We start from the raw sequence: 54,064 nt of genomic DNA on the forward strand, positions 1-54,064 counted from the left end.
TAAGACACTGGCTACGCCGCGCCCCGGGCCGCGGCGCGCGCCCCGCGCGAGCGCGCGGCCCAGCCGACCCGGGCGCGCACCACGAGGGTGACCACGACCGCAACGGCGATCGCCACGACGGCCGTGACCGCCGTCGGCACGGACACGAGCGGCCCGTCGAGCCGCCCGACCGCGACCCACGCGAGACCCCAGGACAGCGCCGCGGTCGGTGCGAGTCGTCCGCCGCCCCAGATCGCCAGGAGCACCCCGACGAGCCCGGCGACCGCGGCGACGAGCACGCCCCAGGCGTCCTGCCCGAGTCCGAAGCCCCGGAAGCCCGCGGCCGTCAGCACCGCAGCGGTGTTGGCCGCGGTCGCGACGCAGACCCACCCGAGGTAGAGCCCGAACGTCCCGTCGGTCACGATCGCCTCGACGGCACCCGAGGGACGCGTCCGCCGCAGCACCGCGAACGCCCAGACCAGGACGCCGAGCAGCGTGACGATGATCGGCTCGCTCGCCCACAGGAACCCGAACTGCACGGACAGGATCCACGCCGCGTTGAGCAGCAGCGACAGCACCGCGGGGACGAACAGGCGCTCGTGGCGCTCGTCGTCGGCGGTGCGGAAGAACTGCCGCACCGTGTAGGCGATCAACCCGACGTAGACGACGCTCCAGATCGAGAACGCGGGGCCGGCCGGTGCGATCGCGGTCGACGACGCCGAGAGTGCACCGCCGGCCGCTTCGGCGATGGGGGTCCCGCCCGCTGCGCCCGAGCCGACGAAGGCGCCGACCACTGCCACCACAGCGCTCACGGCGACCGCGATGCGCTTCCAGATCTTCTTCATGTCCGCTCCGTTCGTCAGCATGCTGATGACCCGTACGGTAGGCCCGTGCCGTCGCGTCGGACGCAGCCGACGTCCAGGTGGCCGGGGGACGGGCCGACGGGCGGTGCGTACGGTGGCATCGTGACCGTCGAGCTCAACACCGTCTACGTCGACCGCATCGCCCCCATCGCCTGCCCGTCGCTCGACGACACCTTCCGGATGATCGGCGAGCAGGGCGCCAGCGCGTGCATCGTGCTGCACCGCCCCGACGCCGAGGAGCTCGGGGACGTCGCGGTCGCCCTCGGGCTGCACGAGCTCGCGGTCGAGGACGCCGCCGAGGGGCACCAGCGCCCGAAGCTCGAACGCTACGGCTCGACGCTCTTCACGGTGCTGAAGCCGGCGGTGTACCACGACGGCCCGGAGGAGGTGGAGTTCGGCGAGGTGCACGCCTTCGTCGGGCAGGACTTCTTCCTGGCGGTCGTCCCGGCGGACCCCCGTGGCGCGCAGGCCGTCCCGCACGCGCTCCGACGGCTCAGCGGCAAGCCGGCCCTCGTGACGGCGGGACCGCAGGCGCAGCTCTGGGCGCTCATGGACTCGATCGTCGACGGCTACGCACCGGTGATCGACGGCCTGGAGGAGGACATCAACCAGATCGAGGACCAGCTGTTCTCCGGGGTGGCGGGGGTGTCGAGGCGCATCTACGAGCTGTTCGGCGAGGTCGTCGACTTCCAACGCGCGGCCCGTCCGCTCATCGGCATCATCGAGAACCTGCACCGCGGCGCGGAGAAGTACCACCTGCCGGTGGAGCTGCAGCGCCGCTTCCGCGACGTCCTGGACCACGTCATCCGCACGGTCGAGCGACTCGACACCTTCCGACAGCTGCTGCAGAACGCGCTGACGGTCGACTCGACCCTCGCCGCGCAGAAGCAGAACGACGACACGAAGCGCATCTCGGGCTGGGCGGCGATCCTGTTCGCGCCGACGCTCATCGCGGCGATCTACGGGATGAACTTCACGCACATGCCCGAACTGTCGTGGACGTGGGGGTACCCGCTGTCGATCGTCGCGATGGTCGCCTTCGCCGCGATCCTGTTCGTCGTCTTCAAGGTGAAGCGCTGGTTCTGACGACCCACCGTCCCGGACGGCCCGGCCCCGCCGGTTCCGCGGACCCTCGCGCGTCGTGTTGCGCAGCACGCGCCGCGCCAGCCAGGCTCGTCGTGCCCACGACGCACAGGCGTCGACGACGCCGACCGGAGCAACGATGCCCACCACCACGAACGACCTCGTCCACCTGACCGCCGGTGGGGTGTCCGTCGTGCTCGACTGCCGCGACGGCGCGCTGCCCGCCGTCGTGCACTGGGGCGCTGCCCTCGGGCCGCTCGCCCACGACGAGCTCGTCGCCCTCGCGGACGCCGACGTGGCCCCGGTCGCGAACAACGAGGCCGACGTGCCCGTCCGCCTCGCACTGCTGCCGGAGCCCCACCGCGGGTGGACCGGTCGCCCCGGGCTCTCCGGCCACCGTGGTGGTCGCGACTGGTCACCGGCCTTCACCGTCACGGCGATCGACGTCGACGACACCCACGTGACCGCCGAGGCCGAGGACACCACCGCGGGCCTCGCCGTCCGCGTGACGCTCGAGCTGCTCGTGTCCGGCCTGGTGCGCGCCCGCGCCGCCGTCACGAACACCGCCGTCGGCACCTACACGGTGGACGACCTGACCGTGGCGCTGCCCGTGCCCTCCCGCGCCCGCGAGGTCCTCGACTTCGCCGGCCGCTGGGGCAAGGAGCGCACCCCGCAGCGTCGCGAGCTCGTCGTCGGCACGCACGAGCGCGACAGCCGCAAGGGTCGCACCGGAGCGGACGCCGCGACCGTGCTCAGCGTGGGGGAGCCCGGGTTCGGGTTCGCCCGCGGTGAGGTCTGGGGCGTGCACACCGCGTGGAGCGGGAACCACCGTCACTTCGCCGAGCGGCTCGCGACCGGGCGCCAGGTGGCCGGTGGCGGCGAGCTCCTGCTCCCCGGCGAGGTCCGGTTGGACACCGGCGAGACCTACGAGGGCCCCTGGGTGTACGGCGCGTGGGGTGACGGCCTCGACGACCAGGCCCGCCGGTTCCACCACTGGCTCCGCAGCCGCCCGCAGCACCCGTCGACCCCGCGGCCGGTGACGATCAACGTCTGGGAGGCGGTCTACTTCGACCACGACCTCGCCCGCCTCACCGACCTCGCCGAGCGGGCCGCCCGGCTCGGCGTCGAGCGGTACGTGCTCGACGACGGCTGGTTCCGCGGTCGCCGTGACGACCACGCCGGTCTCGGTGACTGGTACGTCGACGAGGACGTCTGGCCGGACGGCCTCGGTCCGATCGTCGACCGTGTCCGTGCCCTCGGCATGGAGTTCGGGCTGTGGTTCGAGCCCGAGATGGTGAACGAGGACAGCGACCTCGCCCGGGCGCACCCGGAGTGGATCATGCAGGCGGACGGCCGGTTGCCCGTCCGCTCGCGCGACCAGCAGGTGCTCAACCTCGCGATCCCGGACGCGTACGCGTACGTGCTCGAGCGGATGACCGCGATCATCGGCGAGTACGGCGTCGACTACGTCAAGTGGGACCACAACCGCGACCTGGTCGAGGCCGGGCACCCGGGCGGCGGGGCAGCCGTGCACGAGCAGACCCTCGCCACCTACCGCCTGATGGCGACGCTCAAGGAACGCTTCCCGGGGCTCGAGATCGAGTCGTGCTCGTCCGGCGGTGCGCGTGTCGACCTCGCGGTGATCGAGCACACCGACCGCGTGTGGGTGTCCGACGACATCGACCCCTTCGAGCGCCAGCAGATGCACCGCTGGACGCAGCAGCTGCTGCCGCCGGAGCTCCTCGGCGCGCACGTCGCCAGCGGGGTGAACCACACGACGGGCCGCTTCCACGACGTGTCCTTCCGTGCGGGCACCGCGCTGATCGGGCACTTCGGCATCGAGTGGGACCTCGCGCAGGCCACCGCGGACGAGGAGCGCACCCTCGCGTCGTGGATCGCGCTGCACAAGGAGTGGCGCGCACTCCTGCACGGCGGCCTGCTCGTCCGCGTCGACGAGGTCGACCCCACGCGCCTGGTCTACGGCGTGGTCGCCGAGGACCGCCGCCAGGCCGTGTTCTTCGTCGCGAGCACGGGCCGGTCCGAGGTGTCGGGCATCGGGCGCGTGGTCCTCCGTGACCTCGACCCGGACACGCGGTACCGCGTCGACCCGGTCCTGGTCGGTGAGGACCACGAGGTCCGGGCGCCCGACTGGTGGGCCGGCGACCGCGTCTTCAGCGGCCGCGTGCTCGAGCAGGTCGGCCTGCAGCCGCCGCTCCTGCCGGCCGACCGGGTGGTCCCCTTCCGCGTGACGGCCGTCTGACCGCGACGCGACCAGCAGCCGGACGGGAGGCCCGTGGCGGCCCCGCCACGGGCCTCCCGTCCGTCCACGGGTGCCGTCGGCCGTCCGTGGGCCGGTCCCGATCGCCGCTAGGCTTCCGGTCATGCCGCAGACCGGGAACGCGACACGCACGACCACGCCGGTCTGGGCCCTCAAGCTCGCCGTGATCACCGGGCTCGTCGGCATCGCCGGCGGCGTCGCGGGCATCTCGGTGTGGCTCGCCCTGCAGGCCATCCAGTTCGTTGCCTTCGGGTACCCGTTCGGCGGGCACCGCGAAGCGGCCGATGCGCCCTCCGGGCTCAACCGCTTCCTCGCGCTCGCCGCGGCCGGCGTGCTCACGGGCGTCGCGTGGTGGGCGCTCCGGCGGTGGGCGAAGCCCGTGGTGTCGGTGACCGGCGCGGTCGACGGCAAGCGGATGCCGGCGCTCGCCACGGTCGCGAACGCCGCGGTGCAGATCCTGGCCGTCGGGCTCGGCGCCTCCATCGGCAAGGAGGTCGCGCCCCGCGAGATCGGTGCCTGGCTGTCCCAGCTCGTCACCGCTCGTGCCGGCCTGACGGGGCGCGAGACGCGCATCCTCGTCGCCTGCGGTGCTGCTGCCGGCCTGGCGGCGGTGTACGACGTGCCGCTCGGAGGCGCGCTCTTCGCGGTCGAGGTGCTGCTCGGTGAACTCACGTTCGCGACCGCACTGCCGGCCTTCGCGACGAGCGCGATCGCCGCGTTCACCGCACGGCTCGTGATCCCGGACGAGGTGCTCTACGACGTGCCCGCGATGCACCTGTCGCCGTCGCTGCTGGTCTGGGCGGTCGTCGTCGGGCCGCTGCTCGGGTTCGCGGGAGTCGGCTTCGTGAAGCTCACGAACCGGCTGCAGGCCACGGCGCCGAAGGGGTGGCACCTGCTCGTCGTGCTGCCCGTCGTCTTCGCGATGGTCGGGCTCATCGCCGTGCCGTTCCCGGAGATCCTCGGCAACGGGCGCGCGCTCGGCCTCGTCGCGATGAACGCCACGACCGAGGCGCCGACGTTCGCCGGGCTGTCGCCGATCGTGTTCCTGCTCCTCCTCGGCATCATCCGAACGATCACGACCTCGGCGACCATCGGTGCCGGTGCGGTCGGTGGCACGCTGACGCCCTCGATCGCCGTCGGCTCCGCGGTGGGCGCCGCACTCGGCGGCCTGTGGGTGCTGCTCTGGCCCGCTGACGGCTCGAGCCTGGCGGCGTTCGCGTTCGTCGGCGCGGCGGCCTTGCTGGCGACCACGATGCGGGCGCCGTTCACCGCGCTCGTGCTCGTCGTCGAGTTCACGCAGGAGGGCACGGACATCCTCATCCCGTCGCTCCTGGCGATCACGGGCTCGGTCGCGGTCTCCTACCTGCTCGCGCGGCGACGCAGCGCGCAGATGGTCTGAGTCGTCCGTCCGGACCGGGTCGGGCCGGCCGCGACTCCGGGCCGGCCGCGACCCGGACAGGCGCCGGAGCCGCGACACCGGGCCGGTCACCCGGACAGGCGCCGGGGCCGCGCCTACCATCGGCGGCAGGTCGGGGCGACGGGCCCCGCACGAGGTGAGGAGCCGTCCATGGCGGGGTTCGACGACATCACGAAGAAGGCTCAGGAGCTCCTGAAGGACGGCAAGGTCCAGGACGCCCTGAAGAGCGAGAAGGCCGAGGACGTCAGCGACAAGGTCCTGGGCGGTGTGGCCGACGCGGTGAAGAAGGCCACGGGCGGCAAGTACGACGACAAGATCGACGCCGCACGCGAGCAGGCCGACAAGCGCATCGGCAACGAGTAGCGGCCGGCCTGCCTGCGTCCCGCCGCCGTTCCGGCTCCTTGTCCGCTGCAGGCGATTGGACGCACGGGGCGGGACCGACCACGATTGACCGCGTGACCGTGCTCGCCCCGAACCAGCCGCTGACCGAGTCCGAGGTCGCCGCGATCAAGCGGGACTTCCCGATCCTCCAGCAGGAGGTGAACGGGCAGTCGCTCGCGTACCTCGACTCCGGCGCGACGGCCGAGCGGCCGCGGCAGGTGCTCGACGCCGAGCGACGGTTCCTGGAGCACGACAACGCGGCCGTCCACCGCGGTGCGCACACGCTCGCGGCCCTGAGCACCGACGCCTACGAGGACGCACGGGCCACGGTCGCCGGCTTCGTCGGGGCGTCGTCGCCGTCCGAGGTCGTCTGGACGGCGAACGCCACCGACGCGCTGAACCTCGTGGCGTACGGCATCGCCAACGCCAGCCGCGGACGCGGGGGAGCGGCGGCGGAGCGCTTCCGCATCGGTCCCGGCGACGAGGTCCTGGTCACCGAGGCCGAGCACCACGCCAACCTCGTGCCGTGGCAGGAGCTCGCCGCGCTCACCGGTGCGACCCTGCGCTGGGTCCCGGTGGCCGACGACGGCACCTGGACCGCCGAGGACGCGGTCTCCCGGATCACCGAGCACACGAGGATCGTGGCGTTCGCGCACGTCTCGAACGTCACCGGCATGGTCGCGCCCGTCGCCGCGGTGGTGGCAGCGGCCCGCGCGCACGGCGCCCTCGTCGTCCTCGACGCGTGCCAGTCCGCGCCGCACCGGCCCCTCGACGTGCAGGAGCTCGGCGTCGACTTCGCCGCGTTCTCCGGGCACAAGATGCTCGGGCCGAACGGCATCGGCGTCCTGTGGGGTCGCGGGGAACTCCTCGACGCCCTACCGCCGTTCCGCACCGGTGGGTCGATGATCACGACCGTGACGATGGAGTCGTCGGAGTACATGCAGGCGCCCGAGCGCTTCGAGGCCGGGACGCAGCCGGTGTCCCAGGCCGTCGCACTCGCCGAGGCGGTCCGCTACCTGCAGGGCATCGGCATGGAACGCGTCCGCGCCCACGAGGAGCACCTCGCCCGCCGGATGCTCGACGGTCTGGCGGCGGTGCCGGGCATCCGGGTCGTCGGCCCGCCCGCCGGGGTGCCGCGCTCCGGACTCGTGTCCTTCGACGTCGACGGGGTGCACGCCCACGACGTCTCGCAGTACCTCGACGCGCAGGGCATCGCGGTCCGGTCCGGGCACCACTGTGCCCAGCCGCTGCACCGTCGGCTCGGACTCGTCGCGACCAGCCGGGCGAGCACCTACGTGTACACGACCGAGCAGGACGTCGATCGCTTCCTGACCGCCGTCGGCGAGGTCCGCGGGTACTTCGGAGCGGCCTCGTGAACGGCCTCGACTCCCTCTACCAGCAGGTCATCCTCGACCACGCGAAAGCGCGGCACGGCGACGGCGTGCTCGACGGCGCCGACGCGTCGCACTTCGAACGGAACCCCACCTGCGGCGATGAGATCACCGTCAGCGTGCGGCTCGAGCCCGGGTCGGACAGCATCGCGGCCATCGGCTGGCAGGGCGACGGGTGCTCGATCTCGATGGCCTCGGCGTCGGTGCTGACCGACATGGCCGTCGGCCGGACCGTCCCGGAGCTGCTCGAGCTCACCGAGTCCTTCCGCACGATGATGCGGTCGCGCGGGGCCGGGGAGCCCGACGAGGACGTCCTCGAGGACCTCGTCGCCTTCCACGGCGTCTCGAAGTTCGTCATGCGGGTGAAGTGCGGGATGCTCGCCTGGGTGGCTGCCGAGGCTGCCGTCCGCGAGGCCACCGCGGTCTGAACCGGTCCGGTCAGCTCCCAGGAGCGGCACCGACGTGTGCGAGCACGACCGGGTCGCTGCACCCCCGGGCGAACCCGGCGATCCGTCGGTCGATGTCGCGTTGCAGGACGAACGCGCCGATGCGCTCGGCCAGCGGTGCGAGCCAGGCGGGTCGGCACGTGAAGTTGTAGCGCCACACCGCCAGCGTGCGGCCCGGCTCGCCCTCCACCGGCGTGAAGCGCCACCCACCGCCCATCTTCTCGAAGAACCACGAGCCCTTCGTCATCTTCATGCCGACGTTCGAGGGCGGGTTGTACGAGACGTACTCGCTCTCCATCCGCAGGCCCGAGCGCTGCACCGTGAAGGTCCGGACGCCCTTCGCCGGCGCGTCGGCGCCGATGAGGTGCTGTCGACGGATGAAGGGGTCCCAGCGCTTCCGGACCGGTCCCTGCACCTGCGACACGGCGAAGGCGACCTCGACGGGGACGGGGACGACGCAGCGGGACTCGACGACGGGCACGCCGCCATGCTGCCACGCGAGATCGACTCAGGTCTGCGGCGCCGTGCGTCGGGCGGGCGTCACACGGCGTCACCTCACGTGACGCGTCGGGCTGCTGGACGTAGCTTCGCCGCGTGACCTCGACGAACGAGACCCGGCAGATCCGCTTCAACGCGTTCGACATGAACTGCGTCGCGCACCAGTCCTCGGGGCTGTGGCGCCACCCCCGCGACCGTTCGCGGCACTACAACGACCTGTCGTACTGGACGGACCTGGCGCAGCTGCTCGAGCGCGGGCGCTTCGACGGCATCTTCATCGCCGACGTCCTCGGCACCTACGACGTGTACGGCGGGACGAACGAGGCCGCGCTCCGCACCGGTTCGCAGGTTCCGGTGAACGACCCGATCCTGCTCGTCTCCGCGATGGCCGCCGTCACGGAGCACCTGGGCTTCGGCATCACCGCGGGCACTGCCTACGAGCACCCGTACCCGTTCGCCCGGCGTATCTCGACGCTCGACCACCTGACGAAGGGCCGCATCGGCTGGAACGTCGTCACCGGGTACCTGCCGAGCGCCGCGCGCAACATGGGGCAGACCGACCAGCTCTCCCACGACGACCGCTACGACGTCGCCGACGAGTACCTCGAGGTGCTCTACAAGCTGTGGGAGGGCTCGTGGGAGGACGACGCCGTCGTCGAGGACCGCGAGACCGGTGTCTTCACCGACCCGTCGAAGGTGCACCCGATCGAGCACCACGGCACGCACTTCGACGTGCCCGGCATCCACCTGACCGAGCCCTCGGTCCAGCGGAGCCCCGTGGTCTACCAGGCGGGCGCCTCGCCCCGCGGCATCCGCTTCGCCGCCGAGAACGCCGAGGCGGTCTTCGTCGGCGCGCCGACCATCCCGCAGCTCGCCGCGACCGTCGGCAGGATCCGTGACGCCCTGGAGGCCGCTGGTCGCGACCGCTACGCCGCCCGCGTCTACACGCTGCTCACCGTCATCACCGACGAGACCGACGAGGCAGCCCAGGCCAAGTACCGCGACTACCGGTCGTACGCGTCGGCCGAGGGCGCGCTCGTGCTCAACTCCGGCTGGATGGGCGTCGACCTGTCGCAGTACGACCTGGACGAGCCGCTCGGCAACATCGAGTCGAACGCGATCCAGTCGGCGGCGGCGAACCTGTCCGCGGCGACGGGGGAGGACGGGTCGAACTGGACGGTCCGGGACATCGCGGAGCACACGGCGATCGGCGGCCTCGGTCCGGTCGCCGTCGGCTCCGGGGCGACGATCGCCCAGCAGCTGATCGACATCCAGGAGCAGACCGACGTGGACGGGTTCAACCTGGCGTACGCGGTGACCCCCGGCACGTGGGAGGACGTCATCGAGTTCGTCGTGCCCGAGCTCCGCGCGCGCGGTGCCTACCCGGACGAGTACGTCGAGGGGTCGCTCCGTCACAAGCTGCACGGCCGCGGCGACCGGCTGCCGGAGGAGCACCGCGGAGCCCGGTACCGGGTCGGCTCGCGGGCGACCGTCTGACCGATCGCGCGGCGGGCTCAGACCTGACCGCCGGTCGGGGCGTGCGACGTATGGTGGTCGGGTGATCGGGTCGTCCTTCGTCGTGCGCACCGCGGACGACGAAGCGACCGCGGCCGCGTGCATCGCGCTCTGGGTCGCCGCCGTCGCGGACCGGGACGGGGTGCCGGCCTCCGACGCCGTGCGCGCACGTGCGCACGAGAAGTTCGCCGCAGAGCGGGTGGCCCTGGTGGTCGCCGACGACGGCGGCGCCCCGCTCGGGTTCGCCCTCGTCACCGCACCCGGCACCGGCGGCGCGCCGAGCGACGGCGCGTACCTCAGCCTCCTCGCGGTCGCGCCGGCGGCACAGGGGCACGGACTCGGCCGTCGACTGCTCACCGCCGCGGTGGACGCCGCCGCAGCCGCCGGGCACGACCGGTGCGAGCTGCACGCGCTGGACGACAACGCACCCGCCCTCGCGCTCTACACGAGCGCGGGCTTCCGACCGGTCGGTGACCCGTTCCCGCACGCGCTGAACGGCCGTCCGACCCGGGTCTGGCAGGCGGCCTCCGTTCGGTGAGGTGAGGCTCACCTCACCACGAAAGCCCTGATCAGGCTTGCCTCACCTTGCTGGCGCGAACCGCTCCGGAGTGGTTCGATGGCCGTCATGTCGACCGCTTCGGACCTCTCGCTCCCCACCTCCGAGCACGACGACGCCACCAGCGCCGCGCGGCTCAACTGGCTCCGGGCCGGGCTGCTCGGCGCGAACGACGGCATCGTGTCCGTCGCGGCCGTGCTCGTCGGGGTCGCCGGAGCAGGCGCGGGCACGGGGCCGATCGTCGCCGCCGGCACCGCGGCGCTCGTCGGCGGGGCGATCTCGATGGCCCTCGGCGAGTACATCTCGGTGAGCGGTGCCCGCGACGCGCAGCGCACCGGGCAGGCCGCCGAGCAGGCGAAGCTCGAGGCCGACGCCGAGGACGCCCCGGCGCTCGCGGCGCACTACCGGTCGCTCGGGGTCGAGGAGGACGTCGCGGATGCCGTCGCGCGGGAGCTGACGCGGCCCGACGTCCGTCGTCGCCGCGCCGAAGCGGCCCTGCACGACGCCGAGGACGAGATCGTCAGCCCCTGGCGTGCCGCCTGGGTGTCGGCGGCGACCTTCACGGTCGGCGCACTGCTGCCGTTCCTCGCGATGCTGCTCGCGCCGGAACCCCTCCGTGTGCCGGTCACCGTGACCGCCTCGCTCGTCGCGCTCGCCCTGACCGGCACGACCGGTGCGGTGCTCGGCGGTGCCCGTCGGGGTCGCGCGGCGCTGCGGGTGGTCGTCGGCGGGGCGCTCGCGCTCTCGGCGACCTACGTGGCCGGGGCGCTGCTCGGGACGCACGCGCTCTGACCGGACGGGGACGGTCGCGTCTGCGATCGCGATCAGCGTCCACTCGCGTCAGGGCGATGCGCTCCCGGGACCGACCCGAGGCCGTCCCCGCTCGTGGCGTCAGGGAAGCTGCGGTGGGGCGATCAGTTCGAGGAAACCCCCGAGTGCACCCTCGAGGTAGATGATCCGTGTGCCGGTCCGGGCGCCACTGGTCATCTCGTGCGGTTCCCCGACGGGCCGCCAGCCGTGTGCTGCGCAGAGGTCGAGCACGCGGTCGAGGTCCGACACGGTCAGCGCGATGTGGACCGTGCCGGTGTGCGCGGGGGAGTCGGATGCTCGACCCGAGCGGGGAGGGTCGTACTGCAGCAGTTCGATCCGTTGGTCCCCGAGCGTGACCGTGCCTGCACGGATGGTGGATCCCTGGACACCGGTGGTCGCAGTCGTGGTCCGTGTGTCGAGCGTGAAGGTCCGTTCGAGCGCGAAGCCGAGACCGGAGCACCACAGCACCAGCGCGTCGTCGAGGTCGTCCACGGTGAGCCCGGCGTGCGCGACGTCCGAGACGAGTGGTGCTGTCATCCGATCAGTATCGCGCTCCACCGGACAGCTCGGCCCACGGGCACTGTCGTCGCGATCACGCCGAGCGAGCTACCGGAGCCGAGGGGCGCGGAACGACGACGTTCGTCGCACCGGGAGTACGTGGTCGAGGAGAGGGCGGGATGCTCCTCGCTGCCGTGGTCGAGGACCTCGGACCGCCCGGCCTGGAGCGCACGCTCCCGTCGACCCGAGACGCGCACGGTCTCTCCGCGCAGTTCGGCTTCGCACCGTCGGCTGACCCGTCCGAGCTCATGGTGCGCGTCTGGTGATCGATGGTCCAGGGCCACGGGTGTGGGGTGGACGCATGCAGATCGGAGAAGCCCTGTTGCCCACACGGTCCGCGTCGGTCGTTGCCGGGTTCTTCGACCGACTCGGGTGTGAGGTCGAGCGGGACGGTCCGAGCGTGACCGTGGCCATCGGCCTGAGCCGGCTGCGCTTCGTGGAGAGCGACTTCGAGGGCGCTCACCACCTCGCGTTCACCATCCCGACCGGGTCGTTCGACCTGGCCCGCCGGTGGCTCGGACAGCGCGTGCTGCTCCTGTCGGTCGACGATCGAACGGAGTTCGGAGGACCCCCGTCGTGGGACTCGCGGTCGATGTACTTCGACGGCCCTGATGACCAGGTACTGGAACTCATCGAACGTCGAGCCCTGCCTCCCCGAGAGGTGGAGTCCTTCGCCGCTGCCGATCTCGTGTGCGTGAGCGAGATCGGCGTGGCAGTCCCGGACGTCCTCGCCGCGGTCGCGACCCTGCGAGCAGCAGACCTCCAGCCCTACGGGAACGAGCCCACCAGCGAGTTCGCTGCCGTCGGAGACGTCGACGGTCTCCTCATCCTGGTCACCCCCGGCCGCGCGTGGTTCCCGACCAGCACGCGTCACGTCGCGGACACCGCCGTCACGGTGCGCACCTCCGTGCAGCAGGAGGTGACGCTCGGTGCTGGGAAACGCCTCCGGCCCGTGACTGCTGGTCTCGGCGGACGTCCGGTGACCGACTGAACAGCTGGAAGGATGCGAGCATGCCGTGGCCGCGCGCCGTCCCGCTCAGCGCAGACCGTCTCTGCCTCGAACCCCTGACCGTCGAACACGCCGACGTGATGGTGGACGTGCTCGCGCCGGTGGAGCTGTACCACTTCACCGGCGGCGGACCGCCGAGCCTGGAGGAACTCCGTGCGCGCTACACCCGTCAGGTCCGGGGTCGGTCCCAGGACGGCACCGCAGGGTGGCTGAACTGGATCATCCGCCCCCGCCAGGGCCGCGCGCCGATCGGGTTCGTGCAGGCGACCCTGCACCGGACCGCCCAGGTCACGACGGCGGACCTCGCCTGGCTCGTCACGCCGAGCGCGCAAGGGCACGGGTTCGCGACCGAATCCGCGGAGCGCGCAGCGACGTGGCTGCGCTCGGTCGACGTGCGGGAGCTCAGGGCGCGGATCCACCCGGAGCACGGAGCCTCAGCACGTGTCGCCCTGCGGATCGGGATGCACCCGACGAGCACCCGTTGCGACGGCGAGGTCCTCTGGCGGGAGCGACCACCAGCAAGCGATGAGTGCTGACGCGGGACTCGGTACCCGATCGGCTACTCGGACAGCAACGACCGGCGGCGTTCCGCTTCGTCGAGTCGCCAGCGGCCGATGGCAGCCGCGATCCCTGCGGGGACCGAGACGGCCAGTGGGTACTGCCAAGTGAGGTGGTCGTCCTCGAAGGCCAGCAGGAGCACCTGCATGCCGATCGCGGCGAGTGTTCCGCCGAGGACGGCATGTGCGCTCACACGGACGGCACGGCTCCGAGTGCGTCGGAGCGCGCGGCCGAGGAGCTGGGTGAACGGCAGCGCCACGGCAGCGCCGACGGCGGCGATCACGGCGAAGACGACGACGAAGACGACGACGAACAGGAGGGCGCTGGCGGCTCCGTCGAGCGAGACACCGCCCCGGATGGCGATGACGATGCAGGTGATGACCGAACCGGTCGGAGCGACAGCTCCAGCGAGCCAGATGTAGCTCGTCAGGACGAGCTTGTAGGTCGTCGCCCAGGTCCACGGTTCCACAGCAGCAACCATGCCGCATCGTACGGTCTCAGGCGACGTGTTCTTCCCTCGGTGCCGGGTGCCAGCGGAAGACGTCGAGGAGACGGGACAGGCCCGGCGTCCGTGACGCCAGGACGAAGACCGCGTAGCCGAGGACCCCACCGACGGTGTTCCAGATGAAGTCGTCGACGTCGGCGACGTGGCCACCGGAGAAGAGCCGCTGCGCAGCAAGCTGCAGCAGTTCGATCGCCAGGCTCACCGCCGCGGCGGCGAGGAGGACCTTCCACCAGGACGGGCGGCGCATCAGGAGCGGGATCAGGACGCCCAGCGGGGCGAACACGACCACGTTGGTCACCGCGTCCGCAGCTTCGTAGTCGGAGAACGGGATCAGCGCCAGCGCTGGCGTCCACGGCTCAGCGTCGGGGAGCGGATCGAGGAACACGGGGAAGACGGTGTTCGCGAGGATGCCCGCGGCGTAGACAGCGATCACCCCAGCGACGGTCGCGCGCTGCCAGGTGAACCGTCCGGACCGGAGCAGGAACACCAGGTGCACGACGAAGACGATGATGCCGAAGACGGATGCAACGGGCAGGGCGGGGACTTCGCCGTACGGAATGTCTGACATCAGCACGACACTACGGGGCAGCCGGAGGACGGGGGACTGTCGTGCGTTCCCGTCGAGTCCTACCCTGGTGCGATGAAGGGTCCACGGTTCACCCGCCTCGCGGCCGCCGCTGGCCTGGTCGCGGTCCTCACCGGTTGCGCGACCCAGGCGCCGCCTGCTGACGGTCCGGCGATGAAGTCGCTGCAGCTCCGAGCCGTCGTGTCGGAGGTCGAGGAGGCGTGCACTGCGCCGCCGGTCACCACTGACGTCGCAGCATCGGCGTGTGACCAGGACGGCGCGACCACCTACCGGTTGGCGAAGTCGCTCGGGTCGATCACGCCGACCTCCGCGCACCGCTCCGACGGTGAGGGTGCGGGCGGGTCGATCGTGTTGCAGTTCGACAGGACCGACAGCGATGTCCTGGCCTCGGCCACCCGCGAGACGATCGACGAGCGCATGGCGATCCTCCTCGACGGCAGGGTGCTCTCGGCACCCCAGGTCATGGAACCCCTCACCGGCGGTGAGGTCACCCTCGCGTTCGGGTCCTCCGCCGAAGCTCGCGAGGTCGACGACCGCCTCCGCGCGACGACGTCCGGGGACTCCCGGTAGCCGGTCCCTCCCGGAACCGCCCGGTGAGAGGGTCGGGCATGCCCACCGTCACTGCGCTGCTCGTCATCGACCTCCGACCAGGTGCAGTTCCGTCCCGGTCGGTGAGCGGAGGCGCACCGGATCGACGTCGGGAGTGACCGCTCCTCGTACACTCGCCGGATGGACCAGGACACCGTCCTCGAGCACATCGCCGAGCGAGCGCGGGTCGTGGGGCACCCGCTGGTCGTCGGCATCTCCGGCTTCTGCGGCTCCGGCAAGTCGACGCTCGCACGCGGCCTCGTCGCAGCACTGCCCGATGCCGTGCGCCTCCGCGGCGACGACTTCCTGGACCCCGCTCGATCGCACCGCCGTTCCTCGGACTGGGACGGGGTGGAGCGCGACCGCCTGGTCTCGACGGTACTGGAACCGTTCCGAGGAGGACGGCCCGGGCACTTCCAGCGGTACGACTGGGCACGGCGGGCCCTCGGTCCCGAGGAACCGCTCCCGCAGGCGAGGATCCTCGTCCTGGACCTCATCGGACTCTTCCACCCCGAGGCGTTGCCCGCGCTCGACGCGACCGTCTGGTGCGACGTCGACCTCGACACCGCAGCTCGCCGCGGTACGGCCCGTGACCGGGCACTCGGCCGGAGTCACGACGCGCTCTGGCGCGACGTCTGGATCCCGAACGACCGGGACTTCGCGCAGCGCTTCGCGCCGCGCGACGCTGCCGACCTGCTCGTCGAGCCGTCCCGCTGACCCGTCCGCCTCTCGACGTGGACGCGACCCGGCGCCCGCAGTGACCGGCGCGGCGGCCGCGAGCCGTGCCTCCAGGCCGTTCACGAGCCGGATGCGGTCAGGCCCGGTCCAGTTGCCGGAGCTGGGCGACGTCCGGCCACGGCGCCCACTTCGCCCGCGGCGCGTGCAGCAGGTACGGCTGCGGCGTCGGGTAGGTGACCAACTCGAGCGTCGACCCCCACGGGGTGCGCGTGTAGACGAACCGGTTGCCCTCCCCGGCCTCCTCGCCGCGCAGCGGCCGCGGGTCCGAGTTGCGGACGGCACCGGCGGACTCCGCGCGTGCGAGGGCTGCGTCGAGGTCGTCGACGTACAGCGCCAGGTGCTGCCACCCGAGGTCCGACGGGTGCGCGGCGGCGCGCTGGTCGGGCCCGCGGTACTCGAAGAGCTCGAGTCCGGGTCCCTCGGGCAGCGCGAGCATGCGGATCGCGCCCTGCGCCATCGACGACGGGATGCCGAGGTAGCGGTGGGCCTCCGGTGTGCCGTTCGGCTCGTCGGTGGTCCGGCGCACGTCGTACAGCACGACGGCGTCGAAGGCGTTCGCGAAGAACGCCGTGGCGGCCTCCACGTCCGGCACGGTGACGCCGACGTGGTCGATCCGGATGCCCGTGGTCATCCCTCGATGATGGAGCCGGTCGGGCGGCCTGGACGGGCTTGGGGCAGGACCTGCGGCGTTCCCTGCGGCATCCCGCAGCTGCCGCCCGGAACGAGCGTTCCAGCGGGCCGTCCGTGTCACACGACCGTTACACGAGGGAAACGGGCGACGCGAAGTGCCTTCGTAGCGTCGTCCTCGAGCGGGGACCCCCGCCGCACACTCCCACGGAGGACGCCTTGGTCACAGAGATCGCGACCCCGGTCGCCGCGCCCCACGCCCCCCGGACGACGACGTCGGCAGCCGCCGGCGCCGGCATCGTCAAGCCCGGGTACGACCCGGCGCTCACCAACGAGGACCTCGCCCCGCTGCGCGAGCAGCGATGGACGAGCTACAACATCTTCGCCTTCTGGATGTCCGACGTGCACTCGGTCGGTGGGTACGTCACCGCCGGCTCGCTCTTCGCGCTCGGCATCGCGAGCTGGCAGGTGCTCGTCGCCCTGGTCGTCGGCATCCTGATCGTGCAGGTGTTCGCGAACCTCGTCGCGAAGCCGTCCCAGCGCACCGGGGTGCCGTACCCGGTCATCAACCGCGCGGTGTTCGGCGTCATCGGGGCGAACGTCCCCGCCGTCATCCGCGGCCTGATCGCGACGGCCTGGTACGGCGTGCAGACCTTCCTCGCCGCGCAGTCGCTCAACATCGTGTTCCTGAAGTTCGTCCCGGGCTCAGCGTCGCTGCTCGACCACTCGTTCCTCGGGCTCTCCGCGCTGGGCTGGATCTCGTACGGCATCCTCTGGGTCGCGCAGGCCGCGCTCTTCTCGATGGGCATGGAGGCGATCCGCCGCTTCATCGACTTCGCCGGTCCGGCCGTCTACGTCGTGATGATCGCGCTCGCCGTCTACCTCGTCGCCCGGGCCGGCATCGGCAACATCTCGCTGACGCTGCACACGGGCGCGCCCATGTCGTTCGGTGCCTCGATCCCGGTCATGCTCTCGGCCGTGGCGATCGTCGTCAGCTACTTCTCCGGTCCGATGCTGAACTTCGGTGACTTCTCGCGCTACGGTCGCTCGTTCCGAGCCGTCAAGCGCGGCAACCTCTGGGGCCTGCCGATCAACTTCCTGTTCTTCTCGGTGCTCACCGTGCTCTGCGCGAGCGCGACGGTCCCGGTGTTCGGCAAGCTCATCACCGACCCGATCGAGACGGTCCAGGCGATCGACGCACCGTTCGCGATCCTGCTCGGCGGCCTGACGTTCGTCACCGCGACGGTCGGCATCAACATCGTCGCGAACTTCATCAGCCCCGCGTTCGACTTCTCGAACGTCGCCCCGCGGAGGATCAGCTGGCGGACGGGCGGCATGATCGCCGCGGTCGGCTCCGTGCTGCTGACGCCGTGGAACTGGTACGGCAACGACCAGGCGATCCTCTACACGCTCGGCATCCTCGGCGCGCTGATCGGCCCGCTGTTCGGGATCCTGATCGCCGGCTACTACCTGGTCGCGAAGCAGCGGGTGGCGGTCGACGACATGTACACGAAGGAGCCCACCGCCCGGTACTGGTACCGCGCGGGCTGGAACCCGAACGCGATGTGGACCCTGCTGCTCGCCGGCGCGGTGTCGGTCGCCAGCGCGGTGCTGCCGCCCGCGACGGGTGTCCTGCCGTGGTTGAGCAACTACAGCTGGTTCATCGGCTGCGGGCTCGGGCTGGTCGTCTTCTGGGCGCTCGAGCGTCGGTCGCCGCGGATGCCGGTGCTGGCATCGGAGGACCCGACGGTCGACGACGGCGCGGCGGCAGGACGCGACTGACCGTCCGCCACACCCCTGCACCGACCCCGGCCGGGAGGCGCGACACGCCTCCCGGCCGGACCGTCGCCGCCCGGGTCCACCACCTCCTCCTCGTCCCCACCCCCGCCTGAGAGGCCCCGCTTGCGCATCCGCGTCGTCAACCCCAACACCACCCCGTCGATGACGGCCTCGATCGGCCGCGCCGCGGCCGCGGTCGCCGGACCCGGCACCGTCGTCGAGGCGGTGACGCCCACCACCGGACCCGCCTCGATCGAGAGTCACTACGAGGAGGCCCTGGCGGTCCCCGGGCTCCTGGAGCAGATCGCGCTCGGCGAGCAGGAGGGTGTCGACGCGTACGTCGTCGCGTGCTTCGGCGACCCGGGTCTCGACGCCGCGCGCGAGCTGGCCGCCGGGCCGGTGCTCGGGATCGCCGAGGCCGGCTTCCACGCCGCTGCGATGCTGGGGCGCCGGTTCGGGGTCGTCACGACGCTGGCGCGCACGACCGGACGGGCGTGGGAGCTCGCGGAGCGCTACGGGTTCGCGTCCCGGGTGACCGAGGTCCGTGCGTGCGAGGTGCCGGTGCTGCAGCTCGACGATCCGACGTCGGGCGCCCGGGAGCTCGTCGTCGAGGAGTGCCGCGCCGTGCTCGCCGGCGGCGCCGATGCGGTGGTGCTCGGCTGCGCGGGCATGGCGGCGTTCTGTGCCGAGGTCTCGCACGAGATCGGTGCGCCGGTGGTCGACGGGGTGGCTGCGGCGACGGTGCTCGCGGAGTCGCTCGTCCGGCTCGGGCTGCGCACGGGCAAGACCGGCGAGTACGCGCCTCCGCCACCGAAGCCGGTGACCGGGCTCCTGTCCGGGTTCACGCTGCAGAGGTCCGACGTCTCCGCGCCGATCGTGCTCGCGGGGGCCTCGGCATGAGCGCCGCGGTGGGCGCCGACCTGGTGCTCCGCGCTCGGCGGGCGTGGGTCGACGGCGTCCTCCGCCCGGCCGCGGTGGTGGTCCGCGACGGCGTGGTCGACGCGGTCCTGCCGTTCGGTGTCGCGGTCGCGGCCTCGCTCGACCGCACCGTGCCCGACGAGCACGTGCTCCTGCCCGGGCTCGTCGACACGCACGTGCACGTCAACGAACCCGGTCGCACCGAATGGGAGGGCTTCGCCTCGGCCACGCGGGCGGCGGCCCTCGGCGGCGTGACCACGATCATCGACATGCCGCTCAACTCGATCCCGGCAACCGTGGACGTCGACGCCCTCGCGGTGAAGCGGGCGAGCGCCGCGGGCCGGGTCGCGGTGGACGTCGGGTTCTGGGGCGGCGCGGTCCCCGCGAACGCCGGAGCACGCGGTCCGCTGCACGACGCCGGGGTCTTCGGCTTCAAGTGCTTCACCGCGCCGAGCGGTGTGGACGAGTTCCCGCACCTCGACCCGGTACAGCTCCGAGCGGCGATCGAGGAGGTCGCCGAGCTCGACGCGCTGCTCATCGTGCACGCCGAGGACCCGGACCACCTCGTGCCGCACGAGACGCTCGGCGGACGGTACGCCGACTTCCTCGCCACCCGTCCGAACAGCGCCGAGCAGTCCGCGGTCGCGCGGGTCCTCGACGGAGCGCGGTCGACGGGTGCCCGCGTGCACGTGCTGCACCTGTCCGACGCCGGGGTCCTCCCGATGATCCGCGCCGCGAAGGCCGACGGGGTCCGGGTGACCGTCGAGACGTGTCCGCACTACCTGGCGTTCGAGGCCGGGTCGATCCCGGACGGCGCGACCGAGTTCAAGTGCTGCCCGCCGATCCGCGACGACGCGAACCGCGACGCGCTCTGGGCGGGGCTGCTCGACGGCACGATCGACTGCGTCGTGTCCGACCACTCGCCGTCGACAGCCGACCTGAAGACCGACGACTGGGGGTCGGCGTGGGGCGGCATCGCCGGACTCCAGGTGGGCTTCCGGGCGGTCTGGACCGAGGCCGTGCGCCGGGGGCTCCCGCTCGAGGCCGTCCTGCCCTGGTTCACGACCGGCCCCGCGGCGATCGTCGGCTTCCACGACCGCGGTCGGATCGCGCCGGGTGCGGTCGCGCACCTCGCCGTCCTCGACCCGGCGGCCGAGGGCGTCGTCGAGGTGTCGGCCCTGGCCCACCGCAATCCGGTGTCCGCGTACGCCGGCCTGCACACGCTCGGGGTCGTCACCGAGACCTGGCTCCGCGGGCGGCTCGTGGCGACGGTCGGCCACGGGGTCACCGCCGTCGAGGGGGTCCTGCTCGACCGCCCCGCGGCGCCGCAACACGCACGAAACGGACGTTTCGCTACGCTCGTTCCCGGAACGGAGGCATCATGACGCAGCCAGTCAACCCACCCGCCCGACTCCTGATGGGACCGGGGCCGATCGACGCCGACCCCCGCGTGCTCCGCGCGCTGTCGACCCCGCTCGTCGGGCAGTACGACCCGTGGATGACGACGACGATGACCGCGACGCAGGAGCTCTACCGCCAGGTCTTCGGGACGCGGAACGACGCCACCGTGCTCGTCGACGGCACGTCGCGCGCGGGCATCGAAGCGGCCCTGGTGTCACTGCTCGCCCCGGGGGACCGGGTGCTCGTGCCGGTCTTCGGACGCTTCGGGCACCTGCTCGCCGAGATCGCGACCCGTGCCGGCGCCGAGGTGCACACCATCGAGACCGAGTGGGGGCAGGTCTTCCCGCCGTCCGTGATCGAGGACGCGGTGCGCCGGGTCCGACCGAAGGTCCTGGCGATCGTGCAGGGCGACACCTCGACGACGATGAACCAGCCGCTCGACGAGCTCGGGGCGATCTGTGACCGGCACGGCGCCCTCCTCTACACCGACGCGACGGCGAGCATCGGCGGCAACCCGCTCGAGACCGACGCTTGGGGCATCGACGTCGTGAGCGCCGGCCTGCAGAAGTGCCTGGGCGGCCCCTCCGGCAGTGCACCGATCACCCTGTCGCCGCGTGCTGTGGCGGTGCTCGACGGCCGCCGCAGCATCGAGGCCGGCATCCGCGAGGCCGACGACGTCGTGTCCGACGACCCGATCCGCTCGAACTACCTCGACCTCGCGATGATCCTCGACTACTGGGGCCCGCGGCGCCTCAACCACCACACCGAGGCCGCGTCGATGCTCTACGCCGCGAACGAGTGCGCCCGCATCCTGCTCGAGGAGGGGCGGGACGCCGTGGTCGAGCGCCACGCGATCGCCGGTCGCGCGATGCTCGCCGGGGTCGAGGCGCTCGGACTGCAGGTGTTCGGTGACGTCGCGCACAAGATGCACAACGTGGTCGCCGTGGAGATCCCGGACGGCGTCGTCGGCGACGAGGTACGGGGCGCGATGCTCGAGGACCACGGCATCGAGATCGGGACCTCGTTCGGGCCGCTGCACGGGCGGGTCTGGCGCATCGGCACGATGGGCTACAACGCCCGCAAGGACACCGTCGTGCGCACGCTGGCCGCCCTCGAACACTGCCTGCGCCGGGCCGGGCACGCCGTCCCGCAGGGTGCCGGGGTCGACGCCGCGCTCGACGTCCACGCCGGCCGCGTCGCGCCGGTCGGGGCAGCCCTGTGACGACGACGACCGGACCCGCGACGGCCGAGGTCCCCGCGGCGCCGACCGCGAGCGCCCGGGCGATCGCCGACGCCGCGACGATCGTCCGGTGGTGCGACGCGCTCGCCGGGATCTCGCAGGACGACGGACGCACCACCCGCGTCTACCTGTCGCCGGAGCACGCCCGGGTGAACGCCGTGGTCGCGGAGTGGATGCGCGACGCCGGACTCCGCACCTGGCAGGACGCCGCGGGCAACCTGCACGGCATCGTCGACGGCGCGACGCCGGACGCACCCGTGCTGCTGCTCGGCTCACACCTCGACACCGTGGTGGACGCCGGCCGGTACGACGGAGTGGTCGGCGTGCTCATGGCGATCCGCACGGTGGCGCGGCTCACGGCCTCCGGCCCGCTGCCCTTCGCGCTGCAGGTGATCGCGTTCTCCGACGAGGAAGGGACGCGCTTCGGCAAGGCACTGTTGGGCTCGTCGGCCGTGGCGGGGGTCTGGGACGACGCGTGGTGGGACCTCGAGGACGGCGACGGTGTCACGCTCCGCCGGGCCTTCACCGACTTCGGGCTCGATCCGGAACGCGTCGGCGAGGCGGCACTGCCCCCGGAGCGGCTCGTCGGCTACCTCGAGGCGCACATCGAGCAGGGCCCCCACCTCGAGCAGGCGGGGCAGGCGCTCGGTGTCGTCACGAGCATCGCGAGCGCCCGGCGGTTCACCGTCGAGGCCGTCGGCGAGGCACGGCACGCCGGCGGCACCCCGTACGAGCGGCGTCACGACGCGCTGCTCGCCGCGGCCGAGGCGGCGCTCGCCGTCGAGCGGATCTGTCGCGCCGAGCAGCACGTCGGCACCGTCGGCACGATGTCCGTCGAGCCCGGGGCGGTCAACGTCGTCCCCGGCCTGGCCCGGTTCAGCGTCGACCTGCGGGGGGAGTTCGACGAGGGACGTGACCGCGTCTGGGAGTCGATCACGGCGGTCTTCGACGAGATCGGAGCCCGTCGTGGCGTGACCGTGTCGCCGACCGAGGTGCACCGTGCCCCGGCGGTGTTCTGTGCCCCGGTGTTGATGGACGCCGTCCGTGCGGGGATCGCCGCGACCGGGGAGGCCACACCAGCGGAGCTCTTCTCGCGCGCCGGGCACGACGCGATGTCCCTCGGGCTGGTCACCGACGTCGCGATGCTGTTCCTGCGCAACCCCGACGGCATCAGCCACCACCCGGACGAGTTCGTCTCCGAGGACGACGTCGCGCTCGGCCTCGACGCGCTGGCCGTCGCCGTCGAGCGCATCGCCGACGACCGTGCGGAGACCCGGTGAGCGCCGCGCCGGACGTCCGTGCCCGGGTGGACGCCGTCTGGGACCGCCTGTCGCCCGCGGAACGCCGGGTCGCCGCGATGGTCCGGCACGATCCGGAGCTGCTGCTCGTCGGCACCTCCGCCGAGCTCGCGGCCGAGTCGGGCACGTCGAAGGCCACCGTCTCGCGGCTCGTCCGGTCCCTGGGGTTCCAGGACGCCGCCGAGGTCCGCCAGGAGCTCATGTCCGCGCGGGGGAGCGGCCTGCCGTGGGCCGCCGAGGACGCCGCGCACGTCGACCAGCGGGCCGTCGAGGCACGCAACCTCGACGCCGCGTTCGCCTCGCTCGCCCGGGCCGACCGCGTCCGGCTCGCCCGCCGGATCGTCCGTGCCCGGCGGGTGCTCGTCTTCGGGGAACGCGGCGCGCACCCCGTCGCCATGCAGCTCCGGTCGCAGCTGGCCCAGGTGCGACCGGACGTCCGGATCGGTCCGGCACCGGGGCAGCGCCTGGGCGAGGAGGTCGCCGACCTCGACCGCCGCGACCTCGTCGTGCTCGTCACGGTCAGGCGGCACGCGGCGGGTGCCGAACGGCTCGTGCGGCACTGTGTCGCGACCGGCGCCGACGTGGTCGTGCTCGGCGACCCGACCGCAGCCGTGATCGCGGCGCCCGCGGCGACCGCGGTGCTCTGCCCGGTGGACTCGCCGTCGGCGTTCGACTCGATGGCGGCGCTCTTCGCGGTCGTCGCAGCGATCGCGAACGACGTGTACGAGGCCTCCGGGCCGGCAGGGCGTGCCCGTGTGGACGCCGTGGCGGCGGCCTACGACGCACTCGGGGAGCTCGCCCCCAGCTGACCGTCCCCGTCCCGCTCGAGCTCGTCGCGCAGCGATGCGTTGCGCGCGGCGATCAACCGCGGCAGGTAGCGGGCGAGCGCTACCCGCTCGGCCAGCCAGCCGAGCGGGCCGAGGGGCGCCCGGAAGACGACCTCGTCGACCATCCGCGTCCCGTCGGCCGACGGCTCGAACCGGTGCTCGTGCCGGAACCGGGCGAACGGACCACGCACCTGCTCGTCGACGAAGCGACCCGGAGCCTCCAGGGCGGTGATCCTGCTCGTCATCGACCAGACGATCCCGAAGTGCCGCGCACGCCACGTGACGCTCTCGCCGAGCCCGATGGTGCCGGACGTCGTCCCGGCCACGGCGCGTTCGTCGGTGTCGGCCATCGAGCGTTCGTGCGCGCCGATGTCGAGCGACAGCGCGAAGACGCGCTCCACCGGAGCGGCGATCTCGGTGACCACCCGGAAGGCGACGGTCACGCGTCCGGCCAGACCTGCGGCACCGTACGGTCGTCGTCGCGCAGCACCGCGGCGAGCAGCTGGTCGTGGCGGGCGCCCCGGTGCACGACGGCCGATCGGGACCGACCCTCGAAGCGCATGCCGATCCGCCGGGCCGTCGCGGACGACGCGGCGTTCGTCCCGAGTGCGCGCCACTGCACCCGCACCAGGCCGAGCCCGTCCGGCGGTGCGGCGAACGCCCACGCCAGCACACGATCGGCGGCCTCGGCCATCAGGCCCTGCCCGCGGCCGTCGGGGTGCAGCGCCCAGCCGATCTCGCCGGCGCCGTCCACGAAGCCGAAGACGCCGACGGTACCGAGCAGCCGGGGGTCCTCCGCACGGCGGATCCCGAAGTCGTACCGGGTGTCGTCACGCCACCCGACCTCGACCAGGTCGAGCCACTGACGGGCCTCGGCGTGCCCGTACGGCACGGGGACCGGGGTGAACGCGATGACGTCCGGGTCGTTCGCGTACGCGATGACGGCCTCCGCATCGGCGGGACCCGGCGCGGAGAGCACGAGCCGGTCGGTCCGGAGCGTCACGGGGAGCACACCGCGAGCCTAGCGACGGCGCGACCACGCGGTAGCGTCGGCGACATGACGTTCGACACCCTCGCCTTCCCGGTCATCGACGGACACAACGACCTCCCGTGGGAGCGCCGCGAGTCGCACGACTCCGGCGTCGAGGGCATCGACCGCGGACAGGGCACGCTGCACACCGACCTGCCGAAGCTCCGGGCCGGCGGGGTCGTGGGCCAGTTCTGGTCGGTGTTCGTGCCGTCGGACGACCCGGACCCGGTGCGCACCACCCTGCAGCAGATCGACACCGCGCACCGGATCATCGCGCGGTACCCCGACGACCTGACCTTCGTCCGCACCGCTGCCGAACTGCGCACCGCCGTCGACGCCGGACGGATCGCGTCGCTGCTCGGCGCCGAGGGCGGGCACTCCATCGGCGACGACCTCGCGGTGCTCCGGTCCTTCGCCCGGCTCGGCGTCCGCTACATGACGCTGACGCACAACGACGACACGACCTGGGCCGACTCGGCCACCGGCGCCCGGGCACACGGCGGCCTGACCGACCGCGGACGCGAGGTCGTCGCCGAGATGGAGCGGATCGGCATGCTCGTCGACCTGTCGCACACCGCGCCGGCGACGATGCGGGACACCCTCGACGTCGCGACGCAGCCGGTCGTCTTCAGCCACTCGTCCACCGTCGCCGTCGACGACCACCCGCGGAACGTGCCCGACGACGTGCTCGCCCGGCTCGCCGACAACGGGGGCGTCGTGATGATCACCTTCGTGCCGAAGTTCGTGTCCCGCGCGTGGGCCGACTGGGAGGAAGCGGGGTCCGAGGGGGAACCGCCGCTCGTCACGGTGGCGGACGTCGCCGACCACGTCGACCACGCCCGTGAGGTCGCGGGCGCGGCCCACCTGGGCCTCGGTGGCGACTACGACGGCACGCCCGTGCTGCCGCCGGACCTGCGGGACGTGTCGCGGTACCCGGTGCTCGCGGAGGAGCTGCGGCGACGCGGCTGGGGTGACGACGACCTGCGGGCGCTCGCCGGGGGGAACGTGCTGCGGATCCTCGAGGCGACGGACGAGCGTTTCGCGCGGAGCGCGCTGCGCTGAGCCGCGCGGGCGCGGGCGCGGTGGGGCAGGGGTGGCCGGGAGGCGCGGTGTGCGCCCGCCGTGTCAAGGGGCGTCATCGACAGGGGAACACCGGGCGCCGTCGCTAGGATCGCGAGCGGACCGCAGCGCCGCCACCGACGGCGTGAGAACTCGACCCGGAGGACGACAACGGATGACCGGCACCATCTACGACAACATCTCGCAGGCGTTCGGCAACACCCCGCTCGTCCGGCTCAACCGCCTGCCGAAGGCCGACGGCGCCGAGGTCCTCGCGAAGCTCGAGTTCTACAACCCGGGCTCGAGCGTCAAGGACCGCCTCGGTGTCGCGATCATCGACGCGGCCGAGGAGTCCGGCGAGCTGCGCCCCGGCGGCACCGTCGTCGAGGGCTCGTCCGGCAACACCGGCATCGCCCTGGCGCTGGTCGGCGCCGCCCGCGGTTACCGCGTCGTCATCACGATGCCCGAGACGATGAGCGTCGAGCGGCGTGCCCTGATCCGTGCCTTCGGCGCCGAAGTCGTCCTGACCCCCGGTTCCGAGGGCATGAAGGGCGCCGTGGCACGCGCGGGCCAGATCGTCGACGAGACCCCCGGCGCGATCCTGGCCCACCAGTTCGAGACGGCCGCGAACGCCGCGATCCACCGCAGGACCACGGCGGAGGAGATCCTCCGCGACACCGAGGGCCACGTCGACGTCTTCGTCGCCGGTGTCGGGACCGGCGGGACGATCACGGGTGTCGGTCAGGTGCTCAAGGAGCGCGTGCCGGGCGTGCAGATCGTCGCCGTCGAGCCGAAGGACTCACCGCTGCTGACCGAGGGCAAGGCGGGGCCGCACAAGATCCAGGGGATCGGCGCCAACTTCGTCCCCGAGGTCCTCGACCGTGACGTCATCGACGAGGTGTTCGACGTCGAGCTCGACGACGCACTCCGGCTCGCCCGCGCGCTCGGCACCGAGGAGGGCATCCTGGCCGGCATCTCGTCGGGCGCGATCATCCACGCCGCCGTCGAGATCGCCGCCCGTCCGGAGAACGCCGGCAAGCGCGTGGTCGCGATCGTGTGCGACACCGGCGAGCGCTACCTGTCGACACCGCTGTTCGAGGGGCTCACTGCGTGACGCGTGCCGTCCGACGCGGCGTGCTGTGGCGGGTCCGCGAGGACCTCGCTGCGGCACGCCGCGGTGACCCCGCTGCCCGGGGTGACCTGGAGAACGCGGTGGTCTACTCGGGGCTGCACGCGATCTGGACCTACCGGTTCACGCACCGGTTGTGGCTCGCGCGTGGTCTCCCTGGATCCCGGTTCGCGGCCCGGGTGGTCGCGCAGGTCGCTCGATCGACCACGGGCATCGAGATCCACCCCGGCGCCCGCATCGGCCGGCGCTTCTTCATCGACCACGGCCTCGGCGTCGTGATCGGGGAGACGGCGGTCATCGGTGACGACGTGCTGGTGTTCCACGGCGTCACGCTCGGCGGGCGCGGGGGCGAGCACGGTCCGGGGCGGCGGCGGCACCCGACCGTGGGTGACCGCGTGGTGCTCGGTGCCGGCTCGTCGCTGATCGGCGCGATCACGATCGGCGCGGACTCCGTGGTCGGCGCGAACACGGTCGTGACGAAGGACGTCCCCGCGGGCTCCGTCGTCACCGGCGTCGCCGGTACGGCCCGGCCGAGGTCGGGGCACGAGGGCGTCCCGACGCTCTGACCGCGGGCGGCCGCGGGCGGCCGCGAGCGCCGGGCGATCGAGCGCCCCGGTCGACCGAGCGGTCCGTCGCCGGGCTGGCCGGCCGCTCGGTCCGTCGGACGTCAGCTCTTCTCGCAGGCGATCCCGTCGCCGTCGCGGTCCATCTTCTTGTTGGCCCCGTAGAGCGCGTCGTCCTTCTTGACGGTGCCCTTGAGTGCGCGGTAGGTGGTCTTCCCGCCGGAGGTCACCCGGTTCTTCGTCACCGACTTCTTCGCGATGCCACCGGAGTACACCTTGTGGACGGCGGTGCAGTTCGCGTAGGTCTTCGGCGCGGCGGAGGCGGTGGTCGCGCCGCCGAGCACGACGGACGCGGCGAGAGCGGTGGTGACGGCGGCGACGCCGAGGCTGTGGATGATGCGCACGGGTTCTTCCCCTGGGACGGGTCGTGACCGCTCGCGCGGCCGCCGCGTCGGGTGCACGGCGGACCGAGCGTACCCGAGCAGCACTCATTCCTTGATCCCCCCGAACGAGGCGTGTGCGGCATGCTGGTGCGATGGACGGCACAGCCCTGCACGAGGTGACCTTCCGGACGGCACTGGCCCTGCCCGCGGTCGAGGAGACGCAGCCCTTCGGCGAGCAGTCCGTCGTCCACAAGGTGGTCGGCCGGATGTTCGTGCTCGCCACGACGTTGCGCGGGGTGCCCATCGTCAACCTGAAGTGCGCGCCGCCGCACGGGGCGGCACTCGTCCGAGACCACGCCGAGATCAGCCCGGGGTGGCACATGGACAAGCGTCACTGGATCACGCTGTCACCGGGGGACGGTCTCGACGAGACCATGGTCGAGGACCTCGTGGCGAACTCGTACGACCTGGTCGTCGCCGGTCTCCCGCGGAACCGGCGCCCCCTCGACCCGGCAGCGCGCCGTCGGGCGGAAGGGTCAGACCCGGCCGCGCGCGAGGACCTTCGCGAGGTCACGGACGACCGTCGGGGCGAGTCGGTCGCCGGAGTCCAGCACCGCGCGGGCCCGCTCGGCTGACGGGCCGGCCGAGATCTCGCCGATCGTGACGCCGTGCTCCGGGCGGTGTGTGACGACCACCGGGTCGCCGGCTGCCACCGGTCCGATGTGCAGGACCCGGAGGTAGGCACCCGGCCGGTTCTCCGCGGCGAACCGCTTCACCCAGCCGGGGATCCCCATCCGGCGGGCGAAGGTCCCGCACGGCACCCGTGGGATGGTCACCTCGAGTTCGAGCGTCTCGCCGATGCGCCACCGCTCGCCCGTGACGGCACCCGTGACGTCGACCCCGCTCGTGCGGAGATTCTCGCCGAACAGCCCGGGTGGGACGTCGCGCTCCAGGGCCTCGGCGAAGTACGCGGCGTCCTCGTCGGCGTAGGCGTACACCGCCTGGTCCTCGCCGCCGTGGTGCTTGCGGTCCGCCTGCACGTCGGCGTGGAGCCCGAGCGGGCGGACACGGACGGGCCCCACGACCGGGCGCTTGTCGATGGCGGTGATGCCGATCGTGCCTGCGTCGCGGAGCAGCTGGTCGACGCGGCAGACGGCGGTGACGTGGCTCATGCCCACATCCTGGCGCACCGGGGTCACGGAGCCGAGCCCACCGTCGTGCGCGGCCACCCGCCCAGACTTCCTCCACCACTGACCGGTAGAAGGGTGGTGTGCCGTACCAGCCCCTCGCCGACCTCGACGACGCCGTCCTCGCGGGCCGCTCGTCCGACGGCGACGTCCGGGCGTTCGAGGTCCTGATCCGGCGGTACACACCCCTGCTCCGGGCCTACGCCCGGCGGACCCTCGGATCGACCGACGAGCTCGACGACGTCGTGCAGGAGACCTTCATCACCGCGTGGAACCGGCTCGACGCGCTCGACGACGGCGCCAAGGTCAAGTCGTGGCTCATGCGGATCCTCAGTCGCAAGTGCATCGACCGCATCCGGGCGCGGCGCGAGCACCTCGACGTCACCGAGCTCGAGGTCGCGGCACCGCGGGACGACGCTCCCGAGCGGGTCGCCGAGGCTCGGTCCCGCGAGGAGGCGGTCGAGACCGCCCTCGCCGAGCTCCCCGAGGCGCAGCGGCGGTGCTGGGTGATGAAGGAGATGCTCGAGTACCGCTACGAGGACATCGCCGAGGAGCTCGACCTGCCGGTGTCGACCGTGCGTGGCCTGCTCTCGCGTGCGAGGAAGAACATGATCCGTCTCATGGAGGCATGGCGATGACCGGACCCGACCGCACGCGCCCCGACGACGTACCGCTCGACGCGCTCGAACCCGAGGACCTCGACGGCCACACCATCGACGAGCTCGCGGACTACCTGGACGCCGGGATGCAACCGGCCGACCCGAGCATCGACGACTCCGCGGCGTGCCAGAACGCGCTCGCCGCACTCGTCCGGCTCCGACAGTCGTCCCTCGGCTCGCTCGACACCGCCGCTGCTCAGGAGGCACCCGCGGACGAGTCGTGGATCGGCGGTGTCCTGGCGAACATCTCGCTCGAGGCCCGCGCCGGTCGCGACGTCCCGCTGCGCCCGTCCGTCCCGACCGAGCGTCCCGTGATGACCGAGGGAGCCATCCGGTCCCTGGTCCGGACGGCCGGGGACGTCGTCCCCGGTGTCGTGATCGCCCGCTGCGCGCTGCAGGGCGACGTCACGCTGCTCGATGCACCCGTCCGGGTCCTGGTCGAGCTGGCGATCCGGTCCGGGGCACCGATCCACGCCACCGCCGAGCACGTCCGCCAGGCCGTCGCCGAGATCCTCGCCGAGCAGACCGACCTCCGTGTCGCGGCGATCGACGTGCACGTCCGTGACCTCCTGCCCCCGCTCCCGCCCGCGCACGACGGGGACCAGGCAGCGCCAGGAGCGACCGACGAGGAGGGCCGCGCATGAGCATCGACGACGAGACGGCCGCGGCGATCGAGGCCGCGGTCCTCGCGGCGCCCGGCGTCGCCGACCTGTACCGTGCGCGGCCGACCCTCGGCAGCGCGGTCGAGTCCGCCCGGCGGCTCGCCTCGCGTGCGCCGGTGTCCCGGGTGGTGCTCGACGACGACGTCCTCCGCGTCGTCATCGGCACCGACGGATCGGCTCCCGCGCGGGCTGCGGCGCGTGCGGCGCACGACGCCGCGCTCCGCGTCGCGAGCGAGCGCGGGCTCGCGCTCGGCCGCGTGGACGTGCGCATCGCGCGCGTCGGCTGACCGGACGGGCTCGCTCGCACGGCGGCAGGGCGACGACGACGGACCACGGGACGGACGGGAGGCACGGCGCCCGCCGGCACCGTGCCTCCCGTCCGTCATCCGGTGACGCCCGTCACCCGCTCGCGGCTCAGTAGAAGTTGTTCGCCTGCGAGTGGGCCCACGCGGCACAGGGCGTGCCGTAGGCCGCGCTGATGTACCGCAGCCCCCAGGTGATCTGGGTGGTGGCGTTGGTCTGCCAGTCGGCCGCGACCGTGGCCATCTTCGAGCCGGGGAGCGCCTGCGGGATGCCCGTCGCGCCACCGTTCGGGTTGACGGCCCGGTAGTTCCAGCCGGACTCCTTGGTCCACAGGTTGTCGAGGCACTGGAACTGCGCGGAGCCCCAGCCGTACTGCGACGACGCCATCGAGGACGCCGTGGCCTTGGCGCCGGCGACGGTGTTCGCAGCGGCGAGGCGCTCGGCTGCTGCCGCGGCCTCCGCTGCCGCACGCTCGGCTGCGGCCTTCGCCTCGGCGTCGGCCTTCGCCTGCGCTGCTGCCGCTGCCGCCGCGTCGGCGTCCGCCTTGTCCTGGGACGCGCTCTCGTCGGCGACCTGCGTCGTGGCGTCGACGGTCGAGGCGATGCGGGTGGTGATCGCGGAGCCGGACATGCCGCGGTAGTCCGACAGGGCTGCGACCTGGCGTTCGAGGGCGCGCGTGTCGGTCTTGTCGTTCGCGTCGGCGAGCACCGTGCGGGCGGTCGCGATGGTCGCGGCGGCCTGGGCGCGGTCGAGGTCCGCGCCGTGCAGCGCGGGGGTGGCCGAGGCGCTCGCGGAGGGGACGCCGATGGCCTCGCCGATGGCCGGCTGTGTGCCGACGGTGGCGAGTCCGCCGACGAGGGCGACGGCGGCAACGCCCCCGACGACGAGGGCGGAGCGACTGCGGAGCGCACGGCGGACACGGCGGCTCGGGGTGTCGAGCGCCTGGCGTCGGGTGGTCGCGGTGATGGGGGCTTCGGGGGTGGTTCGCGTCATCGGTTCCGGTGGTCGGCCGGCTGGAGGGCGACTCCCGGGCACGCCGGATCGGGCACGCGGGTGTGGGGGAGCGTGCACGACCGTCGGGACGGCCGTCGTGGGGGAGCCGCGAGCCGGGGGAGGACCGGACGGTGGTGTGGGGCCCGTCCGTCCGCCGCTGGGCGACCGGGTGGCCGCCTGCTCGGGCGAAGCCGTCACGATGACGTGTCAGCCTGGACAGCCCGTCCGGAAGCCCTGGCAGAACCGTCCGTCCACCCCTTGGTAACGGTTCGGTAACGGTGCTGACGCCGCCGGATCAGCGCCCGGAGGTGTGTGCTTCCTGGGAGCGCTCGCCCTGGCCGATTCGTTCGAGGGCGGCGAGGGCGGCGGCGATGGAGTCGACGTCGTCGTCGGGCAGGTCCGCGATGAGCCCGGCGACGATGCCGGTGCGGTCGGAGCGGGCCCGTTCGACGGCAGCGATGCCAGCGGGGGTGGCCGACACCATGAACGCCCGGCCGTCCCGCGGGTCCGCCTCGCGTTCGATGAAGCCGCGCTGCTCGAGCTCGGTGAGGATGCGCGTCATCGTGGGCTTCGTGACGACCTCGATCCGCGACAGGTCGCCGGGGCGCAGGGGTCCCTCGGCCTGGATCGTCGCGAGTGCGGAGACGAGCCCGTAGCCCAGCGCGGCCGAGTCGGTGCGCGCGCGGCGGTTGATGCGTCCGACGGCGGCGGCGAGGCGCGCGGCGATCTCGGTGCGGTCCGGCTGGCGGTGGCTCATGCGGTGCTCCCGGGTCGTCGGGTCGAGGCTGTTCGAGCGGGTCGGAGCGATGCTACCGGTCCCCACGGGCGGGTGACCGAGTGCCGTGCGGGGTGCTGACGCCGGGTGCGTGAACGCCCGTCCCGAGGTCCGGGACGGGCGTTCCTGTACGACGTGACAGGTGCGCTCAGCTGGAGCGGTGCCGCTTCTCGCCCGGGAGCAGGTGGATCGCCTCGGTCGCGAGTTCGGCGGCGATGTTGTCACCGCTCTCGGTCGCGTCGCGCAGCCGGCGGAAGTCCGCGGTCAGCTGGTCCCAGTCGATGAGCTCGTCGAGGTTCGGCAGGCGCAGGCGGAACGCGAGACCGTCGGTCGTGTCGCGGCACACCCGCTGCAGGTTCTCGTTGCCGCAGGCGTCGACGTACAGCCCGAAGACCGAGAGCGCGTCGTGGTTGACGGCGGGGACGTCGTGCGCGTCGAGCTCGGTGATCGTGCGGTCGAGCTGCGCCAGGATCTTCTTCCGCGTCGGTGCCGTGAGCCGGGGGACGGCCAGCCGGACGACCCCGCCGAACAGCACGCCGAGGGTCTGCATCGCCTCGACCACCTCCTCGGCCTTCGGGGTGGTGACCCGGGTGTACCGGTTCGGTGCCATCTCGATGAGACCGGCGCGGGCGAGCTGGCTGAGGGCCTCGCGGATCGGGGTGCGGGAGACGCCGAGCCAGGCGATGAGCTCGTCGTCGTTGAGGCGTTCACCGGGCTCGAGCGTGCCGTCCATGATCGCGGCGTGGATCTTGTGGCGGACGGTGTCGCGGAGCAGCTGGTGCTCGGTGGGGGCGCTGCTGGGGACCGGCATGCGGGTGTCCTCGTTCTCGGTGGACGGTCGGGAGCGCCGGACCGGTCGGTGTCGACGCCTGATCACCGTACCTGATATGTGAACGGTCGTCCGTCGGTCGCCGTGCCTCAGGTGGCGTCGAGCAGCCGGACCGTCACCGGGTCCTCGGTCCCGTCGAACCACCGGTCCAGCAGGGCACGGAACGGAGCCGGGTCCTCGGCGGCCCTGGCGAACAGGGTCGCCGACGACCGCGCCTTCAGCGCGTCGATCCCACCGAACAGGTCGTCCGCGCTCCGGGCCGGTGCGTCGACGACGGTGCGGGCAGCCTCGAGCAGGCGCGGACCGAGCACGGGGTGCGCCAGGAACGCCCGCGCCTCGGCGAGCCCCTCGATCGCGTACCGCTGCGCCGTCGCACTGCGCCCGAGGCCGGCGAGCTGCGGGAACACGAACCACATCCAGTGCGACCGCTTCCGGCCGGCCGCCAGCTCCGCGAGTGCCTGCTCGTGGACGCCCTCCTGCGCACGCACGAACCGGTCGAGGTCGAACGGGTCGTCGCTCACCGGACCACCTCGCCCCACGCGTAGCGCACGCTCGTCGCGTCCACGACGAGCAGTGAGTCGGGGTCGCGGTCGAGGAGCCCGGGCAGCCCGACGGCGTCCGGCAGGTCGCCCTCGAGCCGCTCGAGCCGGGCGCTGCGGACGGTCAGCGGCGCGTGCTGCCGCTGCCAGAAGAGCGTCTGCGCCAGGTGCCGCGCGTGGATGCCGGCGCGCGTGGTGAGCGCGGCGGCGAGCGGCGTGTCCACGACGTCGCCCGCGGTGACCCGGACGAGGACGTCGTGCCGCGGGCGGGGTCGCGGCGGGCGTGCGTTCCCCGCGTGCACGAGCGCCCGCGCCCAGCGGACCGGGTGCACCGCCCGGGCCGGGTGCCGGACCGACCGGTGGTCGAGGGTGTCCCCGCGACGCGTCGCCCGGACGTGGGAGAACGTGTACGGCACGCCGAGCAGCGTGTTCGCGGCGACGATGGCGGGGACGTGGCCGGTGTCGACCGTGCGGTAGACGATGCCGTGGCGACCCCTGGTGTCGACGGTCGGGATCTCGATCGTGACCTCGGTCATCGAACCGAGTCGTCGTGAGGGCGGGAACGGCGGGAGGGCCGTCTCGCGGAACACGTAGGCGGTCAGACCCACCCACGCGCTGCCGTCGACCACGTCGGGCCGGGTGCCGCGTGGCACGAGCCGGGCGAGCGAGGCCGGGTCCCGCCGCCAGTGCGCGAACACGATGTCCTCCCACGCGTGCACGGCGACGGGCCGGTGCACGAGCGGGACCGCCGCCCGCTGTCGGACCGCGTCGGTCACCGTCGTGGCGCGTGTCGTCCGACGCGCACGGCCCAGGCCACGAGCGGCGCCTGCAGCGGGAGCCGCGCGACGCCGACCAGCCGTGCGGCGCGCCCTGCGCGTGGGCTGTCGAGGAGGTCGGCGGCCATCTTGACGTTCGCGGGGAAGACCGCCAGGAACAGTGCCGCTGCCGCCCAGCCGGACGCGCGACGGGTGGCCGGCACGGCGAGCCCGGCGGCGATGCCGAGCTCGGCCACGCCGGAGGCGACCGTGGTCAGGCGCGGGGGGAGGCCCTCCGGCACGATCCGGTCGTAGCCCCGCGGGCGCAGGAAGTGGGTGACGCCGGCTCCGCCGAGGAGCACGGCGAGCATGGTGGCGGTCCGGGTGGCACGTCGGGCGCGCTCGCGTCGTCGCATGCGCCCATCGTGCACGCCCTCGCCCGAGCGGGTGTCGGGCGTCGCTCAGGTCAGGGCGGTCGCGACGAGGTCGAGCACCGCCGTGGCGACGTCCGCCTTGCTGCCGGAGGTCTCCCGGACGACGTCGCCGCCGGGCACGAGCACCTCGATCGCGTTCTCCTCGCGTTCGAAGCCCGCGTGCCACCCGACGTGGTTCACGACGAGCAGGTCGGCCGGCTTCCGGGCGATCTTGGCGCGTCCGAGGGCGATCCGGGCCTCTCTGTCGGGCTCGGTCTCCGCGGCGAACCCGACGATGACCTGCCCCGTGCGGCGTGCTCGGACGAGGTCGGCCAGCACGTCGGGGTTGCGGACGAGCTCGAGGGTCATGGTGTCGCCCTGGTCGTCCTTCTTCAGCTTGTCGGGGCGGACCTCGGCCGGTCGGTAGTCCGCGACCGCGGCGGTCATCACCACCACGTCGGCGTCGACCGCCGCGGCGTGCACCGCGTCGGCGAGTTCCTGGGCGGACCCGACGGGCACCACGGTCGCACCGAGCTCCGCGGTGAGCCCGGCGTCCACGTTCGCGGCGACGAGCGTCACGGTCGCGCCGCGTCGGACGGCATCCGCGGCGATCGCCACGCCCTGGCGTCCGCTCGACCGGTTGCCGACGAAGCGCACCGGGTCGAACGGCTCGCGCGTCCCTCCCGCGCTCACGACGACACGCACCCCGGCGAGGTCGCCCTGGTCGCCCCGCGCCCCCGTCCCCGACCCCGCTGCGGCACCGGCCGGGAGGCCCGCCCCGCCCGGGTCCCGTCGGCCCGCCTCGGTCGGTCGGTCGAGCACCGCCAGCGCCGCGGCCGCGATGTCCTCGGGTTCCGCCATCCGGCCGATCCCGGCGTCGTCACCCGTCAGCGCGCCGACCACCGGCCCGACGAAGTGCACCCCGCGGTCGCGCAGGGTCCGGACGTTCGCCCGGGTCGCGGGGTGCTCCCACATCTGCGGGTGCATCGCGGGGGCGACCACCACGGGCGCCTCGGTCGCGAGCAGCGTCGTCCCGAGCAGGTCCCCGGCGAGTCCGTGGGCCATCCGCGCCAGGGAGTCGGCGGTCGCGGGCGCGACGACGACCAGGTCCGCCCGGCGTCCGAGCGCCACGTGCCGCACCTCGGCCACGTCGTCCCAGACGCTCGTCGTGACCGGGTTCCGGCTCAGCGCCTCGAGCGTCGGCAGTCCGACGAAGCGGAGTGCACCCTCGGTCGGGACGACGTGCACGTCGTGGCCGCGCTTGACGAGGTCGCGGACGACCCCCACGGCCTTGTAGGCGGCGATGCCCCCGGTGATCCCGACGACGACGGACAGACGGCGACCTGCTGCAGCATCCACGTCGGTCACGCTACCCGGACGGCCGTGCGAGGATCGAGCCCATGTGCACCGTCGTCGTCCGCGTCGACCCCGGCGCCGCGTGGCCCGTCACCGTGCTGGCGCTCCGTGACGAGTCGCCCGACCGTCCCTGGGACCCGCCCGCCGCCTGGTGGCCCGAGCTCGACCCCGCCGTCCGGGGTGTGCGCGACCGGTCGGCCGGCGGAGCGTGGCTCGCCGCGTCCGACGCCGCGGGGCTCGCCGTCGTGCTGAACCGTGCCGAACCGGTGCCGAGCGACGACGGCACCTGGACCACCCGCGGCGTGCTGCCGCTCGACGCGCTGACCGGCGCGGCGCCGGGCGCGGGCGGCTCGCTCCCGACCACGCGTGCGTTCAACCTGGTACGGGCCACGGCCGAGGGCGCCGCCGTCGACACCTGGGACGGCGGGGCGGTGCGGACGACCCTGCTCGAGCCCGGCGTGCACATGGTGACCCACGGAGCCCCGGACGACCCCGCCGCGCCGCGGGTCGGCCGGTGGCTCGAGGCCTTCCGCGCGGCCCCGGCGCCGGCCGGACCGCCGGCGCTCGGCCCGTTCGACGAACTCCGCACCGCCGACCTCGGTGACGACGCGGGCGACGGCTGGAGCGGCTGGTTCGGCGTGCTCGCCGACTCCGCGGCCCTGCCCCCGGACCACCCGGACGCGATCCTGCGCGACGCGGTCGAGCCGGACGGCCACGTCGCGACGCTGTCCGTCGTCGCCGCCGCGGTCGGGCCCGGTCGGACGGTGCTGCAGCACGCGCGGCTCGCCCACCCGGGACGCCTCGACGGCTCGGTGGAGCTGCACCGGGCGTGAGCGTCCCGCCCGGACGTCCCCGATGCTGTGAGGAGCAGCAGCGCACCGGCCGGTCCCGCCGTGGTCCGGCGGCGTACGGTCCCCGTCGTGACCCCGACCACACGGCCGTCCCCGCGCACCGTCGCGGGCATCGGTGACCCTGCTCCGCGGCGCCGTCCCCGCGGTCGAGCCGTCCTCGCGGCGACGCTCGCCGCCCTCACCGCGCTCGCCCTCGTCGGCTGCAGCGAGGACTCCTCGGTGGCCGCGGCCTCCTCGCCGAGCCCGACCGGCCGCGCCTGGGACCACGCCCCGGGGGAGCGGATCGTCGTCATCGGCGACTCGGTGAGCGGCGGCCACGGCCTGACGCCGGAGCAGGCCTGGCCCGCGCTCCTCGCCCGGACCGAACGGTGGCAGCTGACGAACCTGTCCTGCGACGGGGCCGGCGTCGTCGCCACGGGGGACCCGGACGCGTGCGCCAGTGCCTACCCGGGGCTCGTCAAGCGTGCGGTCGACCTGCGCCCCCGGGTCGTCTTCGTGCAGGCGAGCTCGAACGACCTGGGCGAGGACGACGCACAGGTGACGAGCGCCACCGACCAGCTCGTGGCCCTCGTCCACCGCGACCTGCCCGGAGCCCGGGTGGTGGGGCTGAGCGCCGTGTGGAACGAGCAGGCCCCGCCGGCGCAGCTGGCGACGATCTCGCACGCCCTGCAGCGGGCGACCCGGCGCGACGGCGGCACCTACGTCGACATCGGGCAGCCGCTGTCCGGCCACCCGGAGTGGATGCAGTCCGACGACGTGCACCCGACCGCCCGCGGACAGCGTGCCCTCGAGGCGGGGGTGATCGACGCGTTCGCACGCGACCACCTGCGGTTCTGACGCCGACGGGACGCGGTCGGGTCGTGCCTCCCGGCCGGTGCGGGTGCCGAGCCAGCGGTCAGGCGGGCGCGTGCGTGTCGGTGAGGTCCTCGGCGACCGCCCAGAGCGACCGGGCGAGGTCCGCACTGCGCGCCGAGCGCGGCACCGAGACCGTCGTGGTCGGTCCGGTCAGGCCCCCGAACCCGGACGGCCCGTAGTAGGCCCCGCCGACCGCGGCCGGACCGACGGCGGCGTACAGGAGCGGCTCCGCGCCCTGCTCCACCGCCTGCGTGAAGGGGAGCGCGCGGTCGCTCGCGCGGACCGGACGCGACCGGCCGAGCGAGCGGCCGGTGGACTGCAGGTTCGTGCGCGTGTAGCCGGGGTGGGCCGCCGTGCTGACGAGTGGCCAGTCCCGCTCGACGGACAGCCGGTGCAGGTGCAGCGCGAGGAGCAGGTCGGCCAGCTTGGACTGCGAGTAGGCCCGCCAGCCGTTGTAGCCGCGCTCCCACTGCGGGTCGGTGAAGCGGATGCTGCCGGGGATGGCGGCGAGGCTCGACATCGTCGCGACGCGCGGGGGCCGGGCGTCGTCGCTGCCCGCGGCCGTGCCGAGCAACGTCGGCAGCAGCAGGTTCGTGAGCGCCAGGTGACCCAGGAAGTTCGTGCCGAACTGCAGCTCGAAGCCGTCGGCGGTCTCGAAGCGCTCGGGCGGGGCCATCACGCCGGCGTTGTTCACCAGCACGTGCAGGGGGCGACCGTCGTCGGCGATGCCCGTGGCGAACCGGCGGACGCTGGCGAGGTCGGCGAGGTCGAGCTCGCGCACCTCGAGGTCGGCGCCCGGGTGCTCCCGGCGGATCTCGGTCGCGGCGTCCTCGCCCTTCGCGGTGGTGCGGACGGCGAGCACGACGCTCGCGCCGGCACCGGCGAGCCGCTTCGCGGTCTCCTTGCCCGTGCCGCTGTTCGCGCCGGTCACGACGATGCGACGGCCGGTCTGGTCGGGGATGTTCGCCATGCGCGGCACGGTACGCCGGCGGTCTGGTGACCCGCCGGGCGCGCGCCGTCGGGGCTGTACGTCCGGCTCCCGCGGTGCTACAGTTCATGCAAACGCATCGATCAGGAGGCGCACATGAGCAACGCATTCGGCACCGACCGCCCGTCGGACGTCCCGCCGCCCGCACCCGAGCGCATCGGGCCGGTTCAGCTCGGCCTCGACACCTTCGGAGACGTCACCGAGCGTGCCGACGGGTCGCTCCGCTCGGACGCGCAGAGCATCCGCGACGTCGTCGACCAGGCCGTCCTCGCGGACCAGGTCGGGATCGACTTCATCGGCGTCGGGGAGCACCACCGCGAGGACTTCGTGGTCAGCGCCCCCGAGGTCGTCCTCGCCGCCATCGCCGCCCGCACCTCGTCGATCCGCATGGGCTCCGCCGTCACCGTCCTGTCCTCGGACGACCCGGTGCGCGTGTACGAGCGCTTCGCCACCGTGGACGCCCTGTCGGACGGGCGCGCCGAGGTGATCCTCGGCCGCGGCTCGTTCACGGAGTCCTTCCCGCTGTTCGGCTACGACCTGGCCGACTACGAGGTCCTGTTCGAGGAGAAGCTGCAGCTCTGGAACGCCCTGCGCGGTGGGGACGCGGTGACGTGGTCCGGCACGAAGCGCGCGGCGCTCGTCGACCAGGACGTCTTCCCCAAGCTCGAGCACGGCCCGATCCCGACCTGGATCGGCGTCGGCGGCTCGCCGCAGTCCGTCATCCGTGCGGCGTCCTACGGCCTGCCGCTGTTCCTCGCGATCATCGGCGGGCAGCCGGCGCAGTTCGCCCCGTTCTCGCGGCTGTACCGCCAGGCGCTCACGCAGCTCGAGCTCCCGCAGCAGCCCATCGCGATGCACTCGCCGGGCTTCGTCGCCGAGACCGACGCCGAGGCAGCCGAGCGCTACTGGCCGTACCACAAGGCTGTCACCGACCGGCTGGGCCGCGAGCGCGGCTGGCCGCCCCTCGACGCCGCGCAGTACCAGGCGGGACTGTCCGCCGGCGGGTCGCTGTACGTCGGGTCGCCGGAGACGGTCGCGCGGAAGATCGCCCGGAACATGCGGATCCTCGGCGTCTCGCGCTTCGACATGCGGTACGCGACGGGTCGCCTGCCGCACGAGGACATGATGCGGTCGATCGAGCTCTACGGCACGCGGGTCGCACCGCGGGTGCGCGAGCTGCTCGCCGAGCCGGTGCCGGTGCCGTAGGCGGACGCCTCCTCGGGGTGGGCCGGCGGGCCGGTGCGGCTCGGGGCGGCTCGGTGCTGCTCGGGGCGGGCCGGTGCTGCTCGGGGCGGGCCGGTGCGGCCTGCTCGTGCACAACGAGGAGCACCCCGCACCACGGGATTCCGTGGCGCGGGGTGCTTCCCGTTGTGCCGGGTCCGGCAGCGTCCCGTCGGCCGGGAGGCGCGCCCCACCGCCGCCACGCCGACTCACGGCAGCGCCGGGTACCGTCCACCGCATGTCGCCCCGCCCCAACATCGTCGAGCGTCGGTTCCGTGGTCGCATCATGGGCGTCGGCACGACGTCCGGTGTGCGGTTCGTCGTCGGCATGTGGGACCGGTCGCCGTTCGGAGCCTTCACGGACGTCTTCCTGGAGCAGCCGGACGGGTCGAGCGTGCTCCTCGCGCCGGACGAGATCGTCGCCGCGTACGTCTCCGGGACCTACCGCTTCGACACGGTGTCGGTGGTCGACATCGACGCCCGCCGCACCGCTCGTGGTCTCGAGCTCGACGCCGGCCCGCTCCGCGCCTCGATCGACGTCGGATCCATCTCACCGCTCGGGCGGGTGCTCCGCATGGTGCCGAAGCCGATCGCGCGTGATCCGCGGTGGCTCAGCGTGATCGACCCGGTCGCACGACTGGTCGCTCCCGGCGCGGGCACGGCCGGCACCGCCGGTGGTGGCCGCCGCGAGTACTACGGCGTGACCGGGGCGCACGACGTCACCGCCGTCACGGGGTCCTGGGCGGGGGAACCGCTCGGGTCCCTGGCCCCGCTCGACCCGCCCGTGGCGTTCGGCTTCGCCTCGATGCCGCGCGTCCCGCAGGTCGTCGACGTCGAGACGACGATCCGCGAGCCCGCCGCCTGACGCGTCACCCTCGGCCCCGGGGGCGGCGCGGTGTGGGGCCGCTGGGTCGGAGCGTGTGGGTGTCCGTCCGTGCCCGTTCCTTCCCATGACGACCGCGGTACCTGATCGTTCCGGGCGTACCTCCCGTTCTCGGACGGCCAGGTACGCCCGTTTCCGCCAGGGACGCCCATTTCCGCGAGGTGCGCCCGTTCTCGCCAGGTGCGCCCGTCCTCGCCAGGTACGCCCGTCCTCGCCAGGGACGCCCGTCGTCGCCGGGGACGCCCGGTCCCGCGCGGCACGCGTCCGCGCCGCAGCCACTCGTGCGGGGGCCGGAACCCGGGCGGGCAGGTCCCAGCGACGAGGGGCACACTGGCGGGAACGGAACGCGCCCGGGCAGTGCCCGGCCGGACGTCGAGCACAACGGGGCGCACGACGAACAGGAGCATCATGACCGACACGCAGGCAGACCACCGCGCAGCCATCTCGGACATCGTCCACGGCGCTCGAACCGCCCTGCTCACCACCGTCAGCGACGACGGCCAGCTGCACGCCCGTCCGCTGGCCGTGCAGGACAAGGCGTTCAACGGGACCCTCCGCTTCCTGGTGCAGGACGGCAGCGAGAAGGTGGAGGACATCGCGCGCAACCCGCACGTCAACGTCGCCATCGAGTCGCAGGGCGGGTACCTGTCGATCGCGGGCACGGCGACGGTCACCCGCGACGAGTCCGTGATCGACGAGCTGTGGTCCCCGTTCGCCGAGGCGTGGTTCCCGGACGGCCGTCAGGACCCGACCATCCGACTCCTCACCGTCGAGGGCGACTCGGTCGAGTACTGGACGCAGGACACCGGCCCGGTCGGCAGCCTCGTGCAGACCCTGAAGGCCGCGATCGGCAAGCAGAGCCAGCCCGACACCGGCCACCACGGCACCGTCGAGCTCTAGCGCGACCCGCTCCCGCACCACGCAACGTCGGCGGTTCCTCGCAGCGGTACAGCCCTGCGAGGAACCGCCGACGTTGCGTTCCGCGAGCGTGCCGCGAGCCTTCCGCCGCGCGTGCGACCGGGGTCAGGGCGGGCCGAGCAGCCACAGCACCGCGACGAGCACCGGCTGCCCGAGGAGCGCACAGCTCACGAACGTCCAGCGCATCCAGGGCCGGGCGACGAGCTCGGGGGAGCCGAACAACGGCGCGAGCGGCATGAGGAGCCGCGGGGTGGACGCCATCGGCAGGGACACCGCGAAGATGTAGAGCGCGTAGGCGGCGGAGTACAGCACGGTCGTCGAGCCGAGCGCCCGGGTCGAGCGCCGCAGCAGCCAGACGGGGTACGCCACGAGCAGGACGACCACGATCAGGATCCCACCGACCCCGAGCCACCGCCCGGCGATCAGGAACCAGGGCGTCATCGGCGTGAAGTCGACCCGCCCGATGAAGTTCACCCACCAGGACATCTCGGTCTCCAGGTAGGCGTCCGACCGCCCGGTGACGTGCGCCGCGATGACCGGCCAGGCCAGCCCCGCCGCGGCCATCACCATGCCGGCGGTGACGACCCGGACGCGTTCCGCCACCGGGAACGCCTCGAGGGACCGCACACCGGTGCCCGCGGCGGCTCGTCGTGCACGCACCCAGCGGACGAGTGCGACGACCCCGAGCAGGAGCGGCAGCGCGAGCGCCCCGGGACGGGTGAACGCCGCGACCACGCCGAGCACCGTCAGCAGGCCGTAGCGCCGTCGCTCGAGCGCCAGCAGGGCGCCGAACGTCAGTGCCAGGAACGTGCTCTCCGCGTAGCCGACCTGCAGCAGGAACGACAGCGGACCGCACGTGAAGAAGAAGACCGCCCACATGCCCGCGGCGTTGCCAGCACGGTCGCTCACCAGCCGGTGCAGCAGGAACGTCGCCACGAGCCCGGCGGCCAGCGCGACGAGGGGCGCCCCCACGGCGAACGGCACCCCGGTCGAGGCCGTCAGCATGCGGATGGCGAAGGGGAACGCCGGCAGGAACGCCCACGCGTTCTGGGCGACGTGCCCGGCGGCGTCGAGCGGCAACGTCGTCGGGTAGCCGTGCACCGAGATCTGCTCGTAGTACTGGCCGTCCCACGCGGTGAGGAACGACCCGAACCCGTGCTCGTTGCCCCAGATGGCGTTGTCCGGCATCTGCCGGGCCATCAGCGGGTAGGCGAGCGCCAGCCAGACCGTGGAGACGAGACGGCCGCCGCCCCACACCAGCAGCACCGCGGCCCAGACGGGCAGGCTCGTCGCCAGGTCGACGATGCGACGTCGACCGTTCGCGAGCGTCCCGGTGACGGCGCCGTCGGTGCGGCTCACCGGCCCGCTCCGGCGGGCGCAGGGCTCTCGGTGGGCACGGACCGAGCGTACCGACCGTCGCCTGGCACCCTCCGGCACGCCGGTGGCCGGTGGCCGGTCGCGCACGGGCCGGTCGTCGGTGGTCGGCCGGGAGGCCCGTCCCGCGTTCTGCACACCGCAACGGCTCCGGCGGGTGGTCGGTCCGCGCAGTGGGGCCGGCCCTAGCCTGGAGGCCCACCCGGACGGACCGCGTCCGACGACCAGAGGAGTCCCCGTGCCGAAGACCGCCATCGTCACCGCGAACGCCCCGGCACCCGCCGGCCCGTACAGCCAGGGCATCGTGGCCGGCGGGTTCCTGTACACCGCGGGCTTCGGGCCGCAGGACCCGGCGACGGGGGCGATGGCCGACGACGTCGCCGGACAGACCGCCCAGGTGCTGGCCAACGTCGCCGCCGTCCTCGCCGAGCACGGCGCGACCCTCGACGACGTCGTGAAGTCGACCGTCCACCTCGAGCACTCGGACCGGGACTTCGCCGCCTTCAACGAGGAGTACGCGAAGCACTTCTCGGAGCCGTACCCGGTCCGCACGACCGTGCAGTCGCACCTGGCCGGGATCCTCGTGGAGATCGACGTCGTCGCGGTGCTGCCCAGCGCCTCCTGATCGTCACCCGCCGTCCCGCTCCCTGAGCGGAACCTCACCGACCTCCGGTGCCCCTCGGTGCCGTCGCGCCCGCACGCCGGATCCCGGCGCCCGGGGTGGTGCCCGTCAGACGTCCGGCAGCGAGAACCGGCACGCCCGCCACCAGGACGTCGTCCGTCCCCACAGCCGTGGCCGTCGGGTCGTCGTAGGTCGACCGCGCCGCCACCCGCTCGGGGTCGACCACCGCGAGGTCGGCGACCGCCCCCGCACGCACGACCCCGCGGTCGCCCAGCCGCAGGTGCTCGACGGCGGTGGTCGACAGGTGCCGCTGGGCGTCCGGCCACGACAGCAGCCCGGCACGCACGAAGTCGCCGAGGTACCGCGCCACGGTGCCGGTGGCCCGCGGGTGCGGGTGCGTGCCGACGTGGATGCCGTCCGACCCCGCGGTGTGCCCGGGGTGCCGGACGAGCGGCGCGAGGTCGGCGGGGGAGCGCGGGTGCGGGACGCGCATGATCGCGGTCACCTGCAGGTCGGAGGCGACGAGCAGGTCGATCGCCAGGTCCACGGGTTCGGTGCGTCGCACCGCGGCGGCGTCGGTCAGGGTGCGGCCCTGCAGGTCGTGGTGCGCCGGTGAGGGCACGTGGGAGAGCGTGACCTGGTCCGCCCAGCCCGGTCCGAGGTCCGGGCGCGCGGTGACCCGGTCGAGCACGGCGGTGCGGACCCGGCGGCGTCCGGCGTCGTCGGCGACCGCGCGGGCGAGGTCGTCGGTGCCGGGGCGCGCGAGCGCGGCGGGGAGCAGCAGCATCGACAGGATCGTGCACCCGCGGGAGTACGGGTACGCGTCGAAGGTCAGCCGTACCCCCGCGGCCGCCAGGTCCTCGAGCACGCCGAGGGCCGTGTCGACCGGAGCGTGCAGGTGCGACACGTGCGCACGGACCCCGCTCGACCGGACGATCTCGGCGACCTCATCGAGCCCGACGCGGAGGTTCGCCTCGTACCCGCCGCGGACGTGCGACACGTAGACGCCGTCGACGGCGGCGACCTCCGCGCAGAGCGCCGCGAGCTCGGCGGTGTCGGCGTACAGCCCCGGCACGTAGTCGAGCCCGGTGGCGAGCCCGAGCGCTCCCTCGGCGAGCCCGCGGCGGACGAGCGCGCGCATCGCCGTGGTCTCCTCGGCGGTCGCGGGTCGGTCCTCGTCGCCCAGCACCTCGTGCCGGATCGTCCCGGCGGGCACCAGGGTCGCGACGTTCAGCGGCGTGGTGCCGTCGTACGTCGCCAGCAGGCCGGTGGTGCCGCCGCCGCGGTACCGGGGGTGCGGGCCGTCGATCGCCGCGAAGTACCGGCCCGCCCACCTGCCGTCGCCGGGGGCCGGGCCGACGCCGTCCTGGCCGGTGACGATCGACGTGACGCCCTGACGGAGCAGCGCGAGCTGGACGTCCTCGTCGAAGACCCGGGACCCGGCGTGCGAGTGCGCGTCGACGGCCCCGGGGAGGACCGTGCGGCCACCGCAGTCGATCGTGCTGGCGTCGTCCGGCACGGGGAGCGTCGCACCGACCGCCGTGATCCGACCGCGTTCCACGAGCACGTCCGCGCGGGTGGGGCCGTCCCGGTCGACGACGGACCCGCCGCGGAGCACGAGCGGCGCACCGGTCTCCGCGGTGGTGGTCACCGGGCGAGCCCCGCGACGAGCCGCTCCGCGCGGGACCGCAGCGCGACCGTGTCCCCGGTGCCCAGGGCGTCACCGACCAGGGGGGAGCCGAGTCCGACCGCCACCGCACCGGCTGCCAGGTAGTCGGCGGCATCGTCGATCCCGATGCCGCCGGTCGGGACCACGTCGACGAAGTCGAGCGGGGCGAGCACCTGCCGCAGGTACGCGGGGCCGCCGAGCTGTGCCGCCGGGAACACCTTCACCGCCCGGGCGCCGAGCCGCCACGCCCGCACGATCTCGGTCGGCGTCGCTGCTCCCGGGTACCAGCCGAGGCCCCGCTCGTGGGCACGCTCGCCGATCGCGGGGTCGAGGTGCGGGCTGACGACGAAGGACGCCCCCAGGTCGGCAGCGTCGTCGACCTGTTCCGGGTCGAGGACCGTGCCCACCCCGACGGAGACGCCGTCGCCGAACTGTCGCGCGGTCCAGGCGGTGCCCTCGCGCCAGCGCGGGGTGTTCGTGGTGAGCTCGACCGCGCGGACGCCGGCGCCCACCAGGGTGTCGACGACCGCCTCGACGTGCTCGCCCGTGCCGCCGCGGAGGATCGCGACGGCCGGACCCGCGCCGTGCCGGGTGCCGTGGTGCGGCACCGACGGGCTGTCGCCGGTGGACGTGTGGTGGGTGCTCACGGTGTGGCTCCTCGGATCGGTCGGGCGGGTTCGTGCCGGACGGGTGGTGGTCGCGGTCAGCGGTCGACGCGGTCGTGCACCGCGGTGTCGATCGCGGCTGCTCGGGGGCCGGACGGGTCTGACGGGTCCGACGGGTCTGACGGGTCCGACGGGTCTGACGGGTCCGACGCGTCGGCGGTGAGCGTGTCGGTGCTCGCGCCGGGGCCGGGCAACCGCCAGTCGCCCGGGACGGTGCAGGCGAGCGCTCCGGCGTCGGCGGCCCGGTCGAGCGCGGTGTCCGCGTCGGCCCCCGTGAGCGTCGCCGCGAGCCAGGCCGCCACGAACGCGTCCCCGGCGCCGACCGGGTCGACGACGCGCACCGGTGTCGCCGCGCGGCGGGTCGTCCGCCCGTCCACGACCGAGACGGCGCCGCGGGAGCCGAGCTTCACCACGGCACGACCATGGGCCAGGTCGGCGAGCCCAAGGGCGAGGTCCTCGTCGGACTGCGGCGGGCTCGCCCCGTCGTCTCCGGCACCGTCCGGGTCACCGAGCAGGATGCGGGCCTCGTCGTCGCCGGCGAAGACCACCGCGGCACGGGCGGCGACGGCGCGGTAGTGCTCCCGGGCGACCGCGGCGTCGAGCAGCTTCTGCCGGTGGTTCACGTCGAAGGACACCGGGACCCCGGCGGCCTCGGCGCGGTCGAGCACCGAGGTGACGGTCCGCCGGGCGGACTCCGAGAGCGCGAGCGTGATGCCGCTGACGTGGACGAGCGCCGACCGCTCGACGAGCCCGGCGGGGACGTCCTCCGGTGCGAGCGCCGAGCCCGCGGAGTGTCGACGGTGGTAGGTCACGCGGGTCCGGCCGTCCCGCAGTCGTTCCTTCATCATGAGCCCGGTCGAACGGTCCGGGTCGACGACCGCGGCGACCTCGACCCCGGCCTGCCCGACGTCCCGCAGGACCCGGTCACCGGCGGGGTCCGCCCCCACGCGTCCGACCCACGTGGCCGGGACACCCGCACGGACCAGCCCGATCGCGACGTTGCTCTCCGCCCCGCCGGTGTCGACGCGCATGTGGTCGAGGTCGCACACCTCGCCGACACCGGGGCCGGCCAGCAGGAGCATCGTCTCGCCGAGGGTGAGGACCCCCGTGCCCGCGCTCACCGGGTCACCCCACCCGGTGCCGTGCGACGCAGGGCGAGCTGTGCCGACGAGGACCCGAGCGCGACCGAGATCTCGAGCGCGGTCCGCACGACACCGTCGCCGAGCTCGCGGACCGCCGCCGCCGGGAAGCGGGACGCCAGCCCCGAGATGCTCATCGCGCCGACGACCTGGTTCGCGTGGTCGAGCACGGGCGCGGCCACGCAGCGGATGCCCGGCTCGTTCTCGCGGTCGTCGATCCCGTACCCGCGCGCCCGGGTGCGGTCGACCTCCTGCCGCCAGCGTCCGTCGTCGGTGATCGACTGGTCGGTCATCGCGGTCGCGGGCACGGCGAGCACCGCGCCGAGGAGCCCGGGGTCGCCGAACGCCACGATCGCCTTGCCGGAGGCGGTGTTCCGCATCGGCAGGCGGTGGCCGATGCGTGACCCCATCCGGACCGTTCCGCGGGTCTCGACCTTGTCGACGTAGACGATGTCCGTGCCGTCCGGCACCACCAGGTGACAGGTCAGGCCGGTCGACTCCGCGGTGCGCCGCATGAACGGCGCCGCTGCGGCGCGCAGGTCGATGCCCTCGAGGTAGCTCTGGCCGAGCAGCAGTGCGCCGAGCCCGAGGGTGAAGCCGGCGTCCGGGGTGCGGCGGAGCAGGTCGGTCTCGACCATCGGCGCGGTCAGGCGCAGCACGGTCGACTTCGCGGTGCCGAGGGTCGTCGCGAGCTCGCCGAGCGACACCGAGGCGGCGCCGTTCCGGGTGCGGTCGGCCACGTGGTCGAGGACCGTCAGGCCCCGGCGGAGCGACAGTGCGGCGTTGCGCGCGGGCACGGGCGACGGCGGCGACTGCTCGTCGTCGGGCATCAGAACCACGTCGCGATCGTCTCGGTGACGGTGTCGTCGTCCGCGAGCACCTGCACCTGCCGCCACTTGTCGAAGACCGTGCACGGGTGGGAGACCCCGAGCACGACGACGTCGCCGGGCGTCAGCCCGGGCGCCCCGTCACCCAGGGCGAGGTAGCAGTGCTGGTCGTCGAGGCGGGTGACGGTGACCGCCCCGGGTGGTGGGACGACCTGCGGGTCGTGTGCCGTGCCTCCCGGCCGGACCCCGCGCACCACCGGCAGGCCCTCGTCGAACGACACGTCGCGCTTGCCGACCGCGACCAGCGCGCGGCCCGGCTCCGGGCAGGACGTGACGCGGCCCCACACCTCGATCGCCGGGCGGAGCGAGCCCTCCTCCGGGCGGCGGCCGAACGGCGTGCGCTCGGCGTAGAAGCCGTCGTCGTGCGTGAGGTAGGCGCCCGAGCGCAGGAGCACGTCGACGTCGTCCGGACGGCCCTCCACGGCGTCGACCACCCCGTCGAACCAGGCGCTGCCGCCCATGCTGAGCAGGGTTCGGCCGGCGACGAGACGACGCAGGTCGCTGGCGATCGCGAGGACCTCGGCGACCCAGGCGCGTGCGGTGTCGACGTCGGGCAGGCCCCCCTCGTACCCGGTCACCCCGCGGAGGACGAGACCCGCGTCGTGCGCCGCGACGGCGACCTCGCGCGCCTGCTCGGCCGAGCGCACGCCCGTCCGGCCGCCGGGGAACCCGACCTCGACCAGCACGTGGACGGTGCCGTCGACGGAGCGGGCGGCGCTCGCCGCCGCGGTGACACCGGCGACGGAGTCGACGTTGCAGAGCACGTCGGCGTCGGGGTCGACGCTCCGGCGGGAGGCGAGCCAGGCGAGGCCGGCGGGGTCGAGGACCTCGTTGGCGACGAGGATCCGGTGCACGCCGTGTGCCCACGCGACCATGGCCTGCTGGACGGAGGCGACCGTGACGCCCCAGGCGCCGGCACGGACCTGGCGGTCGGCGAGGGCCGGGGCCATGTGCGTCTTCATGTGCGGGGCGAGCAGCAGCCCGTGGCGGTCGACGTACGACTGCATGACGGCGGTGTTGTGGGCGAGGGCGGACTCGCGGAGCGTCATCACCGGGAGGTGCGCGTGGTCGAGGACGTGCCGGCCGAGGACGGGGGCGGCGGGGTCGGCTGCGCCCTTCGTCGTGACGGTGCCGGGCGGGCGGACGGGGTGCCCTGCTGCTGCGGGGGTGGTCGTCATCGGTCCTCCTGCGTCGTGCGGTGTGCTCCTGGGGCAACGCTCCCGGTGCCGGGTCCACCGGGCAACGTCCTCGACCCGCCCATTCTGCGGTGCAGAACGGTGGTACGCCCCGGCGCCTGCCGGCTGCGTCGGGCAGAAACCGAGCGGGCATAGCATTCGACGTGATGACGACGATGACGACGACACGACGACGGGGGAGCACGGCGGTGGCCGTGCTCGTCGCGGGCACCTTCTTCATGGAGCTCCTGGACGGCACGATCCTCGCGACCGCAGCCCCGGCGATGGGCCGCGACCTCGGCGTCGACTCCGCCGCGATCGGTGTCGCGATCACCGCCTACCTCGTCACGCTCGCGGTGTTCATCCCGGTCAGCGGCTGGCTCACCGACCGGGTCGGTTCCCGCACGGTCTTCACCGGCGCGATCGCGCTCTTCACGGTGGCCTCCGCCCTGTGCGCGGCGTCGGAGGGGCTCGTCGAGCTGACGCTCTGGCGGATCCTGCAGGGGCTCGGCGGAGCACTCATGGTGCCCGTCGGACGGCTCGTCGTCCTGCGGAGTGCCGGACGCGAACAGCTCGTCACCGCCATCGCGATCCTCACCTGGCCCGCACTCGCGGCACCGATCATCGCCCCGTTCGTCGGCGGCGTGCTCGTCGACACCCTCAGCTGGCACTGGATCTTCCTCGTCAACATCCCGCTCGGGGTGATCGCCTTCGTCGCCGCACTGGTCCTCGTGCCGCAGGAGCGCGCTCCGGAACGCGTCCCGTTCGACTGGCGTGGGTCGCTGCTCGCCTGCCTCGGACTCGGCTCGCTCGTGGTGATGGCGTCCCTGCTCGCACTCGACGAGATCCCCCTGGTCGCGGTCGTCGTGTCGGGCGTGGTCGGGGGCGTCTGCTGCTGGCTCGCCGTGCGGCACTTCCGTCGGGCCCCGCACCCGATCATGGGCCTCGGGTCGTTCCGGCTCGAGACCTTCCGCGTCTCGCACGCCGGGGGCAGCCTGTTCCGGCTCGCCGTGTCGGCCGTGCCGTTCGTGCTGCCGCTGCTCTTCCAGGACGCCTGGGGCTGGAGCGCGGTGCTCGCCGGGTCCGCGGTGCTGTGGGTCTTCGTCGGCAACCTCGGGATCAAGCCGATGACCACGCCGTTCCTCCGCTGGTTCGGCTACCGGCCGGTGATCGTCGTGTCGAGCGCGATCGCAGCGCTGAGCGTCGTCGCGATGGTGTTCCTGACCGAGGACACCCCGTTCTGGCTGCTCGCCGTGCTGCTCGTGGTGAGCGGCGCCGCGCGGTCGGTCGGCTTCACGGCGTACAACACGATCGCCTTCGCCGACGTCGAGCAGGCGGACATGACGCCGGCGAACACGCTCTCGTCGACGCTGCAGCAGGTCGCAGCGGGCTTCGGGGTCGCCGTCGCCGCCGTGGCCATCCGGGCTGCGGCCGGGCTCGGCGGGACCGGGCCCTACGACGTGGCGTTCTGGGTGATCGCCGTGCTCCTCGTGGTGGCCTGTGTCGAGGGTGTCCTGATGAGCCGGACCGCGGGGGACACGGTGCGGCCGGCGCGCCGGGTGCGGGCCGCGGCGCGCTGACGGACGCCGTCCCGCTGTCCGGCGGGGCTGTCAGTCGTCCGCTGTCCGGCGGGGTTGTCGGCTGTCCGCTGTCCGTTCGCGACACGGTCACACGATCGGGACACCGGGTGCGCTACGGTCACAGCAACTGTCCGCGACAGCCGAGTACGGTTGCCGCGGCAGGGTGACCGAGACACCCAGGACGGAAGGCAGCATGGCCGGGCCACAGCAGCAGGGGACGATCGCCGACGACACCGCCGTGCAGCCGACCGAGCTGCGCGTCGTCAGCTACAACCTCCGCGAGCACACCGCCAACAGCGAGCTCGCCGCCCTGGCGGAAGCGTCGCAGGCGGACGTCATCTGCGTGCAGGAGTGCGACAGCAACGACCTCGCGCCGGAGGTCGCCGGGCTTTCGCTCGCCGCCTCCACGAAGGCCAACCGACTCGGTCTCGCGATCTACAAGCGCGACGACCGCTTCGAGGTGCAGGACTTCAGCATCCACTCGCTGCAGAAGTCGCTGCACGACCGGGTGCTCGCCCCCGCGCACGAACGGCTCATCGCGATGCGGCTCCGCGACACCGAGGCGGAGACGGAGGTCATCGTGGCCTCGTTCCACGCCTCGCCGCTGACGGCCACGAACTCCCTGCGACGCAAGCAGATCGAGGCGGCCCACCAGTTCGTCCGTGAGCTGTCCGACGAGGCTCCGGCGATCATGGTCGGCGACTTCAACTACCCGTGGTTCCAGACGAACCTGCGCCGGAAGATCGAGGAGCACGGCTTCGCGCTGTCGCTGTCCGACCAGCCGACCTACCTGCGCTACCGCAAGTTCACCGGCCACTTCGACTTCGCGACGAGTGTCGGGCTGCACATCGCCGGCGTCGAGACCCTGCCCGCGGGCATCTCCGACCACCGGCCGATCCTGGTCCGCGCGCACTACGAGCACCCCGGCGTCGCGACCGCCGCCGTCGAGGTCCCGGAGACCCCCGCCGCCTGAGGCCGCCACGGCCGGGTGCTCGCTGTCCCTCGCCCGCGTTCCGGCACCGTCCCGCCGAACGGGCGTGACATGCCGTGTCCGTCCGTCGAGCGGGCACGTTCGGCTGCCAGCACCGCCTGGCGTGACGGATCGTGCTCGCTCGGCGCGACCCCCGCGGCGGGACGCCACCGCCGACGGACGGGAGGCACGGTGCCAGCTGGCACCGTGCCTCCCGTCCGTCGTCGATCGCCGGGGCGACCGATCCGCGCCTCAGCGACGCAGCGTCGCCCGCGCGAGCCGGTTGCCGATGAACTGCCCGAGCTGGACGATCACCACGATCGCCGCCACGGACACGTAGACGATCCACCAGTCGTACCGCTGCGAGCCGTACACGATCGCGTACTCGCCCAGGCCACCGCCACCGATCAGCGCTCCCTGCGCGGTCATGTCGACGATGCCCACGAAGATGAACGTGTAGCCGAGGATGAGCGGTCCGACGCCCTCGGGGATGAGCACCGTCAGCAGGATCGACACGGGGTGGGCCCCGGACGCCCGCGCTGCCTCGACCACGCCCGGGTCGACGGCGAGCAGGTTCTGCTCGACGATCCGGGACACCGCGAAGGACGCCGCGAGCGAGATCGCGAACGTCACCGCGGGGACGCCGATCGTGGTCTGCACGGCGACGCGCGACAGCGGTGCGATCGCGGCCAGGAAGATCACGAACGGGATCGGGCGCACGATGTTCACGAGCACGTTGACGACCGTGTACACCGCCCGGTTGCCGAGCAGGTTGCCCGGACGGGTGGCGTACAGGACCAGTCCGAGCGCGAGGCCGATCACACCGGCGAACACCAGGGAGACCAGCGTCATCACGAGGGTGTCGCGGATCGCGGCGAGGAACACGTCGGACGTGTCGATCACGCTCTGGAAGCCGTTGCCGTTCATGCTGCGACCTCCTCGTCGACGGTGACGTGTCCGTCGCGCAGTGCCCCGATCGCGCGGTCGACGGCGGCGGGGTCGTCCGCGGTCAACTCGTAGGTCAGCGACCCGATGCGGCGTTCGCGGATCTCGCCGACGCCGCCGAACACGAGCTCGGCCGACACCCCGGCGGTGCGGAAGGCCGCGTCGATCCGGTTCTGCAGGCCGACCTCGTCGGTGATCTGCACCGTGACCAGGCGGCCGCGGTGGTGTTCCCGCAGCCGCGCCAACTGCTCCGCCGAGGGGCGGTCGTGCAGGGCGGTGCGCACGAAGCGCTGCGCCGCACCGGTCTGCGGCGACGCGAACACGTCGTAGACGTCGCCGACCTCGACCACGCGGCCGTTCTCCATCACGGCGACCCGGTCGGCGATCCGACGGACCGCGTCCATCTCGTGCGTGATGACGACGATGGTGACACCGAGCTCGCGGTTGACGCGACGGAGGAGTGCGAGCACCTCGGAGGTGGTGTCCGGGTCGAGGGCGCTCGTGGCCTCGTCGGCGAGGAGCAGCTCGGGGTTCGAGGCGAGCGCGCGGGCGATGCCGACACGCTGCTTCTGCCCGCCGGACAGCTGCTCGGGGTACGCGTGCGCGCGCTCGAGCAGCCCGACGAAGTCGAGGAGCTCGGCCACACGGCGGTCCCGCTCGGCCTTCGCGACACCCGCGACCTTGAGCGGGTACGCGACGTTGCCGGCGATGGTCCGCGAGCGGAACAGGTTGAACTGCTGGAAGATCATGCCGATCTTCCGGCGGGCCAGGCGGCGTTCCTTCTCCGGGATCGCGGTGAGCTCCCTGCCGCCGACGGTGACCGTGCCGGACGAGGGGA

61 protein-coding genes (1 of these 61 cut by a window edge) are annotated in these 54,064 nt (G+C 73.4%); 35 read left to right on the top strand and 26 right to left on the bottom strand.

The genetic code is table 11. The features are described 5' to 3' along the window. Positions 1-11: 11 nt before the first annotated feature. Positions 12-845, bottom strand: a complete 834-nt coding sequence (locus tag PIJ49_RS00005; RefSeq protein WP_271825041.1) for a TspO-related membrane protein — start codon at positions 843-845, stop codon at positions 12-14. Positions 846-944: 99 nt separating this feature from the next. On the opposite strand from PIJ49_RS00005, the gene PIJ49_RS00010 reads away from it, so the two are divergent. The 6 genes from PIJ49_RS00010 to sufU all read left to right on the top strand — a co-directional run bounded on the left by PIJ49_RS00010 (position 945) and on the right by sufU (position 7,820). Beyond that, entirely contained in the window at positions 945-1,928 is a 984-nt protein-coding gene (locus PIJ49_RS00010; protein ID WP_251154555.1) for a magnesium and cobalt transport protein CorA, read from the top strand. Positions 1,929-2,064: 136 nt separating this feature from the next. Continuing rightward, positions 2,065-4,185: an alpha-galactosidase gene (locus PIJ49_RS00015; RefSeq protein WP_271825045.1), complete on the top strand. Its 2,121-nt coding sequence runs from the start codon at positions 2,065-2,067 to the stop codon at positions 4,183-4,185. 121 nt (positions 4,186-4,306) lie between these two features. After that, on the top strand, positions 4,307-5,602 hold the full coding sequence (locus PIJ49_RS00020; RefSeq protein ID WP_271825047.1) for a chloride channel protein: 1,296 nt from the start codon (positions 4,307-4,309) through the stop codon (positions 5,600-5,602). A 168-nt stretch (positions 5,603-5,770) separates the two neighbouring features. After that, complete coding sequence (locus PIJ49_RS00025) at positions 5,771-5,983, top strand: antitoxin (protein ID WP_066655469.1); 213 nt, start codon at positions 5,771-5,773, stop codon at positions 5,981-5,983. A 98-nt stretch (positions 5,984-6,081) separates the two neighbouring features. Continuing rightward, positions 6,082-7,377 (top strand): aminotransferase class V-fold PLP-dependent enzyme, encoded by a 1,296-nt coding sequence (locus PIJ49_RS00030; RefSeq protein ID WP_271825350.1) that lies wholly within the window; start codon positions 6,082-6,084, stop codon positions 7,375-7,377. Beyond that, positions 7,374-7,820 carry a Fe-S cluster assembly sulfur transfer protein SufU gene (sufU, locus tag PIJ49_RS00035; RefSeq protein ID WP_271825051.1) on the top strand — a complete coding sequence of 149 codons (447 nt, stop codon included), beginning with the start codon at positions 7,374-7,376 and terminating at the stop codon, positions 7,818-7,820. The genes PIJ49_RS00030 and sufU overlap by 4 nt, the downstream gene beginning before the upstream one ends. Before the next feature lie 10 nt (positions 7,821-7,830). Here sufU and PIJ49_RS00040 read toward each other — a convergent pair whose 3' ends face one another. Next, positions 7,831-8,319, bottom strand: coding sequence for an SRPBCC family protein (locus tag PIJ49_RS00040; RefSeq protein ID WP_209684973.1), 489 nt, complete (start codon positions 8,317-8,319; stop codon positions 7,831-7,833). A gap of 113 nt (positions 8,320-8,432) precedes the next feature. Here PIJ49_RS00040 and PIJ49_RS00045 point away from each other — a divergent pair, with 113 nt between their 5' ends. From PIJ49_RS00045 to PIJ49_RS00055, 3 genes are all read left to right on the top strand, one after another. Continuing rightward, on the top strand, positions 8,433-9,833 hold the full coding sequence (locus PIJ49_RS00045) for an LLM class flavin-dependent oxidoreductase (protein ID WP_268746752.1): 1,401 nt from the start codon (positions 8,433-8,435) through the stop codon (positions 9,831-9,833). Between the two features lie 61 nt (positions 9,834-9,894). After that, positions 9,895-10,389: a GNAT family N-acetyltransferase gene (locus PIJ49_RS00050; protein WP_066655463.1), complete on the top strand. Its 495-nt coding sequence runs from the start codon at positions 9,895-9,897 to the stop codon at positions 10,387-10,389. Positions 10,390-10,476: 87 nt separating this feature from the next. Continuing rightward, positions 10,477-11,199 (top strand): VIT1/CCC1 transporter family protein, encoded by a 723-nt coding sequence (locus PIJ49_RS00055; protein ID WP_271825054.1) that lies wholly within the window; start codon positions 10,477-10,479, stop codon positions 11,197-11,199. A gap of 99 nt (positions 11,200-11,298) precedes the next feature. Here the strand turns inward: PIJ49_RS00055 and PIJ49_RS00060 are convergent, their stop codons facing one another. After that, positions 11,299-11,754, bottom strand: coding sequence for a VOC family protein (locus PIJ49_RS00060; protein ID WP_271825055.1), 456 nt, complete (start codon positions 11,752-11,754; stop codon positions 11,299-11,301). 140 nt (positions 11,755-11,894) lie between these two features. Between PIJ49_RS00060 and PIJ49_RS00065 the strand changes: the two genes are divergently transcribed. The 3 genes from PIJ49_RS00065 (at position 11,895) to PIJ49_RS00075 (ending at position 13,320) form a co-directional block, all read left to right on the top strand. After that, entirely contained in the window at positions 11,895-12,041 is a 147-nt protein-coding gene (locus PIJ49_RS00065; RefSeq protein WP_251159630.1) for a hypothetical protein, read from the top strand. A 134-nt stretch (positions 12,042-12,175) separates the two neighbouring features. Next, on the top strand, positions 12,176-12,766 hold the full coding sequence (locus PIJ49_RS00070; RefSeq protein ID WP_251159629.1) for a VOC family protein: 591 nt from the start codon (positions 12,176-12,178) through the stop codon (positions 12,764-12,766). A gap of 20 nt (positions 12,767-12,786) precedes the next feature. After that, positions 12,787-13,320: a GNAT family N-acetyltransferase gene (locus PIJ49_RS00075; RefSeq protein WP_271825056.1), complete on the top strand. Its 534-nt coding sequence runs from the start codon at positions 12,787-12,789 to the stop codon at positions 13,318-13,320. Between the two features lie 23 nt (positions 13,321-13,343). Here PIJ49_RS00075 and PIJ49_RS00080 read toward each other — a convergent pair whose 3' ends face one another. After that, positions 13,344-13,823, bottom strand: coding sequence for a hypothetical protein (locus tag PIJ49_RS00080; protein WP_271825057.1), 480 nt, complete (start codon positions 13,821-13,823; stop codon positions 13,344-13,346). A gap of 16 nt (positions 13,824-13,839) precedes the next feature. Further along, positions 13,840-14,415: a VanZ family protein gene (locus tag PIJ49_RS00085; RefSeq protein ID WP_271825058.1), complete on the bottom strand. Its 576-nt coding sequence runs from the start codon at positions 14,413-14,415 to the stop codon at positions 13,840-13,842. Positions 14,416-14,487: 72 nt separating this feature from the next. Between PIJ49_RS00085 and PIJ49_RS00090 the strand changes: the two genes are divergently transcribed. Both PIJ49_RS00090 and PIJ49_RS00095 read left to right on the top strand, forming a co-directional pair. Continuing rightward, a complete protein-coding gene (locus tag PIJ49_RS00090) occupies positions 14,488-15,003 on the top strand; it encodes a SecDF P1 head subdomain-containing protein (RefSeq protein WP_271825059.1) in 516 nt (171 codons plus the stop codon). 159 nt (positions 15,004-15,162) lie between these two features. Continuing rightward, on the top strand, positions 15,163-15,738 hold the full coding sequence (locus PIJ49_RS00095) for a uridine kinase family protein (RefSeq protein ID WP_271825060.1): 576 nt from the start codon (positions 15,163-15,165) through the stop codon (positions 15,736-15,738). 97 nt (positions 15,739-15,835) lie between these two features. Here the strand turns inward: PIJ49_RS00095 and PIJ49_RS00100 are convergent, their stop codons facing one another. After that, positions 15,836-16,390, bottom strand: coding sequence for a VOC family protein (locus PIJ49_RS00100; RefSeq protein WP_209684983.1), 555 nt, complete (start codon positions 16,388-16,390; stop codon positions 15,836-15,838). A gap of 215 nt (positions 16,391-16,605) precedes the next feature. On the opposite strand from PIJ49_RS00100, the gene PIJ49_RS00105 reads away from it, so the two are divergent. The 6 genes from PIJ49_RS00105 to PIJ49_RS00130 all read left to right on the top strand — a co-directional run bounded on the left by PIJ49_RS00105 (position 16,606) and on the right by PIJ49_RS00130 (position 23,831). After that, entirely contained in the window at positions 16,606-18,168 is a 1,563-nt protein-coding gene (locus tag PIJ49_RS00105; RefSeq protein WP_271825061.1) for an NCS1 family nucleobase:cation symporter-1, read from the top strand. A gap of 120 nt (positions 18,169-18,288) precedes the next feature. After that, positions 18,289-19,065, top strand: coding sequence for an aspartate/glutamate racemase family protein (locus PIJ49_RS00110; RefSeq protein ID WP_209684985.1), 777 nt, complete (start codon positions 18,289-18,291; stop codon positions 19,063-19,065). Next, complete coding sequence (gene allB / locus PIJ49_RS00115; protein ID WP_271825062.1) at positions 19,062-20,468, top strand: allantoinase AllB; 1,407 nt, start codon at positions 19,062-19,064, stop codon at positions 20,466-20,468. The genes PIJ49_RS00110 and allB overlap by 4 nt, the downstream gene beginning before the upstream one ends. Further along, a complete protein-coding gene (gene pucG, locus PIJ49_RS00120) occupies positions 20,465-21,706 on the top strand; it encodes a (S)-ureidoglycine--glyoxylate transaminase (protein ID WP_271825063.1) in 1,242 nt (413 codons plus the stop codon). Before allB ends, pucG begins: the two co-directional genes overlap by 4 nt. Beyond that, on the top strand, positions 21,703-23,004 hold the full coding sequence (locus tag PIJ49_RS00125; protein WP_209684987.1) for an allantoate amidohydrolase: 1,302 nt from the start codon (positions 21,703-21,705) through the stop codon (positions 23,002-23,004). Before pucG ends, PIJ49_RS00125 begins: the two co-directional genes overlap by 4 nt. Further along, entirely contained in the window at positions 23,001-23,831 is an 831-nt protein-coding gene (locus PIJ49_RS00130; RefSeq protein WP_271825064.1) for a MurR/RpiR family transcriptional regulator, read from the top strand. The genes PIJ49_RS00125 and PIJ49_RS00130 overlap by 4 nt, the downstream gene beginning before the upstream one ends. Here the strand turns inward: PIJ49_RS00130 and PIJ49_RS00135 are convergent. Continuing rightward, the gene (locus tag PIJ49_RS00135) at positions 23,798-24,292 is read right to left on the bottom strand and encodes an SRPBCC family protein (protein WP_271825065.1); all 495 of its coding nucleotides are present in this window, start codon (positions 24,290-24,292) and stop codon (positions 23,798-23,800) included. The genes PIJ49_RS00130 and PIJ49_RS00135 overlap by 34 nt on opposite strands. After that, positions 24,289-24,861: a GNAT family N-acetyltransferase gene (locus PIJ49_RS00140; RefSeq protein ID WP_066655430.1), complete on the bottom strand. Its 573-nt coding sequence runs from the start codon at positions 24,859-24,861 to the stop codon at positions 24,289-24,291. Before PIJ49_RS00140 ends, PIJ49_RS00135 begins: the two co-directional genes overlap by 4 nt. Positions 24,862-24,906: 45 nt before the next feature. Here PIJ49_RS00140 and PIJ49_RS00145 point away from each other — a divergent pair, with 45 nt between their 5' ends. The 3 genes from PIJ49_RS00145 (at position 24,907) to epsC (ending at position 27,633) form a co-directional block, all read left to right on the top strand. Next, on the top strand, positions 24,907-25,941 hold the full coding sequence (locus PIJ49_RS00145; RefSeq protein ID WP_271825067.1) for a dipeptidase: 1,035 nt from the start codon (positions 24,907-24,909) through the stop codon (positions 25,939-25,941). Positions 25,942-26,113: 172 nt separating this feature from the next. Beyond that, positions 26,114-27,052, top strand: coding sequence for a cysteine synthase A (cysK, locus tag PIJ49_RS00150; protein WP_271825068.1), 939 nt, complete (start codon positions 26,114-26,116; stop codon positions 27,050-27,052). Next, complete coding sequence (gene epsC / locus PIJ49_RS00155) at positions 27,049-27,633, top strand: serine O-acetyltransferase EpsC (protein WP_271825069.1); 585 nt, start codon at positions 27,049-27,051, stop codon at positions 27,631-27,633. Before cysK ends, epsC begins: the two co-directional genes overlap by 4 nt. A 101-nt stretch (positions 27,634-27,734) precedes the next feature. Here epsC and PIJ49_RS00160 read toward each other — a convergent pair whose 3' ends face one another. Beyond that, positions 27,735-28,034 (bottom strand): excalibur calcium-binding domain-containing protein, encoded by a 300-nt coding sequence (locus tag PIJ49_RS00160; protein WP_200884105.1) that lies wholly within the window; start codon positions 28,032-28,034, stop codon positions 27,735-27,737. Positions 28,035-28,165: 131 nt separating this feature from the next. Between PIJ49_RS00160 and PIJ49_RS00165 the strand changes: the two genes are divergently transcribed. After that, entirely contained in the window at positions 28,166-28,648 is a 483-nt protein-coding gene (locus PIJ49_RS00165) for an MmcQ/YjbR family DNA-binding protein (protein ID WP_271825072.1), read from the top strand. Here PIJ49_RS00165 and PIJ49_RS00170 read toward each other — a convergent pair. Next, positions 28,550-29,185, bottom strand: coding sequence for an MOSC domain-containing protein (locus PIJ49_RS00170; protein WP_271825074.1), 636 nt, complete (start codon positions 29,183-29,185; stop codon positions 28,550-28,552). The genes PIJ49_RS00165 and PIJ49_RS00170 overlap by 99 nt on opposite strands. Before the next feature lie 98 nt (positions 29,186-29,283). Here PIJ49_RS00170 and PIJ49_RS00175 point away from each other — a divergent pair, with 98 nt between their 5' ends. From PIJ49_RS00175 to PIJ49_RS00185, 3 genes are read left to right on the top strand one after another with little or no spacing between them, the layout of a single operon-like run. After that, a complete protein-coding gene (locus PIJ49_RS00175; protein WP_066655417.1) occupies positions 29,284-29,838 on the top strand; it encodes an RNA polymerase sigma factor in 555 nt (184 codons plus the stop codon). Next, complete coding sequence (locus PIJ49_RS00180) at positions 29,829-30,503, top strand: Asp23/Gls24 family envelope stress response protein (protein WP_271825075.1); 675 nt, start codon at positions 29,829-29,831, stop codon at positions 30,501-30,503. The genes PIJ49_RS00175 and PIJ49_RS00180 overlap by 10 nt, the downstream gene beginning before the upstream one ends. Continuing rightward, a complete protein-coding gene (locus PIJ49_RS00185) occupies positions 30,500-30,808 on the top strand; it encodes a hypothetical protein (RefSeq protein WP_066655412.1) in 309 nt (102 codons plus the stop codon). The genes PIJ49_RS00180 and PIJ49_RS00185 overlap by 4 nt, the downstream gene beginning before the upstream one ends. A 127-nt stretch (positions 30,809-30,935) precedes the next feature. Here the strand turns inward: PIJ49_RS00185 and PIJ49_RS00190 are convergent, their stop codons facing one another. The 7 genes from PIJ49_RS00190 to PIJ49_RS00220 form a co-directional block, all read right to left on the bottom strand. Beyond that, positions 30,936-31,817 (bottom strand): aggregation-promoting factor C-terminal-like domain-containing protein, encoded by an 882-nt coding sequence (locus PIJ49_RS00190; protein ID WP_271825076.1) that lies wholly within the window; start codon positions 31,815-31,817, stop codon positions 30,936-30,938. A gap of 295 nt (positions 31,818-32,112) precedes the next feature. Further along, positions 32,113-32,574: a MarR family winged helix-turn-helix transcriptional regulator gene (locus PIJ49_RS00195; protein ID WP_066658510.1), complete on the bottom strand. Its 462-nt coding sequence runs from the start codon at positions 32,572-32,574 to the stop codon at positions 32,113-32,115. A gap of 166 nt (positions 32,575-32,740) precedes the next feature. Continuing rightward, a complete protein-coding gene (locus PIJ49_RS00200; protein ID WP_081985319.1) occupies positions 32,741-33,403 on the bottom strand; it encodes a GntR family transcriptional regulator in 663 nt (220 codons plus the stop codon). A gap of 107 nt (positions 33,404-33,510) precedes the next feature. Then, entirely contained in the window at positions 33,511-33,942 is a 432-nt protein-coding gene (locus PIJ49_RS00205) for a DUF1810 domain-containing protein (RefSeq protein ID WP_066655400.1), read from the bottom strand. Then, a complete protein-coding gene (locus PIJ49_RS00210) occupies positions 33,939-34,736 on the bottom strand; it encodes a DUF2071 domain-containing protein (protein ID WP_271825077.1) in 798 nt (265 codons plus the stop codon). The genes PIJ49_RS00205 and PIJ49_RS00210 overlap by 4 nt, the downstream gene beginning before the upstream one ends. Next, positions 34,733-35,131, bottom strand: coding sequence for a DoxX family protein (locus tag PIJ49_RS00215; protein ID WP_066655395.1), 399 nt, complete (start codon positions 35,129-35,131; stop codon positions 34,733-34,735). Before PIJ49_RS00215 ends, PIJ49_RS00210 begins: the two co-directional genes overlap by 4 nt. A gap of 45 nt (positions 35,132-35,176) precedes the next feature. After that, a complete protein-coding gene (locus PIJ49_RS00220; protein ID WP_271825352.1) occupies positions 35,177-36,463 on the bottom strand; it encodes a bifunctional phosphopantothenoylcysteine decarboxylase/phosphopantothenate synthase in 1,287 nt (428 codons plus the stop codon). Positions 36,464-36,528: 65 nt separating this feature from the next. Between PIJ49_RS00220 and PIJ49_RS00225 the strand changes: the two genes are divergently transcribed. After that, positions 36,529-37,317, top strand: a complete 789-nt coding sequence (locus PIJ49_RS00225; protein WP_271825079.1) for an NRDE family protein — start codon at positions 36,529-36,531, stop codon at positions 37,315-37,317. An 87-nt stretch (positions 37,318-37,404) separates the two neighbouring features. Beyond that, a complete protein-coding gene (locus tag PIJ49_RS00230) occupies positions 37,405-38,172 on the top strand; it encodes an SGNH/GDSL hydrolase family protein (protein ID WP_271825081.1) in 768 nt (255 codons plus the stop codon). A gap of 58 nt (positions 38,173-38,230) precedes the next feature. Here PIJ49_RS00230 and PIJ49_RS00235 read toward each other — a convergent pair whose 3' ends face one another. Next, complete coding sequence (locus PIJ49_RS00235) at positions 38,231-39,160, bottom strand: SDR family oxidoreductase (protein ID WP_271825082.1); 930 nt, start codon at positions 39,158-39,160, stop codon at positions 38,231-38,233. A 114-nt stretch (positions 39,161-39,274) separates the two neighbouring features. On the opposite strand from PIJ49_RS00235, the gene PIJ49_RS00240 reads away from it, so the two are divergent. From PIJ49_RS00240 to PIJ49_RS00250, 3 genes are all read left to right on the top strand, one after another. Next, the gene (locus PIJ49_RS00240; protein ID WP_235426353.1) at positions 39,275-40,384 is read left to right on the top strand and encodes an LLM class flavin-dependent oxidoreductase; all 1,110 of its coding nucleotides are present in this window, start codon (positions 39,275-39,277) and stop codon (positions 40,382-40,384) included. Between the two features lie 253 nt (positions 40,385-40,637). Beyond that, on the top strand, positions 40,638-41,264 hold the full coding sequence (locus PIJ49_RS00245) for a hypothetical protein (RefSeq protein ID WP_271825083.1): 627 nt from the start codon (positions 40,638-40,640) through the stop codon (positions 41,262-41,264). Positions 41,265-41,690: 426 nt separating this feature from the next. Continuing rightward, on the top strand, positions 41,691-42,182 hold the full coding sequence (locus tag PIJ49_RS00250) for a pyridoxamine 5'-phosphate oxidase family protein (protein ID WP_209685002.1): 492 nt from the start codon (positions 41,691-41,693) through the stop codon (positions 42,180-42,182). Positions 42,183-42,305: 123 nt separating this feature from the next. Here the strand turns inward: PIJ49_RS00250 and PIJ49_RS00255 are convergent, their stop codons facing one another. Then, the gene (locus tag PIJ49_RS00255) at positions 42,306-43,559 is read right to left on the bottom strand and encodes a putative hexosyltransferase (protein WP_271825084.1); all 1,254 of its coding nucleotides are present in this window, start codon (positions 43,557-43,559) and stop codon (positions 42,306-42,308) included. 253 nt (positions 43,560-43,812) lie between these two features. Here PIJ49_RS00255 and PIJ49_RS00260 point away from each other — a divergent pair, with 253 nt between their 5' ends. Continuing rightward, positions 43,813-44,199, top strand: a complete 387-nt coding sequence (locus tag PIJ49_RS00260) for a RidA family protein (RefSeq protein WP_066655379.1) — start codon at positions 43,813-43,815, stop codon at positions 44,197-44,199. Positions 44,200-44,233: 34 nt separating this feature from the next. Here the strand turns inward: PIJ49_RS00260 and PIJ49_RS00265 are convergent, their stop codons facing one another. Genes PIJ49_RS00265 through PIJ49_RS00285 form a run of 5 tightly spaced genes read right to left on the bottom strand, consistent with a single transcriptional unit; the run spans position 44,234 to position 49,734 of the window. Continuing rightward, positions 44,234-45,847 (bottom strand): N-acyl-D-amino-acid deacylase family protein, encoded by a 1,614-nt coding sequence (locus PIJ49_RS00265; protein WP_271825085.1) that lies wholly within the window; start codon positions 45,845-45,847, stop codon positions 44,234-44,236. After that, positions 45,844-46,512 (bottom strand): bifunctional 4-hydroxy-2-oxoglutarate aldolase/2-dehydro-3-deoxy-phosphogluconate aldolase, encoded by a 669-nt coding sequence (locus PIJ49_RS00270; protein ID WP_271825086.1) that lies wholly within the window; start codon positions 46,510-46,512, stop codon positions 45,844-45,846. The genes PIJ49_RS00265 and PIJ49_RS00270 overlap by 4 nt, the downstream gene beginning before the upstream one ends. Positions 46,513-46,568: 56 nt before the next feature. Beyond that, on the bottom strand, positions 46,569-47,651 hold the full coding sequence (locus PIJ49_RS00275; protein WP_271825087.1) for a sugar kinase: 1,083 nt from the start codon (positions 47,649-47,651) through the stop codon (positions 46,569-46,571). Next, complete coding sequence (locus PIJ49_RS00280) at positions 47,648-48,499, bottom strand: IclR family transcriptional regulator (RefSeq protein WP_066655376.1); 852 nt, start codon at positions 48,497-48,499, stop codon at positions 47,648-47,650. The genes PIJ49_RS00275 and PIJ49_RS00280 overlap by 4 nt, the downstream gene beginning before the upstream one ends. Further along, a complete protein-coding gene (locus PIJ49_RS00285) occupies positions 48,499-49,734 on the bottom strand; it encodes an alanine racemase (protein ID WP_271825089.1) in 1,236 nt (411 codons plus the stop codon). The genes PIJ49_RS00280 and PIJ49_RS00285 overlap by 1 nt, the downstream gene beginning before the upstream one ends. Positions 49,735-49,898: 164 nt before the next feature. On the opposite strand from PIJ49_RS00285, the gene PIJ49_RS00290 reads away from it, so the two are divergent. Further along, on the top strand, positions 49,899-51,311 hold the full coding sequence (locus PIJ49_RS00290; protein WP_235426351.1) for an MFS transporter: 1,413 nt from the start codon (positions 49,899-49,901) through the stop codon (positions 51,309-51,311). A gap of 193 nt (positions 51,312-51,504) precedes the next feature. Then, complete coding sequence (locus PIJ49_RS00295; protein WP_251154580.1) at positions 51,505-52,284, top strand: endonuclease/exonuclease/phosphatase family protein; 780 nt, start codon at positions 51,505-51,507, stop codon at positions 52,282-52,284. A gap of 249 nt (positions 52,285-52,533) precedes the next feature. On the opposite strand, the gene PIJ49_RS00300 is transcribed toward PIJ49_RS00295, so the two are convergent. Both PIJ49_RS00300 and PIJ49_RS00305 read right to left on the bottom strand, forming a co-directional pair. Further along, positions 52,534-53,208, bottom strand: a complete 675-nt coding sequence (locus tag PIJ49_RS00300) for a methionine ABC transporter permease (protein ID WP_066655373.1) — start codon at positions 53,206-53,208, stop codon at positions 52,534-52,536. After that, positions 53,205-54,064: the 3' portion of a methionine ABC transporter ATP-binding protein gene (locus PIJ49_RS00305; RefSeq protein WP_209685010.1), read on the bottom strand. The gene runs 181 nt beyond the window's last position; 860 of the gene's 1,041 nt are visible here — the last part of the coding sequence; the start codon falls outside the window, past its right edge; the stop codon is at positions 53,205-53,207. The genes PIJ49_RS00300 and PIJ49_RS00305 overlap by 4 nt, the downstream gene beginning before the upstream one ends.

This window comes from Curtobacterium uvaldense (assembly GCF_028307415.1).
Lineage (GTDB): Bacteria > Actinomycetota > Actinomycetes > Actinomycetales > Microbacteriaceae > Curtobacterium.

What these genes read in the sequence shown, in the direction of transcription:
- PIJ49_RS00005 (WP_271825041.1), bottom strand. Translation starts at nt 845, where the DNA reads ATGCTGACGAACGGAGCGGACATGAAGAAGATCTGGAAGCGCATCGCG.
- PIJ49_RS00015 (WP_271825045.1), top strand. Translation starts at nt 2,065, where the DNA reads ATGCCCACCACCACGAACGACCTCGTCCACCTGACCGCCGGTGGGGTG.
- PIJ49_RS00020 (WP_271825047.1), top strand. Translation starts at nt 4,307, where the DNA reads ATGCCGCAGACCGGGAACGCGACACGCACGACCACGCCGGTCTGGGCC.
- PIJ49_RS00025 (WP_066655469.1), top strand. Translation starts at nt 5,771, where the DNA reads ATGGCGGGGTTCGACGACATCACGAAGAAGGCTCAGGAGCTCCTGAAG.
- PIJ49_RS00055 (WP_271825054.1), top strand. Translation starts at nt 10,477, where the DNA reads ATGTCGACCGCTTCGGACCTCTCGCTCCCCACCTCCGAGCACGACGAC.
- PIJ49_RS00060 (WP_271825055.1), bottom strand. Translation starts at nt 11,754, where the DNA reads ATGACAGCACCACTCGTCTCGGACGTCGCGCACGCCGGGCTCACCGTG.
- PIJ49_RS00065 (WP_251159630.1), top strand. Translation starts at nt 11,895, where the DNA reads ATGCTCCTCGCTGCCGTGGTCGAGGACCTCGGACCGCCCGGCCTGGAG.
- PIJ49_RS00075 (WP_271825056.1), top strand. Translation starts at nt 12,787, where the DNA reads ATGCCGTGGCCGCGCGCCGTCCCGCTCAGCGCAGACCGTCTCTGCCTC.
- PIJ49_RS00080 (WP_271825057.1), bottom strand. Translation starts at nt 13,823, where the DNA reads ATGGTTGCTGCTGTGGAACCGTGGACCTGGGCGACGACCTACAAGCTC.
- PIJ49_RS00085 (WP_271825058.1), bottom strand. Translation starts at nt 14,415, where the DNA reads ATGTCAGACATTCCGTACGGCGAAGTCCCCGCCCTGCCCGTTGCATCC.
- PIJ49_RS00090 (WP_271825059.1), top strand. Translation starts at nt 14,488, where the DNA reads ATGAAGGGTCCACGGTTCACCCGCCTCGCGGCCGCCGCTGGCCTGGTC.
- PIJ49_RS00095 (WP_271825060.1), top strand. Translation starts at nt 15,163, where the DNA reads ATGGACCAGGACACCGTCCTCGAGCACATCGCCGAGCGAGCGCGGGTC.
- PIJ49_RS00100 (WP_209684983.1), bottom strand. Translation starts at nt 16,390, where the DNA reads ATGACCACGGGCATCCGGATCGACCACGTCGGCGTCACCGTGCCGGAC.
- allB (WP_271825062.1), top strand. Translation starts at nt 19,062, where the DNA reads ATGAGCGCCGCGGTGGGCGCCGACCTGGTGCTCCGCGCTCGGCGGGCG.
- pucG (WP_271825063.1), top strand. Translation starts at nt 20,465, where the DNA reads ATGACGCAGCCAGTCAACCCACCCGCCCGACTCCTGATGGGACCGGGG.
- PIJ49_RS00145 (WP_271825067.1), top strand. Translation starts at nt 24,907, where the DNA reads ATGACGTTCGACACCCTCGCCTTCCCGGTCATCGACGGACACAACGAC.
- cysK (WP_271825068.1), top strand. Translation starts at nt 26,114, where the DNA reads ATGACCGGCACCATCTACGACAACATCTCGCAGGCGTTCGGCAACACC.
- PIJ49_RS00165 (WP_271825072.1), top strand. Translation starts at nt 28,166, where the DNA reads ATGGACGGCACAGCCCTGCACGAGGTGACCTTCCGGACGGCACTGGCC.
- PIJ49_RS00170 (WP_271825074.1), bottom strand. Translation starts at nt 29,185, where the DNA reads ATGAGCCACGTCACCGCCGTCTGCCGCGTCGACCAGCTGCTCCGCGAC.
- PIJ49_RS00180 (WP_271825075.1), top strand. Translation starts at nt 29,829, where the DNA reads ATGGCGATGACCGGACCCGACCGCACGCGCCCCGACGACGTACCGCTC.
- PIJ49_RS00185 (WP_066655412.1), top strand. Translation starts at nt 30,500, where the DNA reads ATGAGCATCGACGACGAGACGGCCGCGGCGATCGAGGCCGCGGTCCTC.
- PIJ49_RS00190 (WP_271825076.1), bottom strand. Translation starts at nt 31,817, where the DNA reads ATGACGCGAACCACCCCCGAAGCCCCCATCACCGCGACCACCCGACGC.
- PIJ49_RS00195 (WP_066658510.1), bottom strand. Translation starts at nt 32,574, where the DNA reads ATGAGCCACCGCCAGCCGGACCGCACCGAGATCGCCGCGCGCCTCGCC.
- PIJ49_RS00200 (WP_081985319.1), bottom strand. Translation starts at nt 33,403, where the DNA reads ATGCCGGTCCCCAGCAGCGCCCCCACCGAGCACCAGCTGCTCCGCGAC.
- PIJ49_RS00215 (WP_066655395.1), bottom strand. Translation starts at nt 35,131, where the DNA reads ATGCGACGACGCGAGCGCGCCCGACGTGCCACCCGGACCGCCACCATG.
- PIJ49_RS00225 (WP_271825079.1), top strand. Translation starts at nt 36,529, where the DNA reads ATGTGCACCGTCGTCGTCCGCGTCGACCCCGGCGCCGCGTGGCCCGTC.
- PIJ49_RS00235 (WP_271825082.1), bottom strand. Translation starts at nt 39,160, where the DNA reads ATGGCGAACATCCCCGACCAGACCGGCCGTCGCATCGTCGTGACCGGC.
- PIJ49_RS00240 (WP_235426353.1), top strand. Translation starts at nt 39,275, where the DNA reads ATGAGCAACGCATTCGGCACCGACCGCCCGTCGGACGTCCCGCCGCCC.
- PIJ49_RS00245 (WP_271825083.1), top strand. Translation starts at nt 40,638, where the DNA reads ATGTCGCCCCGCCCCAACATCGTCGAGCGTCGGTTCCGTGGTCGCATC.
- PIJ49_RS00250 (WP_209685002.1), top strand. Translation starts at nt 41,691, where the DNA reads ATGACCGACACGCAGGCAGACCACCGCGCAGCCATCTCGGACATCGTC.
- PIJ49_RS00280 (WP_066655376.1), bottom strand. Translation starts at nt 48,499, where the DNA reads ATGCCCGACGACGAGCAGTCGCCGCCGTCGCCCGTGCCCGCGCGCAAC.
- PIJ49_RS00285 (WP_271825089.1), bottom strand. Translation starts at nt 49,734, where the DNA reads ATGACGACCACCCCCGCAGCAGCAGGGCACCCCGTCCGCCCGCCCGGC.
- PIJ49_RS00290 (WP_235426351.1), top strand. Translation starts at nt 49,899, where the DNA reads ATGACGACGATGACGACGACACGACGACGGGGGAGCACGGCGGTGGCC.
- PIJ49_RS00295 (WP_251154580.1), top strand. Translation starts at nt 51,505, where the DNA reads ATGGCCGGGCCACAGCAGCAGGGGACGATCGCCGACGACACCGCCGTG.
- PIJ49_RS00300 (WP_066655373.1), bottom strand. Translation starts at nt 53,208, where the DNA reads ATGAACGGCAACGGCTTCCAGAGCGTGATCGACACGTCCGACGTGTTC.